Source organism: Stenotrophomonas sp. AGC87, from assembly GCF_057333975.1.
The window spans coordinates 92,466-148,999 of sequence record NZ_JBHFHW010000004.1; the positions used below are offsets into that span (position 1 = coordinate 92,466).

Consider the following 56,534-nt stretch of genomic DNA (forward strand, 5'->3'; position numbering starts at 1 on the left):
CGCGCCCCCCCCCGCGGCGTTTGGGTCACAGGCGTCGAAGCTGCTCAGATCACCATCGCGCCCAATACCGCCAGTGCCAGGATGATCAGCAGCACGCCAGACAGGCGCTCGATCCACGGCAGCGCTGCGTTGAATCGGTCCATCGCTGCTGCACGCCCAACCATACCGGCCACCAACAGGTCCCAGCCGAGCACCACCGCGAACATCCACACCCCGTAGAACCACCGTGTTCCGGCGCTGTTGTCCGGCCCGCTCAACATGGCCGCGAGGCTGGCGTAGAACAGGGCATTCTTGGGGTTGAGCAGGGCGGACATTGCACCCAGCCCGAAGGCACGGGACCACGCAGATCTCGGTGCCGGGCGGGACAGCTCCCCCGGTTGCTCACCCGGCAGACGCAGTGAGGCGGTCCCGGCATGGCGCAGGAACAGCACGCCGATGTAGAGCAGGAAAGCGCAGCCCGCTATCTGGATCACCTGAAAAAGCGCGCTGCCGGATTGCAGCCCCGCTACGCCGGAAAATGCCAGCGCAATATAGGCCCCATTGGCCAGTGCAACCCCGATGCATGCGCCGCTTGCAACATGCCAGCCCTGATGGATTGCGGTGCGGGTGATCAGGAAGAAGTCCGGCCCGGGCGACAGCAACGCCAGAAAGTGCACGGCAGCAACGAGCAGAAACTGTTCCATGGGGGCGGGCAGGCTTCAACGGGGCACCTGACTGTGCCGATGTTGCGTGTTGATGTATTGCACGATATTGCGCAGTACTCAGCGGCGATAACGGCCTGGCGTAACACCGGCGTGAGCTTTGAACAGGCGCTGGAAATGGCTCTGGTCTGCAAAGCCGAGCGCGTGTGCGACCTCGGCCAGCGGTTGCCCTTGACCAAGGCGCTCGCGGGCGAGATTGATCCGCCGATTGAGCTGCCAGGCATGTGGTGTCAGCCCAGTGGCATTGCGAAACGCCCGGATCATCGCGTAGCGGTCCATCCCCGTGCATGTGGCCAGATCGGCCAGCGACACGCTCGACATCGGCGCGGCGTCCAGCAGGGCGAATGCTGGCTGCAGTCGCCGGTGTTGCGCTGCGCTTGCGTGTGGGGCGGGAACCGGCGCCCCGGCAGTGACGTCGAGATCGGCGATGAAAGCGACGACAGCTGCTTCTTTTTCTCCGGGATCGGCGCTGGAAAACAGCAGGGCATTCATGTCGCAGAACGTCCGGTAGCGCGCAAGGCTGTGGTCGATCCGGATCAGCGGCACCGTTGGGCCTTCTTTGTCGATGGAGTGCTTGTCTTCTGTGACTGCCGCCACCCAGGCCGCATCCAGATGCAGCATCTGATAGCTCCACGCGGTGTTGGGCGCTGGATTGCAGGCATGTACACGGTGCGCCGGCACGATGACCAAGGTGCCTGGTTGAAGGCGGTGCTGTCCGCCAGGCGCGCCGCTGAAAATGCTCTCACCCGCGTCCACGGCACCGATCGACCAGGTTGGATGACTGTGCGGGCGGTAACAGGCCCGGCTGTGGCACGCGCGGCGTGACTCAACCCAGGGCAGCTGGGGGTCGCGCCAGAAGTCATTATCCGAGGCAATGCGGCTGGAAGGGTGGCGCTCGCGTATGCTCACCGGCTGAAACTCACTGCAATCCTTGCGCCATGGTAAATCACCTTCACTACCGCCGTGCACTGCCTGACGATGCCGCTGCCTGCATTGATCTGCGCGGACGCACCCGCGAGAACGCCTTCTCCGCCGCACAGCTGGCCGAACTGGGCATCACCGAAGACAGCTGGGCGGCCGGTATCCGTGACGATGCATTGCCGGGGCATAGTAGGATCGGGGTAGGGCGTAGCACTGACTCCGTGTCGGGATCATGCGCGTCGCGCGTCCAGCGTGCGGCAGTTCACGGCCGGGGATGATGGGCCGGGGAGATGCTGCAGCCTCCTGGAGGGAGCTGAGCCATGCCTGTGTGGATGTTGGCCATCATGATGAGCGCTGCAGCGAGCGAGGCTTCTCCGCGGCAGGTGCACACCTGTGTCGTGGAAGGCCGCCGTCAGTACCAGTCCACGCCGTGCACCGGCCAGACCGAGCGCATCCGTGACATGCCGCCGCCTGTGGATACGCGCGCCAATGCGTTGTACATCGAATCGCTTCGCCAGGAGCTCAAGGCCAAACGGCGCGCGGAGACTGCACCGGCGCGCGCGCGCGGGTCGCCGCGCCGCAACGTGCGGCCGGCACCCGCCCTCCGGGGTGCAGTGATCTCCGTGCATGCCGATCCGGTCCGGTGCGATGCCGCGCGACGCCAGCGCGAGACAACCTACACGAAGGCGGGTGACCGGCCGAGCCTGGCGCTGAGCCGGCGGATGGATGACCTCGTGCACGATGCCTGCCGGTGAGGTGCAGGCATCGTGGGCTGTCACTGCGCCGTCAGTGGCGCTCCATCAGATAGCGCGCCACGGCATCGAACGCCGGCAGGGTGGTCGGGTCATTGGCGCTGTTGCCGGCCACCGGGTGCGAGCCGAACCGCGCGATCACGACGCGTGCGGTGGGATCGATGTACAGCGCCTGGCCGTGCACGCCGCGCGCCATGTAGGCGCCATGGTCGTTGTGCGATATCCACCACATGCCGCGGTAGCTCCAGCCCGGCAGCTGTGGATAGCCGGCCTTGGCGAAGGCCTGCTGGTTGCCACCAGCGCGGATCCGGGCGATCGCTGCGGCGGGCAGGATGGACTGGCCGTTGACCTTGCCGTCGTCGAGCAGCAGTTGGCCGACGCGGGCCAGATCACGCAGGCCGGCATTGAAGCCGCCGCCCGCGAACGGTGTGCCGGTGGAATCAACGGTGTAGTACGCGTCCTGCTCGGCGCCAAGGCGTTGCCAGATCCGCGATTGCAGCACCTGTGCAACCGACTGCCCCGTACGCCGGGCGATGATCCAGCCCAGCACGTCGGTGTTGATCGTTTTGTAGCCGAAAGCCTCGCCGTGGCGGCCCTGCTTCTGCACGGTCTGCAGGTAATCGTAGTAACTGCGCGGCCCGGTGTAGCCGGGGGCAGGGGGCAGGGTGCTGCCCGCGGCGGAAAACGCCCATACCTCGGCGTTGGGGTCGGCGTAATCTTCGCTGTAGCGCAGTGCCGTGGTCATCTCCAGCACCTGCTTGACCGTGGCATCGCCGAACGCGCTGTCCTTCAGCTCGGGAACAATCGCGCTGACGCGCTGGGTTTCATCGATCACACCCTCGGCGACCAGCATCTCGCCGAGCAGACCGGTCATCGACTTGCTGACGGACATCGCGCCGTGCTGGCCGTGCTCGTCCAGGCAGCCGCTGTAACGTTCGTAGACCACCACGCCGTCGTGCAGCACCACGATACCGTCGGTGTAGTTGGCCGACAGCGACTGTGCCCAGGTCATCTGACTGTTGGTGCCGGGACATTGGTGCGACGCCGTTGGCCGCGCCGAATGAAATCAGTGACTTGCCCCGCGCTCGTTACCCACCTGCGCAACCCGGCGCGAATGCATGTGTCCGTACCGATTGACGCTCTGCAACAAGTTTGCAACATGTCCGGCAGGGTCACCTGGGGACGTGTCTTGCCTGCTTCGAATCTGCCACGGCGATGTCGCCGCTGACGTACCGCCTGCGCTGTTCCATCGTCTTCTTCGGGCGTGATGCCCGATCTCTTCGGAGTTGTCATGAATCCTCGCGCCACTCTGCTGCGACGTCGCCGTCTGTCCGTCGCCGTGCTTGCCAGTCTGTTCACCGCCGTTCCGGTCCATGCTCAAACCGCGGCCAGTGCGCCGGCGGTCACCCAGCTCGACCAGCTCACCGTCCTCGGCAACCGCAACCAGGCCCGCACCGTGCTCGAATCGCCGGTGCCGATCGATGTGCTGAGCGCGCAGGACCTCCGCAGCAGCGGCTACACCGATATCAGCCAGATCCTGCAGTCGCTGTTGCCCTCGTTCAACTTCCCGCACCCGACCACACCGGACGGCAACACCCACATCCGCTCGGCGACGCTGCGCGGGCTCTCGCCGGATCAGACCCTGGTGCTGGTCAACGGCAAGCGGCGGCATGCCAGTGCGTGGGTCAACACCGGCGGCACGGTGGGCAAAGGCGCGGTCTCCACGGACCTCAATGCGATCCCGGTGAGTGCGATCGAGCGGATTGAAGTACTGCGTGATGGCGCGTCTGCCCAGTACGGTTCCGATGCGATTGCCGGGGTGATCAACATCGTGCTGCGCGAGGATGCCGGCTTCGAAGGGCGGGTCAGCCGCGGCACCACCCGCGATGGCGGTGGTGGCACCACGGCCGTCGCCCTGGACACCGGCGTGGCCTTTGCCGAGGGCGGCGGCCTGCACCTCACCTGGGATTATCGTGACCGCAAGGCAGCCAACCGCGCCTTGCCCGATACCCGTCAGCAGTACTTCGGGATCGGCCGCAACGGTGCGCCGGTGGCGCCGTCGGGCACCTTCGGCTCCGGCACCGGCCTGGCGCCGATCGGGGGCGCGGCGGCGGGTGCAGTGGCCGACCCACGCGAAGCCACCATCGACCGCGATGCCCTGTGGCGCTTCGCCGACTCGGCCGACACCGTGGAAAAGACCGTGTTTGGCAACCTGCGCAAGCCGCTCGCCTGGGCGGAGGGATTGGAGGCGTATGCGTTCGGCGGCTACGGGGTAAGCGAGGGCAGTTCCAACGCCTCCCTGCGCCGCGCCGGCCAGGTCGAGAACGTGCGCGCGATCTACCCGGACGGGTTCCTGCCGTGGGTCGATACCCAGAGCACCAACGCCTCGCTCGGCGCAGGCATCAAAGGTCTGCTCGGCGACTGGCATTGGGACCTGAGCAGCGTCTACGGCCGCAACAAGCTGGTCTACCGTACGCGCAACACGCTCAACGCCACGCTGGGTGCGGCCAGCCCCACCGCGTTCTACAACGGCGCGCTGGAGGCCTCGCAGTGGACCACCAATCTGGATGCGAACAACAGTATCGAGCTGGGTTGGCATGCACCGCTGCGGCTGGCGCTCGGGGCGGAGTTCCGCCGCGATACCTACGGCATTTCACCCGGTGAGCTGAACTCGTACGTCTGGGGGCCAGCGCGGGTGCTTGATGGCCCGTCGGCCGGCGCGGTGCCGACGATCGGCTCGCAGGGCTTCGCGGGCATCCAGCCGGCGGACGCCGGCAACCATCACCGTCACAACGTCTCGGCCTACGCCGAAGCGGAAACCGATGTGACGGATCGCTTCCTGGTCTCGCTGGCCGGGCGCTGGGAGGACTACAGCGATTTCGGCAGCACCACCAACGGCAAGCTGGCCCTGCGCTACCAGCTCGACGGCGGGGTGGCGGTGCGCGCCTCGGTCAGCACCGGCTTCCATGCGCCGGCCTTGGCCCAGCAGTACTTCAGTTCGACCAGCAGCCGCACGCTCAACAACGCGGTGACCGGGGTGCCCGAGTACGTGCTGGTGCGCACCGCACCGGTGGACACGGTGGAAGCGCGTGCCCTCGGGGCGCGCTCGCTGGAGCCGGAGCAGGCGACCAACCTCACCGCGGGCCTCACCTGGGGCATCGGTGGGCTGAGCGCGTCGGTGGATGTGTACCGGATCGACATCGACGACCGGATCTTTCTTTCCAGCAACTTCGTCGATGCAGCCGGGTCCACCGCGATCCGTGACTACCTGGCCGCACTGGGCTCGCCCGGCGTGACCAGCGTGCGCTACTTCAGCAACGCCGCAGATACCCGCACCACCGGCGTGGACGCTTCCGCGCGCTACCGTTGGGAGCTGGCGGACTATGGCCGGCTCACCGCCACCGTGGCCTACAACCGCAACAAGACCGAGTTGACCCATGTCGCCTCGACCCCGGCGCAGCTGACCGCGCTCGGCGTGCGCACGCCGTTGTTCGATGTCACCGAGCGCACCCGCGTGGAGAAAGGCCAGCCGCGCGACAACCTGACGCTCGCGCTGGGGTGGGATGTCGGCCGCTGGGGCATCCACCTGGGCACGCATCGCTATGGCGAGATCGAAGGCGTGGCGGCGACCAACCAGAGCGCGGCCAATGTCGCCGCCTTTGCCCAGGGCTCGACCCGGTTCCGCACGCTGCCGACCGAAGCGGGTAGTGCTGGCAATGTCGACGTGATCCAGACACTGGAGGCGCGCTGGGTCACCGATCTGGACATCGCCTTCCGCGCGACCGAGACGGTCACTCTCGTGCTGGGCGCCAACAATCTGTTCAACACCTATCCCACCCGCAACATCGCCACCACCCCACAGGTCTCCGGCGCCGATACCTTTGGCGTGTTCCCGTACAGCGAGCTGTCGCCGTTCGGTTGGAGTGGCACCTACTACTACGCACGCCTGGAGGCCCGTTTCCAATGACCCGTTCCACGACTGCAGGCCACCTGCCTGCCGACCCGCAGCGCCGCCACTGGCTGCGCGCCGGGCTGACCAGTGCCGCAGCGGTCGCGCTGGCGCCGGCCGCTGGTTCCGCTGCGCCGGCCGCGCCGGCAGCCGTGACGGCCGCCGGAAGCACCACGGACCTGCTGCGACTGGATCTCAATGAAAGCAGCTACGGCCCGTCACCTCGGGTCGGGCCCGCGGTACAGCGCGCGCTGGTGGAGGCGCCGCGGTACGTCAGCGCCGCGCAGCTGCAGGCGTTGCAGAGCCAGATCGGCACGCTGGAAGGGGTCGCGCCCGAACAGGTCATCGTTGGTGAAGTGCTGGAAGCCTTCGGCCAGCATCTTGCGCTGAGCCAGGGCGCGGGCGGGTTCATCTACTCGGTGCCCGGGTATGGCGCCCTGGTGGATGCGGCCAGGCCCTTTGGCGGCCGGGCGGTGGAAGTGCCGTTGAACGCGCGGCTGGAGAATGATCTGCCCGCATTGCTGGCGGCGATCGCGCCGGATACCCGCGCGCTGTTCGTGGTCAATCCGCACAACCCGTCCGGCACGCTGAGCCCCGGGGCCGAGTTCGATCGTTTCGTGAGCGCCGCGCAGGCGCGCACGCTGGTGATCGTCGATGAGGCATACCTCGATTACCGCGAGGATGCCGCCACGTTGAGCGCGGTGCGCCTGCTGCGGCAGGGCAAGAACGTGGTGGTATTCCGCACGCTGGGCAAGATCCATGCCTTGGCCGGGCTGCAGGTCGGGTATGCACTGGTGCCTGCGGCGCTCGCCGAGGCACTGCGCCAGCGCGGCGTCGGCGGCGCGCACGCGCAGAACCAGTTGTCGCTGGCCGCCGCCTCGGCGGCACTCGCCGATCCCGCCCACGTGGCCCAGGTCCGGCGCAGCGTGGCGGCGGAGCGGCAGCACTGGCAGCAGGTCCTGAGCGGGCTGCGCCTGCGCTCGACCGAAGCGGCCGGCAATTTCGTGTTCGTCGATACCGGGCACCCCCATGCAGCCGTCGCCGCCGGGCTGCTGCAACAGGGCGTGCGCATCGCCCGTGTGTTCGCCCCGTATGACACCTGGGTGCGGATCACCGTCGGCACGCCGGCGGAGAACCGGCGTGCGCAGCAGGCGTTGCGCAGCGTGCTCGCCCAGCTGGGCAAGGCGCAGGGTGGGGCGGCGGCGTAGACACTGCCTGACGCGCCGTCAGCCGCCGATGCGCTCGAAGCCGTCCGCGCTCCAGTCCTCACTCCCCACACCGTGATGGATCACGAACAGCCCCTGCGGATCGTAGCGGCGCTTGGCGGCCTGCAGCAATGGGTAGTTCGGCCCCCAGAAGGCCTGCTGCCAGTCCTCCTGGAAGTAATCGCTCTCCGAGACATAGGCCGGGGCCGAGGGCGCCACCACGCTCAGGGCCTGGTAGGCGCGCGCCACGTTCAAGGCGCCCCGGCGTGCGCGGGGCTCGTCCACCGTGCGCCCCAGGCCCGGATACACCGGCCCGCTGGCATTGCCGATGATCGCCAGCGCGAAGGCGTCCAGCACGGCCGGATGGGTGGCCGTGTCGCGGCTGGCGGCCAGCGCCGCCGCCGGTGCACCGAACAGGCCCTTGTTGCAGTGCAGGCCGACATCCATGTGATCGGCGGCGGCACAGATCGCGGCGGCCGCCTGCTCACGCTGGGCATCGTCCAACAATCCCGACGGCAGCCAGGCCGATGCGTAGCCATGCAGGAACCAGCCGACCTGGCCCTGGTCGCCCTTCCACAGCATGTGCCGGGAGGAGGCGCCATCGCGGGTGTCCTCGGCGATGAGGGCAGGGGCGTGCTGGCGGAAGAAGTCCGCGTCCCAGAAGTCTCTGGCCGGCATCGCCAGTGCCTGCAAGGGTTCGGTGATGGTGTAGGCCGGCCGGGCGCGGATCCAGTCCAGGAACGGCGTCCAGGTCGCTTCGGCCGCGTCGCGCGACAGGCCCTGGAACACCATCGAGATCGACAGCCGGCGCGTGTCCTTGAAGGTGAACTGCTCACCCCAATGCGGGTTGCACAGCGTGTCGCGGTAGAAGCGGAGCATCTCCGCCGCCAGTGCCTGCCAGCTGGCGTCGTCGCTGGTCTGGATCTGGCAGGATACGCCGCCGAAGGTATCGGGCAGGTCATGGGTCCGCAGCGTCATCCGGGTGACGATCCCGAAACTCGCCGCGCAGCCGCCCTTCAAGGCCCAGAACAGGTCCGGGTCGTTGTCGGCGTTGACGGTGCGGATCTGCCCGTCGGCGGTGACGATCTCGGCTTCGAGCAGGCTGGCCGCGGCCGTGCCATGCGCTTTGGAGAAACTGCCGAAGCCGCCGCCGGTGACCAGGCCGGTCACGCCCACCGAGGTACAGCCGCCGCCCTGGACATAGCGCCCACCGCGGGTGGTGACCGCATCGTAGGCATCGATCCACATCGCCCCGGCGCCTACGCTGACCGCCGGCTGCGGCGCCGTGCCCGCGTGGGCGTTGTGGGCGACGAAGGCATCGTGCAGCTCGACCTGGTTCATCGCGCGGGTCCAGACCAGCAGCGAATCCGGCGCGCAGGAGGTGCCGTGATAACTGTGCCCGCCGCCTTTGACCACCAGGCGCAGGCGGTGGGTGCGGGCGAAGTTCACCGCCGCGGCCACATCGGCGCTGTTGGTGGCGGCCACCACCTTCGCGCTGGGCACTGACCGCCACGCGCCGAAGTAACCACTGGTCTGGGTGAGCGCGGGCGCATCGCCGAGGAAGAATGGATTCTGCAGCTGCTCCAGCGCGGCGGTGCGGGTGGCGGCGTCAGCGAGGAAGGGGGACTGCGGCACCGACAGCCGACCGCCGACGGCACGCGACAATCGGTCCCACTCGGCGGCAGCGGGCCATCCCGCAGCGCCCGGCCGGACCCTCGCACGCGTCGCTGCGAAGGCAGGGCCGGCCTTGAGCAGCATCGGCAGCAGCGGCAGGGTCAGCCCGGCCTTGAGGCAATCGCGTCGTTTCATGAGGGTGGTTCCTGCGGCAGCAGCGGGGTCGATGCCAGCGAGTGTGTTCCCGCAGAGGCCCGCCGGCCCTGGCCTGGGGCCGGATGTCGGTGATGAAGGGACGAGTGGCGGGGGCTCAGGGGCGGGCGGCGCCAGCCGGAGACACGTCGGTCCCGCGCCGATTGACGGATGTCCGACGCGGCTTACCCTAGTCTGGTTCCATTGCGCTCGCGGCCGTCGCTGGGCGAGCGCCCCACGACATCCGGATCCATGCCCACCTCGAACGACCCCGCCCCCGGCGCACTGGCCACCTTCACCCCGGCCACGCGCGATTGGTTCACGGCAGCCTTCGCTGCGCCCACGGCAGTGCAGGACCATGCCTGGGCGGCGATCAGCGCCGGCCAGCACACCCTGGTCATCGCGCCGACCGGCTCGGGCAAGACCCTTGCCGCGTTCCTGCACGCGATCGACCAGCTGTTCCGCAGCGGTGAGCAGCAGGGCGGTGGGCGGCCCGCGACGGCCACGTCCACCAAGCGCGGCACCCGTGTGCTGTATCTCTCGCCGATCAAGGCGCTCGGCGCCGATGTCGAGCGCAACCTGCAGAGGCCCCTGCAGGGGGTGAGTGCCGAACGCGAGCGACGCGGCGATCCGGCGGTCACCCTGTCCGTCGCGATCCGGACCGGGGACACCACCCCGGCGGAGCGAGCGCGGCTGCTGCGGCGTCCGCCCGACATCCTGATCACCACGCCCGAATCGCTGTTCCTGATGCTCACCTCACAGGCGCGCGAGACATTGCGCGATGTGCATACCGTGATCATCGATGAGATCCACGCGGTGGCCGGCAGCAAGCGCGGCACCCACCTGGCGTTGAGCCTGGAGCGCCTGGATGCCCTGCTGCAGGTGCCCGCGCAGCGCATCGGGCTCTCGGCCACGGTGCGCCCGGTGGAGGAGGTCGCGCGGTTCCTTGGCGGCGACCGTCCGGTCAGCGTGGTCCATCCACCGTCGCAGCGGGCGCTGGAGGTCCGGATCGTGGTGCCGGTCGAGGACATGGCCGACATTCCGCCGCATCCCGCGGCCGCCGATGCACCCGCGTCCGCCGGCCGGGTCGGCTCGATCTGGCCGCATGTGGAGGCCAGCATCCTGGACCAGGTGCTGGCGCGACGTTCGACGATCGTGTTCGCCAACTCACGGGGCGTGGCCGAAAAGCTGACTGCCCGGTTGAATGAACTGCATGCCGACCGTGTCGCCCGTGGCCAGCTCCCGGCGCTTGCCTCGATAGCGGCGGCTGCCCCCGAGCACTACGGGTCGTTCAACGGCGGCACCGCCGGGCGGGCCGCCGGAGCGGACGCGCTGATCGCCCGGTCGCACCATGGTTCGGTCTCCAAGGAACAGCGCCGCGAGATCGAACAGGCGCTCAAGGCCGGCGAGCTGCGCTGTGTCGTGGCCACCTCCAGCCTGGAGCTGGGCATCGACATGGGGCTGGTCGATCTGGTGATCCAGGTCGCCGCGCCGCCTTCGGTCGCCAGCGCGCTGCAGCGGGTGGGGCGGGCCAGCCATCAGGTCGGGGGCATCTCCACCGGCCTGGTCTACCCACGCACACGGCGCGACCTGATCGATGCGTCCGTGGCGGTGGAGCGCATGCTGGCCGGTCAGATCGAAGCGATCGATCCGCCGCGCAACCCGCTGGACGTACTGGCCCAGCAGACAGTGGCCGCCGCGGCGATGGAGACACTGGACGTGGACGCCTGGTATGCGCGCGTACGGCGTGCCGCGCCGTACCGTTCGCTGCCGCGCAGCGCGTTCGATGCCACCCTGGACATGCTGGCCGGGCGTTATCCCTCCGATGATTTCGCCGGCTTCCGCCCGCGGCTGGTCTGGAACCGCGACACCGGTTCGCTGAGCGCGCGGCCGGGCGCGAAACAGCTGGCGGTCACCAGCGGGGGCACCATCCCGGACCGCGGCATGTTCGGTGTGGTGCTTCCGGAAGGCGAGGAGCGTGCCGGGTCGCGCCGGGTCGGTGAACTGGATGAGGAGATGGTCCACGAATCACGGGTCAACGATGTGATCACCTTGGGCGCCACCTCGTGGCGGATCGAGCAGATCACCCATGACCAGGTCGTGGTGACTCCCGCGCCGGGGCGCTCGGCGCGCTTGCCGTTCTGGCGCGGTGAGGGCGTGGGGCGCCCGGCCGAACTGGGCGAGGCGGTGGGTGCCTTCATCGGTGCGCTGGATGCCGGTGTCGCCGAAGCGGGCATGCCGGCCGGGCTGCGGGAGCGGCTGCAGGCCTGCGGATTGGCGGACAACGCGATCACCAACATCGCCGGCCTGCTGGCCGAACAGCGTGAGGCCACCGGCGTGCTGCCCACCGATCGCACGCTGGTGCTGGAGCGCTGCCGCGATGAGGCCGGTGACTGGCGGCTGATGTTGCATTCGCCGTATGGGCGGCGCGTACACGATCCGTGGGCACTGGCGGTGGCCGCACGCATCCGCGAACGCTGGGGCGTGGATCCGGCGGTGGTCGCCAGCGACGACGGCATCATCGCGCGGCTGCCCGACGCGGAGGGGCGCCTGCCGGGCGCGGAGCTGTTCCTGTTTGAGCCCGAGCGGCTGCGCAGCGACGTCACGCGCGCCGTGGGCGGCTCGGCCCTGTTCGCCGCGCGCTTCCGCGAATGTGCCGCACGCGCGCTGTTGCTGCCGCGGCGCACGCCGGGTCGCCGCTCGCCGCTGTGGCAGCAGCGCCTGCGCGCCGGTGAACTGCTGGCCATCGCGCAGGGCTATCCCGAGTTCCCGATCCTGATCGAGACCGCACGTGAGTGCCTGCAGGACGTCTACGATCTCGATGCGCTGGGCGTGCTGATGCAGCGGCTCACCGACGGCCGCGTGGCGATCGCCGATGTCACCACCGAGGTGCCGTCGCCGTTCGCGGCGAACCTGCTGTTCGGCTACGTCGCCGAGTTCATGTACGGCACCGATGTGCCGCTGGCCGAGCGACGCGCGTCGGTGCTGTCACTGGACAGCGGCCTGCTGGGGGATCTGCTCGGCCAGGTCGATCTGGGCGAACTGCTGGATGCGGCCGTGGTGGAGCAGGTGGGCAGCGAGCTGCAGCGCCTGGCGCCCGACCGCCAAGCGCGCGGCACGGAAGGGGCGGCCGATCTGCTGCGCGAACTGGGCCCGCTCACCGATGAAGCGATGGCGCTGCGGCGGGTCGATGAGGATTCTGCTGGGCATCTGCACGATCTCGCCGCTGAGCGGCGTGCGATCCAGGTCCAGATCGCCGGCCGCATGCACTGGGCGGCCATCGAAGATGCCGCGCGCCTGCGCGATGCGCTGGGGGTCACCCTCCCGCGCGGCATCCCCGAGGCCTTCCTGCAGGCTTCATCGGACCCGCTGGGCGAGCTGCTGGGCCGGTATGCGCGCACCCATGCGCCCTTCACCACGGCCGAGGTGGCGGCCGCGTTCGGAGTGGGCGTGGCCGTGGCCGATGCGGCACTCACGCAGCTGGAAACGCAGGGCAAGCTGCTCAAGGGTCGTTTCGGTGTGGCGCGTCGCGACGCCGAGGCCGTCTTTGCAGCCGCCGAGCCGGCGCCGCTGGCCCGTCACGAATGGGTGGGCGAGGCGGTGTTCCGTCGGTTGCGGGTGCGCTCGCTGCAGGCGGCACGCGAGGCGACCCGGCCGGTCACGCGCGACGCCTATGCCCTGTTGTTGCTGGAGCGGCATGGGCTGCTGGCCGATGCCGAACAGGCTGCACGTGGCATCACTCACCGCGGGCCGGGTGCGCTGGAGGGCATCGACGGCGTGCTGCGCGTGGTGGACCTGCTGGCGGGTGTGGCGCTGCCGGCGTCGGTGTGGGAACAGCAGATCCTGCCTGCGCGCGTGGTCGATTACGCGCCGGCGATGCTCGATGAGCTGCTCGCTACGGGCACCGTGGTGTGGGCCGGGCACGGGCGGCTTGGCGAGGAGGATGGCCTGGTCTCGCTGCACCTGCAGGAATTCGCGGCAGAAACGCTGCCCGCGCTTGCGGTGGCAACCGCGCTGTCGCCGCTGCAGGACGCGCTGCTGCAGGTGCTGGCCGACGGGGGGGCGTACTTCGCGCGCCAGCTGGCCACCGCGGTGGGCACGCACGCGGCGCGGGCCGGCAACCCGCCCATGGAGATCACCGCCGCGCAGCTGCACGACGCCTTGTGGGGCCTGGCCTGGTCGGGGCACCTGACCACGGATCTGTGGGCGCCGCTGCGCGGCATGGCCGGGGCCCGCACGCCACGGCCGCGGGTCGCGCGCGCCTCGCGGCGCGGTCGACGCGTCCGTGGCATCCCGATGCACGACACGCCCTTGGCCGACGGCGCGCCGGCCGTGATCGCCAGCTTTGCGGCACCCGCGCTGGCCGGGCGCTGGTCGCTGTTGCAGCGTGAGGCGATCAGTGACACGGCGCGCGCGGTGGCGCTGGCCGAGGGGCTGCTGGACCGGTACGGCATCGTGACCCGCGGGGCCGCGATGGCCGAAGGGATCGCCGGCGGCTTCCCGGCGCTGCAGCAGGTGTATCGCGGCATGGAGGATGCGGGCCGGGTGCTGCGCGGGCGCTTCGTGGACGGGCTGGGCGGGGCCCAGTTTGCCGATCGCCTGATCGTGGATCGGCTGCGCGGCGTCGCCGAGGCCCTGCGGCCCGGTGCTGGCGAGGTGGCGATCGGGCTGTCCGCAGTGGACCCAGCCAACCCGTTCGGTACCGTGGTGCCCTGGCCGGTGCACGGCTCGGCGGTCCGGCCGGTGCGACGTGCCGGCGCCGTGGTGGTGATCGGTGGTGGGCGTCTGTTGATGTACCTGGCCCAGGGGGGGCGCCAGCTGCTGACGTTCTTCGATGCGGACGATGTGTCCCTGGCCGGCACGACGGCTGTCGCGGCGCAGGCGCTGGTCGGTGCACTGCGGCGGGGGCGGCGGATCTCGTTCACGGTGGAGCTGATCAACGATGCGCCGGCGCGGCGCGATGGAACGATGGACGCACTGCGGGCCGCCGGGTTCTCCAGTGCGCCCAAAGGCATCAGCTGGGAAGGATGAGCAGGGAGAGGCGAAGACTTACTGATGCGATCTAAGTAGAAACACGCTGGCCGCCATCGCGACCCACACCGACTATTGAGCACCACCGTCGTCGGAGAAGTGCATGGCCAGCTCATCCGCAAAGAAGAAGCCCAGTTCATCCGCAAAGAAGCCCAACATCCTCGTCATCTGGGGAGACGACATCGGCATCTCCAACCTGAGCTGCTACTCGCGCGGGTTGATGGGCTACCAGACCCCGAACATCGACCGGCTGGCCAATGAGGGCATGATGTTCACCGACTCGTACGGTGAGCAGTCCTGTACCGCCGGCCGGTCCTCCTTCATCACCGGGCAGAGCGTGCTGCGGACCGGTCTGTCGAAGGTGGGCATTCCGGGCGCGCCGGTCGGCATGAGCGAGAAGATCGTCGCCATCGCCGCGCTGCTGAAGAACGAGGGCTATACCACCGGGCAGTTCGGCAAGAACCACCTTGGCGATCTGAACCACATGCTGCCCACCAACCATGGGTTCGATGAGTTCTACGGCAATCTCTACCACCTCAATGCCGAAGAAGAGCCGGAGATGTACGACTACTTCCCCAAGGACGAGTTCGGCGATTTCATCGAGACGATCAAGCCGCGGGGTGTGATCCACAGTTTCGCCACCGACAAAGATGACAGCACTGACCAGAAGCGCTGGGGCAAGGTGGGCAAGCAGAAAATCGAAGATACCGGCCCGCTGGACCGCAAGCGCATGCTGACCTGCGATGACGACTTCGCCGACCGCGCCAAGGGCTTCATCAAAAAGGCGAACGACGACGACACGCCGTTCTTCGTCTGGGTCAACTTCACCCATATGCACCTGTATACGCATACCAAGGAAGAGAGCAAGGGCCAGGCCGGTCGTTGGCAGTCGCCGTATCACGATACGATGATCGACCACGACAAGAACGTCGGCTCGCTGCTCGATTATCTTGATGAGCTGGGCATCGCCGAAGACACCCTGGTGGTGTACTCCACCGACAACGGGCCGCACCGCAATTCCTGGCCGGATGGCGGCATGACGCCGTTCCGCAGTGAGAAGGACACCAACTGGGAAGGCGCGTTCCGGATTCCGCTGGTGGTGCGTTACCCGGGCAAGATCAAGCCGGGCTCGGTATCCAACGAGATCGTCCAGCACCATGACTGGCTGCCGACCTTCCTGGAACTGGCGGGCAACAAGGGCGTGGTCAACGACCTCAAGAAAGGGGTCAAGGCGATCGGGCGTACCTACAAGAACCACATCGACGGCGTCAGCCTGCTGCCGTATCTCACCGGCAAGGAGGAAAAGTCGCCGCGCAAGCTGTTCGTCTACATCTCCGATGATGGCGACATGCTCGGCATCCGCTACGACAACTGGAAGGTGACGTTCATCGAGCAGCGCTGCAAAGGCACCATGCAGCTGTGGCGCGAACCGTTCACGGTCATGCGCATTCCCAAGATCTACAACCTGCGTACCGATCCGTACGAGTTCGCGGATGTGACCTCCAATACCTATTGGGACTGGTACATCAACCACGTCTATATCGTGTATGGCGCGATCGCGCTGCTCACGAAATTCAACGAGACGTTCGTGGACTTCCCCAAGATCCAGAAGCCGAACACGTTCACGGCCGACCAGGCGGTGGAAAAGCTGCAGGAAGCGGTGACGGGCAAGTAGCGGCCGCCGCCATCGCACACAAGGATTCACAAACGGGGGGACGGATGTCCCCCCGTTCGCGTACCCGTTTGCTCAGGCGGCCTCGGAGGCTGCCTGTTCGTGGCGCGGGGCGTACGCCGGGTAATCGACGTAGCCGGCCGCGCCGCCGCCATAGAACGTGTCCCGATCGGCGGGCGCCAGCGGCCAGCCGTTCTGCAGGCGCGCCACCAGGTCCGGGTTGCTGATGAAGGCGGCGCCGAAGGCCGCCAGGTCGATCAGGCCCGCATCGATCAGCTGCTCGGCGCGCTCGCGGGTCATGCCACCGGCGAGGATGAGCGCGGTGCCGGGCAGTTGCGGCTTCAGCGTGCGCAACAGGCCGCTGAAGCCCGAATCGCCAGCGCCATCGACCGACTTCTGGCCGACCTTGAAGCCGGACTGGTCCATCAGGTGCACATACGCCAGGCCGCGCTGCCCGATGGCCTGGATCAGTGCCGTATAGGTTGCGTCGATTTCCGGGTAGTGCGGCATGTCGAACAACTGGCCGTAGGGCGAGAGCCGGATGGCCGTACGCGATGCGCCGATCCGCGCGACCACGGCATCGATCACCTCCAGCGTGAAGCGCAGGCGGTTGTCCAGCGACTGCGGGCCGTACTGGTCGGTGCGGTCATTCACCTGTGGATTGATGAACTGCTCATGCAGGTAGCCGTTGGCCCCGTGGATTTCCACGCCGTCGAAGCCGGCTTCGATGGCATTGGCAGCCGCCTGCGCGAAGTCGGCCACGATGCGGGGGATCTCATCGGTCTCCAGCTGGCGCGGCGCAGGGGAGGCGACCAGCGCAGGTTGGCCCTGCTCGTTGTAGCCGAATGCCTGCGCGCCGACCGGCAGCTTCGAACTGGCGCTGACCGGGCGCGCATCGTTGGCCTGGATGGTGGGGTGCGAGACGCGCCCGACATGCCAGATCTGCGCGAACATCCGGGCGCCCAGCGCATGGACCGAATCGGTGGTCAGGCGCCAGCCGGCGATCTGCTCGGCCGTGAAGATGCCGGGATTGAACAGGTAGCCCTGGCCCTCGCGGGAAATGGGCGTGCCCTCGCTGACGATCAGGCCGGCGGTGGCACGCTGGGCGTAGTAGAGGGCGGTTCGCTCATCGGCGGCATCCTGCGGGGCGCGTGCACGGGTCAGCGGGGCCATGACCACGCGGTTGCGCAGCGGGATGCCCGCGAGGTCGAACGTATTGAAAAGGGAGCTCATGGGGGTTCCTGAGGGGGCGAGGGGGGAGGGCGTGGCGGGTCCGCCATGCGCTTCACTTCATCGTATGGGCGTGCGATATCGGCCACAATGCGGCGATTCGGCAAATGACTATTGCTGAAACAGCAATCAGGTCCCACGGTGCCCACCATGCAGCTCAAAGCCCTCCGCTATTTCCTCAGCGTCGCCGCCACCGGCAGCTTCCTGGCCACGGCGCGGCAACACCGGGTGCCAGCCTCATCGGTGTCGCGCTTCATCGCGGCGCTTGAACAGGACGTGGGGCACCAGTTGTTCTACCGAAGCACCCGGGCGGTCCGGTTGACTGAAGCGGGTGAGCAGTTCCACCAGCAGGTGCGCGACGCCGTGGACCTGCTCGATGACGCGGTCGGGCAGCTGGAAGGCCGCGACGCCGCGCTGCGCGGCCTGATCCGCATCAATGCCCCCGAGTCGCTGGGGCGGCTGCACATCGCGCACATCGTCAACACGTTGCAGGCACAGTATCCCGAGCTGATCGTCGAGCTGACCCTGACCGACACGCTGATCGATCCTGTCCAGGAAGGCGTGGATATCATCATCCGTGTCGGGCTGCTGATGGATTCGGGCCTGATCGGCAAGGTCATCGCGCCCCACCGCAACATCCTCGCCGCCAGCCCGGCCTATCTTGCCGCGCATGGCACGCCGTCGTGCCCCGAGGATCTGCTGCAGCATCACTGCCTGGTCTACAAGGGCCAGCTGGGCATCCAGAAGTGGTATTTCCGGTCCACCCCCGATGCGGCGTTCAAGGCGTTGAACGTGACCGGCCCCCTGCGCAGCAACAATGCCGAAGCGCTGCTGGCGGCGGCCATTGCAGGGCGCGGCGTGGTGCTGTTCCCCACCTGGCTGTTCAATGCGGAAACGCTGCAGGGTGGCAGCATGGTCACGCTGCTCGGCGACTGGGAGTTCTCCCCGCAATCCGAACGGGTGTATCTGCAGCTGCTCTCGCCGGAAAACAGACTGCGCTCACGCAAGGTCCGCGAGGTGTCGGCCTTCCTGACCGAGGCGATCGGATCGCCGCCGTACTGGGATCGTGCTGATCGGTGAGTCATGGGCACCCCCATCACACCGGGGATGGCAGGATCGGGAGAGATTCGCCCCCTCACCAGGAGACCACCATGGCTTCGACCGTTGTCCTGACCCGATCATGGGTCATCCATCCCTTCCACGCCGCTGTATTGGGCGGGGTGCTGCCGTTGTTCCTGGCGGCGCTGCTGGCGGACTACGCATACTGGAGTTCGTACGAGATCCAGTGGGCGAACTTTGCCTCTTGGCTGCTGATCGGCGCGATGGTGATGACAACGCTCGCCCTGCTGTGCGGGATCGTCGGCCTGGTCCGTCGCAGCCGCAACCTGGCCTACGTCGTGATTCTGGCGGTGACCTGGGGCGTGGGTTTCATCAACTGTCTCCACCATGCGCGTGATGCGTGGGCGGTGATGCCGGCAGGCCTGGTGCTCTCGGTGATCCTGACGGTGTTGGCGCTGCTCGCGACCTGGGTGGGCCTGTCCAGCCTGCGCGTGGGAGGTGTGCGATGAGCCGCCAGATGACGATCCGGATGCTCTCGGTTTCCGCGCTTGCGGTCGCGCTGGCGGCTTGCAGCGGCAAGGCCCCCGAGCTGGAACAGTACGGCGGCAACCCGGAGATGCCCAAGCCGCATCGCGGGCTGATGCCGGACATGACCATCGCCAAGCCGGCGCAGTGGGGCGACACCCTGCCGACGGTGCCCAAGGGCTACCGCATCTCGGCGATTGCCACGGAGCTGAGCATTCCGCGGCAGACTCTGGTCCTGCCCAACGGCGACATCCTGGTGGCGGAAGGCCGTGGCGGCAGCGCGCCGAATCTGAAACCGAAGGATGTCATCGCCGGCAAGATCAAGGCAAAGGGCAACACTGCGGTCAAGAGCGGCAACCGCCTGACCCTGCTGCGCGACGCCGATGGTGACGGCACCTACGAACTGAAGACGGTGTTTGCCGACAAGCTCAACGCGCCCTATGGTCTGGCGTTGATCGGCAATGCGATCTACGTGGCCAACCAGGACGCAGTGGTGCGCTTCGATTATCAGGAAGGCCAGACCAAGGCGAGCGGCGCACCGGTGAAACTGACCGATCTGCCCGCGGCGATCAACCATCACTGGACCAAGGCGATGACCGCCAGCGCCGATGGCCGCTATCTCTATGTGGGTATCGGCTCCAACAGCAACATCACCGAGCGCGGCATGGCGGTGGAGATCGATCGCGCGCGGATCTGGCAGATCGATGTGGCCACCGGCGCGCACAAGGATTACGCCACCGGTATCCGCAATCCCACCGCGCTGGCGATCCAGCCGGGCACCGGCACGCTGTGGGCCGTGGTCAATGAACGCGATGAGATCGGCCCCAACCTCGTGCCCGATTACCTCACCTCGGTGAAGGAGGGCGGCTTCTATGGCTGGCCTTACAGCTACTGGGGCAAGAATGTGGATCGCCGGGTGATGCCGCAGAATCCGGAGAAGGTCGCCTCGGCCATCGCACCGGATTACGCGCTGGGCTCGCATGTGGCCGCACTGGGCGTGGCGTTCTCGTCCGAGGTGATGGGTACGCAGTTTGCCGATGGCGTGTTTGTGGGCGAGCACGGCAGCTGGAACCGCAATCCCCCGGTCGGCTACAAAGTCGTGTTCGTGCCCTTCAGCAATGGCCGTCCGGCCGGCGAGCCGATCGATTTCGTGAGTGGCTTCTTCGGCGAAGACGGCAAGACCCGCGGCCGCCCGGTAGGCGTCACGGTCGACCCGCGCGGTGCACTGATCGTTGCCGATGACCTCTCCAACACGATCTGGCGGGTCACCCGCGACGGCGCTCAGTAGCTACTTAACGGGGACGGAGGGGATTAATAATTACCTCCGTCCCCGTTAAGAGGGGGCTTGACCTTCCCATGATGGGAATCTTTAGGGTGGCAGGTAACCTCACCCAAGGACTGCCCCATGTCTTCTGTTGCTTCCCGGTCCGGCGCGCCGCTCAGCCGCCTGAGCCTGCCCATCGAGGGCATGACCTGCGCTTCCTGTGTGGGCCGGGTGGAGCGCGCGCTGACCGCCGTCCCCGGCGTGCAGACGGCGTCGGTCAACCTGGCCACCGAGCGGGCCGATCTCAGCTTCATCGGGGCGGCCGATCCTCAGGCGGTGGTCCGTGCCATCGAACGCGCGGGCTACACCGTGCGCGAAGCCACCACCGAACTGAGCATCGACGGGATGACCTGTGCGTCCTGCGTTGGTCGCGTGGAGCGCGGCCTTGCGCAGCTGCCGGGCGTGATCGCGGCCAGCGTCAACCTGGCGACCGAACGGGCGCAGGTGCGCCATCTGGCCGGTACGGTCTCCGCCGCTGATCTGGTGGCTGCGGTGGAAAACGCCGGCTACACCGCGCGCGTTGCAGGCGTGAGCACGGCTGCGGCCGGTGACCAGGAGGAGGAACGCCGCGAAGGTGAAGCCCGCGCGCTGCGCCGCTCCCTGTTGCTGGCGGCGGTACTGACCCTGCCGGTGTTCATTCTGGAAATGGGCTCGCACCTTGTCCCGGCCATGCACCACTGGGTAATGCATACCATTGGGCTGCAGACCAGCTGGTACCTGCAGTTCGCGCTGGCCACGCTGGTGCTGTTCGGGCCGGGCCTGCGCTTCTTCCGCAAAGGCGTGCCGGCTCTGCTGCGCGGCGCCCCGGACATGAACTCGCTGGTTTCGCTCGGCACTGCGGCGGCCTATGGCTACTCGGTGGTCGCCACCTTCGCCCCGGGCGTGCTGCCGCCGGGCACCGCCAACGTCTACTTTGAAGCGGCCGTTGTGATCGTCACCCTGATCCTGCTGGGGCGCACGCTGGAGGCGCGGGCCAAGGGCCGCACGTCGCAGGCGATCAAGCGCCTGGTCGGGCTGCAGGCGCGGACTGCACGCGTGCAGCGTGGCGGTGAGACGGTCGAGGTGCCACTGGACGAGGTCACGCTCGGCGATGTCGTACTGGTCCGCCCGGGCGAGAAAGTGCCGGTGGACGGCGCGGTGGTGGAGGGGGCGTCCTATGTGGATGAGAGCATGATCACCGGCGAGCCGGTACCGGTGGCCAAAGCCGTGGGCGCCGAGGTGGTCGGCGGCACCCTCAACACCACCGGTGCCTTCAGTTTCCGTGTCACCCAGGTGGGCGGGGATACCGTGCTGGCCCAGATCATCCGCCTTGTCGAGCAGGCACAGGGCTCCAAGCTGCCGATCCAGGCGCTGGTCGACAGGGTCACCATGTGGTTCGTGCCGGCGGTGATGGCTGCTGCCGCGCTGACCTTCCTGGCGTGGCTGGTGTTCGGTCCGGCACCGGCGCTGACCTTTGCGCTGGTCAATGCAGTGGCGGTGCTGATCATTGCCTGCCCCTGCGCGATGGGCCTGGCCACGCCGACCTCGATCATGGTCGGGACCGGCCGCGCGGCGGAGCTGGGCGTGCTGTTCCGCAAGGGCGAGGCGCTGCAGGCACTGCGCGATGTGAGTGTGATCGCGCTGGACAAGACCGGTACGCTGACCAAGGGCCGTCCCGAGCTGACCGACCTGGAGCCGGCCGACGGTTTCCAGGCCGATGAGGTGCTGGCGCTGGTTGCTGCGGTGGAAACCCGCTCGGAGCATCCCATCGCCGAGGCCATCGTGGCTGCCGCCAAAACGCGTGGGCTTGCACTGGCGCCGCTCGAGCGCTTCGAGGCGGTGCCCGGCTTCGGTGTGTCCGCGCATGTCGGTGGCCGCACCGTGGCCGTGGGCGCGGATCGCTACATGACCCGGCTCGGCCTGGAGGTGGCGGCGTTCCGGCCCACCGCGCAGCGGCTGGGCGAGCAGGGCAGGAGCCCGCTGTATGCCGCCATCGATGGACGTCTGGCGGCGGTGATCGCCGTGGCCGACCCGATCAAGGAAAGCACCCCGGCGGCGATCCAGGCCCTGCACGCGCTGGGCTTGAAGGTGGCGATGATCACCGGTGACAACGCGGCCACGGCGGCAGCCATCGCGCGCCAGCTGGGCATCGATGAAGTGGCCGCCGAGGTGCTGCCCGATGGCAAGGTCGCCGCGCTCAAGCGTTTCCGTGCTGGTGGCGCCAAGGTGGCCTTCGTCGGTGACGGGATCAATGACGCACCGGCGCTGGCCGAGGCCGATGTCGGCCTGGCGATCGGTACCGGCACCGATGTGGCGATCGAGGCGGCCGACGTCGTGCTGATGTCCGGCGACCTGCGCGGCGTGCCCAACGCGATCGCCCTGAGCCAGGCAACGATCCGCAACATCAAGCAGAACCTGTTCTGGGCTTTCGCCTACAACGCGGTGCTGATCCCGGTGGCCGCTGGCCTGCTGTACCCGTTCAACGGCACGCTGCTCTCGCCGATCTTCGCCGCGGCGGCGATGGCATTGTCCAGTGTGTTCGTGCTCGGCAATGCGCTGCGGCTCAAGCGCTTCCATGCACCGATGCAGGCCGATACGCTGGGCACCGGCAGGGTGGAAGGTGAGATGAGGACCGGACGATGAATATCGGGGAAGCCGCGACGTTTTCGGGCGTGTCGGCAAAGATGATCCGCTATTACGAGCAGATCGGCTTGATCCCGCCGGCGGCGCGCTCGGAGGCGGGCTACCGGCATTACAGCCCGCAGGACGCGCACAGCCTGCGCTTCATCCGCCGTGCGCGTGACCTGGGCTTTTCGGTCGAGCAGATCGGCGAGCTGCTGGTGCTGTGGCGTGATCGCGAACGCGCCAGCGCCGACGTCAAGGCGGTGGCGCTGTCCCATGTGGCGGGGTTGAAGGCGAAGATCGCCGAGCTGCAGGCGATGGTGCAGACATTGGAGCATCTGGCCGAGCACTGCCACGGCAATGACCGCCCGGATTGCCCGATCATCGCCGACCTGGCCCAGCCCGTTTCCGCGCCGGCGGAGACTGCATCAGCCGGGAAGCCTCGCAAAACGCCGTTGTTCGGTGCGGATACGCCGGTGTCCTCGCGCGGGCGCGCGGCCGGCAAGCCACGTTCCTGATCGACCCGGCCGCGTCCATGCCCTGCACAAAGGGCGCGGACGCGTTAAGGCCTTGACCTTGCCACGTTGTCATCCCCGACAGTGGGCTGACACCCACCACGGCGAGGTCGCCCGATGCATCGTTTCACCCTTCCCACCATGACCTGCGGCGGCTGCGCCCGCTCCGTCACCAAGGCCCTGCAGGGCGTCGATCCGGACGCACGCATCGAGACCGATCCGCCCGCGCGCGAAGTACGTGTGGAGAGCGACCGCGAGCGCGCCGCCTTGCTGGCCGCGCTGGCCGAGGCTGGATTCCCTGCCACGCCATGAGCGGGCGGTCCCACGCCATCCCGGAGGACAACGCATGTGCATGAAACATCTTCTGCCGCTGCTGCCGTCCCTGGCGGCGTGGGGCACCGCGAAATTCGATGCCGTCGCGGCGGCTCAGGCCTTGGTGACAGACGCGAGTCGCTCCACCAGCACCTCAGCCGCTTCGGCCGACGAGGCCGGGTTCTGGCCGGTGATCAGCAAGCCATCGCTGACCACATACGAGCCCCAGTCCGGCCCCTTGGAGTAGGAACCGCCTGCGGCCTTGAGCATGTCCTCGACCAGGAACGGCACCACCTCGGTCAGGCCGACGGCGTCTTCTTCGGTGTTGGTGAAGCCCGTGACCTTCTTGCCCTGCACCAGCGGGGCACCCTCGGCAGTCTTGACGTGACGCAGCACGCCCGGCGCATGGCAGACCAGCGCGACCGGCTTGCCGGCGGCGATGAAGGCTTCGATCAGCGCGATGGAGTGGGTGTCTTCGGCAAGGTCCCACAGCGGGCCGTGGCCGCCGGGATAGAACGCGGTGTCGAAGTCGGCTTGTGAGACGCTGTCCAGGCGGACGGTGTTGGCCAGCTGTGCGTTGGCGTCGGCGTCGGCTTCAAAACGACGGGTCGCGTCGGTCTTGAAGTCCGGCTCGTTGCTCTTGGGATCCAGCGGCGGCTGCCCACCCTTGGGTGAGGCCAGCACGATCTCCGCGCCGGCATCCTTGAAGGTGTAGTAGGGCGCGGCCAGCTCTTCCAGCCAGAAACCGGTCTTCTTGCCGGTGGTGCCGAGTTCGTCGTGCGAGGTCAGAACGATGAGGACTTTCATGGGTGATGCTCCTGTGGGTGTTTGATTAGACTGGTCGTCTAGTGATGGGGCCGAGAAAAACACGCCGATGCGGGCGTGCCTGAGACATCCCTTTGTCAGGGGGCGGTATGCAGAAGGCGGGAGGTCAACGCGACGGCGTCGTCGAACGGGCGGGTGCTGCGGGCGATCTTGACCATGATGCTGGTCCCGAGCCACAGCTGGTACAGGCTGCGCGCGACAGCGTCGGGCGGGTCCTGGATCGTCACTGAGCCGTCGGCGACGCCCGCTGCCACGGCACGCGCCAGACGATCAGTGATTCCCGTGGTGCCACGTTGAAGGGCGGCGCGCATGGACTCGGACAGGTCGGCGACTTCCGCACCGAGCTTCACGGCCAGGCACTTGCCCTGGCAATCCTCGAAGGACTGGCTGTCCTGCCAGGCGCGGAAGTACGCCTCCAGCTGCGCGGCCTTGGTCTGCCCAGGCTGGCGGAAGATACGGTCCATATCAGCGAGATAGGCGGTGAAGTAGTCCTCCAGCATCGCCTCGCCGAAGGCTTCCTTCGAGGCGAAGTAATGGTAGAACGAACCCTTGGGCACGCCGGCGGCGGCGAGGACCTCGTTGAGGCCGACCGCAGAAAAACCTTTGGCGCCCATGATCCGCTGGCCGGTGGTCAGGATGGTGTCGCGAACAGGGGAGCTGGCGGTGGGGGAGTTCATGGACGCCACTGTACGTCTGATTAGACCGGTCGTCTAGTGCCTGTTTGAATGGTCTACGGGAAGCCGGCCAGCGGCCGGCACTACCCCCGTCCCCGGGCGGCGATTGCCGACGGGGAGGGGGCGGATCAGGGTATATTCCCCGGCCCCATTTTCATTGCCAGATAGCGCCCCGCCATGAGCACGCCCCGCAAGCACTACAAACACCCCGCAGAATCCGAGATCGGCAACGGCACGATCTACCTCGAGGCGCAGGGCGATGTGATCGTGCGGCAGGTGGAGAGCTACCGCAGCGTGCTGGTCTGGGCCGACAAATCCGGGCAGGCCGATGAGCGCTTCCCGCTGTCCGATCAGCCGCTGTCCTGGCTGGATCTGGATTCGGATGACGCCATCACCGCCAGCCAGTTTGAAGCCGTCTGGAAGCAGGCCAAAGCCGTTTCCGGCTGAGCGTGCCGAAAGGCTGCCGTCACACCGTCCAGCCGGGGCTTTCCGCCGCCGCCACATGCATCAGCTGATCCAGCTGGCGCAGCGCCCGGTGCAGCTCCTGCCGGTTGGCGGCGGCACCCAATGAGATCCGCACCGCATCGTTGATCGCCACGCCTTGAGGCGTGAACGCCGATGACGGTGCGATGCCCAGCCCCTGCAGGCGCGCGGCGTGGGTGAGGCTGGCATCGGTCCAGTGCGCGGGAAGGCGGCACCAGGCGTGCACGCCCGCGCAATGCTGCAGGAACCGCGGCGACAACGCCGACCGCGCCAGATAGCGTCGTTCGGCCGCTTCGTCCTGCACCAGTTTCAGCATGGCCTGCGCGGAGCCGTCCAGGATCAGCTGCGTCACCAGGGCGTTCATCAGCGGCGGCGCCATCAGGTTGACCGCGCGCAGCGCATCCAGCATCGGCTGCCGGTCCATGCCTTCGGGAAGGCGCACGAAGCCGGTGTGCAGGCCCGGACTGAGGCACTTGGAGAGCGTGGAGATGTAGCAGGCGTGCCGCGGTGCCAGCAGCGCGAGCGGGGCAGGGGCGTCCTCCAGCAGCAGCCAGTAAGGATCGTCTTCGATCAACTGCAGGTCCTGCGCGCGGATCACCTCGGCCAATGCCTCGCGGCGTGCCTGCGGCATCGTGTGGGCGGTCGGGTTCTGCGCGGTCGGGTTGAGATAGACCACGCGCGCGCCCCGTTCTTTCGCGGTACGGGCCAGCGCATCCGGGCGCATCCCGTGCTCATCGCACTCGACCACCTGGAGGCGCCGCTGCAGCACCCGCGCGGCATGCAGCAGCCCGGGATAGACCAGCGGCTCGCACAGAATCGTGTCACCGGCGTCGGTCAGCGCCAGCAACAGGGCGGACAGCGCAGCCTGCGCGCCTTCCGTGACGATCAAGGTGTCGGCATCCACCTTGCCGAGGATCGGCTTGAGCCACTGTTGTGCAGCCCGATGATCTGCCCGGCTTCCGCCGCCCACGTGATAGGTCATCAGGTTGCCGACGTCGCTGCGGGTCAGCACCGATGACAGGCCACGCTGCAGCATGTCCGCCACCTGACCGCCGCCGGGGCTGGGCGGCAGGTTCATGCTCAGGTCCACCAGTTGGGTAAGTTCCACCTGCGGCGGCGCGACGAATGACCCCAACGGGCCACGGGCATCGATCAGCCCGCGCTTGCGTGCCTCGGTGAAGGCACGGGTGATGGTGGTGAGGTCCACCTTCAGCTCGGTGGCCAGCGCACGCTGTGCGGGCAGCCGTTGGCCGGGACGCAGCGCACCGGACCAGACCGCACGTTCCAGCGCCTGCACGATGCGCAGGTACACCGGCCCGTGGCCATCGGCGATGAGGGGGCTCCATTCCATGCGCGCATGGTACGCGCGCCGGGCAGAGCGGCTGCGACAGTGTGTCGCATCATGTATGGATCATGTCGTTGCCTAACGTACGCGGCTGCGGCGGGCACCCCCCATGCATATCGGTCATGCAGGGGGGTGTTCGCCACTTTTCATGATCCGGGCCGCCCGGCCCGGCACTGCGTTGGAAGGGCCGTCACGCATGAACCCCGCTACACACTCCGCTCGCCGCGCCACGCTGGCCGGTCGAGCCCGCGCCGGACGCTGGTTCGGCCTGGCAGCGCTGCTGCCACTGCTCACCGGGTGCAAGAACCTGGAGCTGTTCAACCCCATGGGCAGCATCGCCGAGCAGGAAATGCAGCTGATCCTGGTCTGCACCGGCCTGATGCTGCTGGTGGTCATCCCGGTGATCATCCTCACGCTGTACTTCGCCTGGCACTACCGCGAGTCCAACAAGAAGGCCACCTACGCACCCAACTGGTCGCACTCCACCGCGATCGAAGTGGTGGTGTGGACGATTCCGTGCCTGATCGTGGTCGTGCTCGGTGTGCTGATCTGGAAGAGCACCCACGCGCTGGATCCCTACCGCCCGATCGAATCGGACACGCCCGCGCTGCGCGTGGAAGTGGTCTCGCTCAACTGGAAGTGGCTGTTCATCTACCCGGACCACAACGTGGCCACGGTCAATGAGCTGGTGATGCCGGTCGATACGCCGGTTGCGTTCAAGCTGACCTCCGAGTCGATGATGAATGCTTTCTTCGTGCCGCAGCTGGGCAGCATGGTCTACACCATGCCGGCGATGCAGACCCGCCTGCACCTGATCGGGCATACGCCGGGCACCTACGCCGGCATGTCTTCGGCCTACAGCGGCTCGGGCTTCTCGGACATGAAGTTCGATGCGCGGGTGGTGACGGCGGCGGACTTCGACCAGTGGCTGGCGCAGTCGCGCGGCACCGCCGTCCATCTGGACCAGGCCCGCCTGGCCGAGCTGGAGAAGCCGACCCACGGCGCGCCGATGCAGCGCTTCGCCAGCGTGGATACCGGTCTGTTCGACAGCATCCTGCGCCGCTACGGCGGCATGCCCGACGACGAAATCTGCCTGCCCGGCGAAGAACCCGGCGCGACATCCCAACTCGTAAGCCTGGCCGCGTCTGCCAGCCGTACCGCGGAGAACTGATTGTGCTTGGAAAGTTGAACCTCGAAGCGATTCCCTACCACGACCCGATCATCATGTCGGCGCTGGTGGGCTCGCTGCTGCTGGGCGTGGCGATCGTCGCGGCCATCACGTATTACAAGAAGTGGGGCTACATCTGGACCGAGTGGATCACCTCGGTGGACCACAAGAAGATCGGCGTGATGTACATCATCCTGGCCCTGGTCATGCTGGTGCGTGGCTTCGCCGATGCGCTGATGATGCGCGCCCAGCAGGCCATCGCCGCCAATGACAGTGCCGGCTACCTGCCGCCGGAACACTACGACCAGATCTTCACCGCGCATGGCGTGATCATGATCTTCTTCGTGGCCACCCCGCTCATCGTGGGCCTGATGAACATCGTGGTGCCGCTGCAGATCGGCGCGCGCGACGTCGCCTTCCCGTTCGTCAACTCGCTCAGCTTCTGGCTGTCGGCGGTGGGCGCGGTGCTGGTGATGCTGTCGATGTTCGTCGGCGATTTCGCCGCGACCGGCTGGGTGGCGTATCCGCCGCTGTCCGGCATCGAGTACAGCCCCACGGTGGGCGTGGACTACTACATCTGGTCATTGCAGGTCTCCGGCATCGGCACCACGCTGACCGGCCTGAACTTCATCGTCACCATCCTCAAGATGCGTGCGCCGGGCATGGACCTGATGAAGATGCCGGTGTTCACCTGGACCGCATTGATCACCAACATCCTGATCGTGGCGATCTTCCCGGTGCTGACCGCGACCCTGGCGTTGCTGACCATGGATCGCTATTTCGGGATGCATTTCTTCACCAATGACGCCGGCGGCAACGCCATGATGTACGTCAACCTGATCTGGATCTGGGGCCACCCGGAAGTCTACGTGCTGATCCTGCCGTGCTTCGGCGCGTTCTCGGAGATCATCGCTACCTTCTCAGGCAAGCCTCTGTTCGGCTACCGCTCGATGGTCTATGCGACCTCCTCGATCGGCATCCTGTCGTTCTTCGTGTGGCTGCACCACTTCTTCACCATGGGTTCGGGTGCGAACGTCAATGCCTTCTTCGGCATCATGACCTCCATCATCTCGATCCCCACCGGGGTGAAGCTGTTCAACTGGCTGTTCACCATGTACCGCGGCCGGATCCGCTACCACTCCTCGACGATGTGGACCATCGGCTTCATGGTCACCTTCGCGCTGGGCGGCATGACCGGCGTGATGCTGGCGATCCCGGGTGCGGATTTCGTGCTGCACAACAGCCTGTTCCTGATCGCGCACTTCCATAACGTGATCATCGGCGGCGTGGTGTTCGGCTGCCTGGCCGGCATCAGCTTCTGGTTCCCGAAGGCCTTTGGCTTCACCCTCAACGAGCGCTGGGGCAAGATTTCGTTCTGGTGCTGGCTGGTCGGCTTCTATCTGGCCTTCATGCCGCTGTACGTGCTGGGCTTCAAGGGCATGACCCGCCGCATGAACCACTACGGGGTGGAGGGCTACCAGCCGTGGCTGATCGTGGCCGCCATCGGTGCGCTGGTGATCGCCGCCGGTATCGCCGCGATGTTCATCCAGTTCTATGTCAGCGTGCGTGACCGCAAGGCCAACATGGACCTCACCGGCGACCCGTGGAATGCGCGCAGCCTGGAGTGGGCCACGTCCTCGCCGCCGCCGTTCTACAACTTCGCCAAGCTGCCGGCGATCACCTCGCTGGAGCAGCATTGGGACGACAAGCAGCACGGCCGTGCCTGGCAGCGCCAGGACACCTACGAAGACATCCACATGCCGCGCAATACCGCGTCGGGTGTGGTGATCTCGGTGTTCAGCCTGGTGCTGTGCTTCGCCTTGGTCTGGCATATGTGGGTGCTGGCCGGCATTGGCCTGATCGGTGTGATCGCGACCTTCGTGTTGCGCTCGTATGACCGTGATGTGGACTACTACGTGCCCGCCGCCGAGGTGAAGCGCATCGAAGACGCGCACTTCGCGCAGATGGAAGGAGCCAAGGCATGAGCGGCGATACCCTGAACGCTGCCACGCAGCACGGGCAGCTCGCGGCCGGTCATCACGACCACGCCCATGAGCACCATGACGACGGCAACAAGACCGTCGTCGGGTTCTGGATGTACCTGATGGGCGACTGCCTGATCTTCGCGGTGCTGTTCGCCACCTTTGGCGTGCTGCTCAACGGGACGGCCGATGGCCCCAGCGGCAAGGACCTGTTCAAGCTTGGCTTCGTGCTCTCCGAAACGGTGGTGCTGCTGCTCAGCAGCTTCACCTTCGGCCTGGCGATGCTCGGCATGCAGGCCGGCAAACGCAACCAGGTGGTGGGCTGGCTGGCCGTGACCGGCGTGCTCGGTGCGGTCTTCATCGGCATGGAGCTGTATGAGTTCGCCGAGCTGATCCATGAAGGCGCCACCCCGGATGTGAGTGCCTACCTCTCGGCGTACTTCACGCTGGTGGCCACCCACGGCCTGCACGTCACCTTCGGCCTGCTGTGGCTGGCGATCATGATCCACCAGGTGCTGAAGTTCGGCCTGGACGGCATCGTGCGGCGCCGCCTGGCCTGCCTGAGCCTGTTCTGGCACTTCCTGGATCTGATCTGGATCTGTGTGTTCACCTTCGTCTACCTGAGGGAGTTTGTATGAGCGGCCACGCCACCCTGAAGGGCTACATCCTCGGCCTGCTGCTGTGCCTGGTGCTCACCGGTGCCTCGTTCGGCGTGGTCATGACCGATCTGGTCCCGCAGCCGCTGCGGCTGACCGCCATCGTGGTGCTGTGCGTGGTGCAGCTGGTTGCCCAGCTGGTGCTGTTCCTGCACATCGGGGCAGGGCGCAGCCAGCGCGAGAACACCGGCATCTTCCTGTGCACCGCGTTCCTGATCGCCATCGTGGTGGCCGGCTCGCTGTGGGTGATGCACAACGCCAACCTCAACATGATGCCGATGCAGATGTCGGGCACGCCATGAGCGGGTCACGCTCGGGTGTCCTGGTTGCCGGGCTGCTGTTGATGTGTTCGGTGATGCCGGTGGTGGCTGCGGCCGCGCAGGCCCACACCGCGGCAACGGTGTCGGTCAGCGATCCGTGGGTGCGCCTGCCACCGCCGGCGGCGAACGTGGCCGCCGGGTATGTGCAGCTGCATAACGGCGGCGGCGAGGACCGGCTGCTGTCGGCCGCGTCCTCTGCGTTTGCCGAGGTGCAGATCCATGCCATGCGCATGGACGGAGAAGTGATGCGCATGCAGGCGCTGCCCGATGGCCTGGCGTTGCCTGGCGGCCAGACGTTGGCGCTGCAGCCCGGGGGATACCACCTGATGCTGCTGAAGCCGAAGCGGCCGTTGTCGGCCGGCCAGACGGTGCGGGTGACGCTGCAGTTTGCCCGCAGCGCAGCGCAGGTGGTGGAGTTCAGTGTGCGCGATGGCCTGGTGTCGCACGGGGCGGTGAAGTGACGCGCTGGGCAGCCGCGGGCCTGCTCACGCTGGCACTGCTGGCCGGCTGCGCCGACGGCCAGGCGCCGGTGATGGGCCAGGCGGCACTGGGGGCGGTCAAGCTTGAGAGCAGCGACGGGCGCACGCTCGCCATCCGCGATCTGCAGGGCAAGCCGACCCTGCTGTTCTTCGGCTTCACCCATTGCCCCGAAGTGTGCCCGCTGAGCCTGGTCAAGGCGGTTCAGATCAAGCAGCTGCTGGGCCCGGCGGCAGAGCAGCTGCAGGTGGCCTTCGTCACCGTCGACCCGCAGCGCGATACGCCGGAGCACCTGCGCGAGTATCTGGCGGCCTTCGATACCACGTTCCTGGGCCTGGCCGGTGACGAGGCCGGTACCCGCGCCATCGCCGAAAGCCTGGGCGTAAGCTATCGGCGCGTGGGTGAGGGTGACATGGCCACCTTCGAGCACACCGCCTCGTGGTTCCTGCTCGGCGCTGACGGGCAGCTGCAGGATGTCTACGGCTATGCAATGAGCGAACAGGACATCGTCGAGAAGCTGCGCGTGCGGCTGGCGGTGGCGGAAGGGTGAGCCGGCTGACCGCCACAGCCCGGTGGGTCGCGCGGCCATGAGCCGTGCCGGTGCGCACCGCGCGGACGCCGTCCTGCTGCTCGGCTCGGCTGGCTGCGCGCTCACCGTGCTCGATACCAACGTGGTCGGCGTGGTCCTGCCGACCATCGCCCGCGATCTGTCGGCCTCGTTCGCAGATATCGAATGGGTGGTCAGTGCCTATGTGCTGTGCTTCGCCTCGCTGCTGCTGCCCGCCGGCACCCTGGCCGACCGGATCGGGCGTCGCCGCCTGTTCCTGATCGGCTTGAGCCTGTTCGCGCTGACCTCGGTCGCGTGCGGTATCGCCGGCACCGCCATGGCCTTGTACCTGGCACGGGCCGGGCAGGGCGCGGCAGCAGCGTTCATGCTGGCGCCAGCGCTGTCGCTGATCGGTCATGCGCACCAGACCCCGACATCACGCGCGCGCGCGTGGGCGATCTGGGGGGCGATCATGGGCCTGACCATGGTGCTCGCGCCACTGATCGGCGGCGCTATCGCCACCTGGTTTGGCTGGCGCTGGGCCTTCCATATCAATCTTCCGCTGTGCCTGCTGCTGGCGGGTCTGAGCTGGGCCTTCGTGCCCGAGTCGCGCGATCCGGTCAGCCGCCGCATCGATGTGCCGGGCGTGCTGCTGTTCGCCGGCAGCATGCTGTCCTGGACCTGGGCGCTGATCCGTGGCCCGGTGGAGGGCTGGGGCAGTGCCGCGGTGTTGACGTGGCTGCTGGCCGGCACCGCGTTGGGCGCGGGTTTCATCGTGGTCGAGCAGCGACGTGCCCAGCCCATGCTGGAGCTGCGCCTGTTCCGCGCGCCCGCACTGGTGGGCGCGGTGCTGGCGATGTTCGCCTACGCCGCCTGCGTGCAGGTGATGGCCTCGTTGCTGCCGTTGTTGCTGCAGAACGCCCGCGGTGACAGCGTGCTGCAGGCCGGCATGCACATGCTGCCGTTCGCGCTGGCGATGCTGCTGCTCCCGTTCGCGGGGCGCCGGCTGGGGACGCGGTGGGCTTCCGGTCGGATCCTGGCGCTGGGCCTGGGCGTTGCCGTGATCGGCAACCTGGGTATCGCGGTGGCGCTGTGGCAACACAGCGATGTCGGCCTGCTGCTGGCGATGGCCGTGCTCGGCAGTGGCGGTGGCCTGCTCAACGGCGAAACACAGAAGGCCATCATGAGCGTGATCCCGCCGGATCGCGCCGGCATGGCCTCCGGCATCAGCACCACCGCGCGCTTCTCGGGCATCCTGATCGGGTTCGCCACGCTGGGCGCGGTGCTGTCCAGCCACGTACGCGATGCCGCCCGCGGGGCGTTGACCGAGGCGGGGCAGGCATGGTCGCCGGCCTTGATCGAGCGCGTGGTGGTCGGCGAACTGTCCGTGTCCGGGGCTGCACACGACACCCTGACACAGCTGGCGCGCCATGCCTATGGCGACGGCGCGGCGTACGCATTCGTGACCGCGGCGGCCATGGCATTGGTGGCGATGCTGCTGACCAGCACGCTGATGGCCAAGCGCTAGACAGTCCGAAGATGGCGTCCGCGCATGGCGTGGATCCGGCCGGCGTTCACCACGCGCGGGCCCGCACGTCCCAGCAGGCGGCGGTGAATGTCACCGAATCGCCGTCGACGAACGGCTCGAAGGCATGCAGCACCGCGTCGAGCACCTGCGTTCGGACGTCCGCAGCAAGGTCGTCATTGCGCAGCGCGCTCCCGACCGGTCCGAGCAGCGAGACGTAGGTCGCCAGATCCGCACGGTCGATGCGGCACACGACATCCAGCGGCAGCAGCTCGATATCCTCCCAGCCGCCGTCGCTCAGGATCTGCTCGACCCGGGCCTGATCGGCAAACGCGAACTGACCCGGTGCCCCGGGTGAGCGAGGTGGCATCTGCAGCCAGGGTGCCGCGGCGCGCTCGGCGGTGGTCATGAATGCGTTCTCGTCCGGCCTGCGCCAGGCCAGCGCCTGCAGCACGCCGCCGCGTTTGGCGGCGCGCTGCAACTGAGCGAAGGCCTGCACCGGGTCATCGAAGAACATCACGCCGAAGCGCGACACGATGCGGTCCAGACTCCCGGGTGCGAACGCATGCTGCTGCGCGTCGGCGACGATGAAGTCCACTGCCAGCCCGGCCCGCTGCGCGCGCTCACGCGCCAAGGCGATCATCGGGGCGGAGATGTCGACCCCGGTGACGTGTGCCTCCGGACCCAGCCGTCCGGCAATGGCCAGCGCCACCGCGCCGGTCCCGCAGCCCACATCCAGCACCTGCGCATCGGTGCCCGGCGCGATGGCATCGAGCAGGTGAGTGGCCAGCGGCGCGAACATCTGGTCGAGAAGGCGCTGCGCTTCCACCCAGGCCTCACCGGCCGGGCCATTCCATAACGCATGCTGCGAGGTGTCGGTCATTGCAGGGCTCGATCTGGCATTGCCAGTGGGATGAGGAGGCTGCACTGTGCCACCTCAACCAACGTTGAGGTCAAGTGGCCAGGCCTCAGCCCCGCCACACATCCACGAGAAGTTTCACGTTCAAGACGATGATCAGGCCGCCGATCAGCCACGACAGCACGATCAGCCAGCGTGGCGCCACCAGCATCCCAATCTTGGCCTTGTCCGAGAGGAACCGCACCAGCGGCACCACCGCGAACGGCAACTGCATGGAGAGCAGTACCTGGCTCAGCACCAGCAACCGCGCGGTGCCTTGCTCCCCATAGATCGCGGTCACCACCACCACCGGCACGATCGCGATGCCGCGGGTGATCAAGCGCCGTGCCCACGGGGCGATCCGCAGGCGCAGGAAACCCTCCATCACGATCTGGCCGGCCAGCGTCGCCGTCACGGTGGAGTTGATGCCCGAGGCGAGCAGGGCGACCGCGAACAGGGTCGAGGCCAGCCCCACACCGAGCATCGGCGCCAGCAGCTCATACGCCTGCTCGATTTCCTGCACATCGGTACGGCCCTGCGCATGGAACACGGCGGCGGCCAGGATCAGGATCGAGGCGTTGATGAACAGCGCCAGCATCAAGGCGATGGTGCTGTCCGTCACTGCCCAGCGCAGTGCACTGCGGCGCCCGGCATCGGTGCGCGGGTAAGCGCGCGTCTGCACGATGGAAGAGTGCAGATACAGATTGTGCGGCATCACGGTGGCACCGATGATGCCGATCGCCAGGTACAGCGCCTTGGGATCGGTCACCACCTGCGCATGCGGAATGAACCCGGCCAGCACTGCCTGCAGCGGCGGCGCCGCGATGACCATCTGGATCGCAAAGCAACCGAAGATCACCAGCAGCAGCGCGATCACGAAGGCTTCCAGCGCACGGAAGCCGCGGTTCATGAGCAGCAGCACCAGCACCACGTCCACCGCGGTGATGATCGCGCCGGCCAGCAGCGGGATGCCGAACAGCAGCTTCAAGGCGATCGCGGTGCCGATCACCTCGGCCAGATCGCAGGCAATGATCGCGATCTCACACAGCAGCCACAGGCCGAGGTTCACCGGGCGTGAGTAATGGTCGCGGCAGGCCTGCGCCAGATCCCGCCCGGTCGCGATGCCCAGGCGTGCCGACAGCCCCTGCAGCACGATCGCCATCAGGTTGGAGAGCAGGATCACCGAGAGCAGCAGATAGCCGAACTGCGCACCGCCCGCGATGTCGGTGGCCCAGTTGCCCGGGTCCATGTAGCCGACCGAGATCATGTAGCCCGGGCCGAGGAAGGCCAGCAGGCGGAACCACCAGTGGCCGCCCGTAGGCACCGCGACGCTGGCGTTCATTTCGCCCAGGCTGGGGGTGTGCCCGGTCGATGAGGGCCAGGCGGGGGGATGCTCGGGGCGGCGCGGGATGTCCACGGCCGCAATATAGCAGAGGCTAAGTTACTAAGGCTTTGCAATCTGAGGCATCCCAACGCCTTAACCCTGAACCGCGTATCGTCACCGCTCTTTTCAGCTGGAGTGGGTGCATGCGTTGGATCGTGTTGTTGGCCGCCTTGGCCATGCCCGTGGTGGCGTGGTTCTCACAGACCGGCATGTTCGGCCCGACCAACGGTGCAGTCTCCGACCAGTACCCGACGCTGCTGGTCGCGGCCGGGTACGCCTTCGCGATCTGGGGCGTGATCTTCCTGTGGGATGTGTTGTTCGGGTTCTGGCAGCTGCGCCTGCGCAAACCGGACATCACTGGCGTGCGCCCGTGGGCCGCGGCCGGCTTCGCGCTGACCGCCGCGTGGATGCCTGTCTTTTCCAACCAGTGGTTCCTGCCGGCGCTGGCCATCATCTGGGCCGCGTTGATCTGCCTGATCGTGGCTGCGTATCGCGCTTCGCCAATCACCGCTCCCGGCGGTCAGCGCGCCTGGGCCGCGTACCCGCTCGGGCTGCACGCCGGCTGGCTGTCGTTGGCGGCCTACCTCAATACCGCCCAGGTAATCGTCGCCTACGGCTGGCTGCCGACGGACAACATGCTGGGCTGGAGCCTGGTGCTGCTGGTCCTGGCCACGCTGCTGGTGCTGGTGGTCAACCAGCTGCTGCGCGGGCACTTCGCCTATCCGGCGGCCGTGATCTGGGCGCTGGCCGGCATGTACGTCAAACAGTCCGGCTGGGACCTGCCGGGCGCGGCCAACATCGCCACCCTGGCGCTGGTGCTGATCATCATCGTGGTGATCCAGACGGTGTGGCTGCGCGTACGCGCTTACCGCCAGCCGCGCGCCATCGTCGCCGCGCACCGTCATCGCCGTTGATTCTTTCTGCAGGAGACCCCCCATGAACATGTTGATGAAGGAGCGCGGCTGATGCGCGCTGCCCTCCATACCGCCTTTGGCGATCCGACCCAGGTCCTGCATGGTGGCGATGTGCCGCAGCCGACCCCCGCGGCCGGTGAGGTGCGGATCCGCACCGTGCTGGCACCGATCCACAACCACGACCTGTGGACCGTGCGTGGCCAGTACGGCTACAAGCCCGAGCTGCCCGCGGTCGGCGGCAGCGAAGGCACCGGCGTGGTCGAGGCGCTGGGCGAAGGCGTCGAAGGCCTCACGATCGGCCAGCGGGTCAGCGCCGCCTCGGTGCATGGCACCTGGGCCGAGTACTTCATCGCGCCGGCGCGCATGGTCATCCCCATGCCGGACAGCATCGATGACAACACGGCCGCGCAGCTCATTGCCATGCCGCTCAGTGCGCTGATGCTGCTGGAATTCCTGCAGGCGAAGGAAGGCCAGTGGATCCTCCAGAACGCGGCCAATGGCGCGGTCGGCAAGGCCTTGGCGATGCTGGCCAAGGCGCGTGGGGTGCACTGCATCAACCTGGTGCGGCGCGATGCCGGCGTGGCCGAGATGGCCGAGCTCGGCATCGACCACACCATCTCCACCGCGCAGTCGGACTGGATGGCGCAGGTGCAGGCCAAGGTCGGCAAGGCCTCGATCGCCGCCGCCGTGGATTCGGTTGGCGGACGCGCCAGCAGCGAGCTGATGACGCTGCTCGGCGATGGCGGCACGCTGGTCTCGTTCGGCTCCATGACCGGCGAGCCGATGCAGCTCAGTTCGGGCGATGTGATCTTCAAGCAGGCCACGGTGAAGGGCTTCTGGGGCAGCAAGGTCAGCCAGGCGATGGCGCCGGAGGACAAGCGTCGCCTCGTTGGCGAACTGCTGCAGCTGGCCGCACGTGGTGGATTGAGCCTGCCGGTGGACGGCGTGTTCGGGCTGGATGAGGTCGGTGATGCCGCCAAGGCCAGCCTGGAGCCGGGCCGCAACGGCAAGGTGCTGCTGCGTCCCTAAGCAGCGGCGCGATCTCTATGCCGGTTACACATTGAAGGCGGACCGAGAGGTTCGCCTTCAATGTTTCTGTGTCGGGCGCTGGTGGATAGAGCGTGTTCCAGAGCCTCGTAAGCAAGGGCCTGAGCTCAGTCTTGCGCCTGAGAAACTGTCTCCGCCGAGTTGTTAGGTTGCCGCGCCCGAGGCTATAGAAGATGATGCTGTTGGAGCTACTGCTACGTACGGTGTGAACTGCCTTCGATGCAGTTGGAAGACATGGTCCAGTCGCATTGAATATTGGATTTTTTGAATCTTAGGGAAGAAGATCGTGTCTTTGAACGATGTCGGTACTATTTTTGTGTCTATTCCTTGGGACTACTCCAAGGAGCGAGTGCGGTTGGATCTGACTTCCTTGAGTAGTGGAAGGGTCAAGAGCATTGCCACTTGGGAGGTTTGGAAGGAGGACGGACGTACAGTCCATCTCAGTGCACGCGTAAAGTACCAAGTGCTGAACGACGGGAACCACGAGATTCAACTCGAATACCGCCCATCCGATCATCCGAAGCTCAGGGGTTTCGACTGTACTTGGGGGCGGTCCACCATTGTGGTGGACAAATCTCTTCGAACCGCTAACGCCACGTGGACGACAGTCCCTGAATCGCCTGAGCTAGACGGCGCAGTGGTTTGCAAGGTCCATTTGGAGCAACAGGCTTCAATCAAGGTCCAGAGGGCCAAGGTTCGTACTAACCAGTCTCGCTTCAAGAAGAGCCTAGAAAGATGGGGCAGCTGCTGTGTGATTACCGGAGAAACGCTAACCGCACTCCTTGATGCTGCTCATATTCACGATGTAGAAGATGGCGGATCAGATGAGCCCGAGAATGGGGTTCTCATGCGTGCTGACGTCCATCGATTGTTCGATGGCGGATACTTCGCGATAGGAAAGAACGGGAGGCTGGCTCTCTTGAAGCATATGCCTAGCGAGTATGCAGATCAGCTGAAGGGTAGAGTCATCGATCCTGAAACGATCGCACGAATAAGGCCGTATCTAGATCTTCGGCGCAAGCGCTGAGCGCGTGATCAGAGAGATTGAGTGACGGCGGGTGTCAATTTGACTGTTACGTCCTGCGCAACGCCTCGATCACGACCTTCATCGCGCTCGAGGACTGCCGGCGGCTGGGGTAGTAGGCGTAGTACCCATCGAAGGGATCGCACCAGTCCTCCATGACACGCCGCAACGTACCGGCGGCGATGTCATCAAGCACCATGTCCTCGGGCAGATAGGCCAGGCCCGCACCCACCAGTGCGGCACGATGGATCGCGCTGCTGCCGTTGAAGGTCCACTGACCGTCCACGCGCACGTTCACTTCCTCGCCGTCCTTCTCCAGATCCCACACCATCAGCCCGCCGTGGGTGGGCAGGCGCAGCCCGATGCAGTTGTGCGCGGCCAGGTCGGCCGGTGCCTGCGGCGCGGCATGCGTGGCGAAGTAGGCCGGGCTGGCCACGATCGCCATGCGCAGCGGCGGGCTGATCGGCACGGCAATCATGTCCTTGGCCACGCGGCCGCCCAGCCGGATGCCGATGTCGTAGCGCTGGGCGACGATGTCGGCCAGGCCATAGTCGATGGTCAGTTCCACATGCAGATCGGGATAGGCGGGCAGCACGGCGGACAGCCGGGGCCACACGAGCGTGTCGGCGGCATGCTCGGCCGTGGTGATGCGGATCGTGCCAGCGGGCCGGTCACGGTACTCGCTGATCGCGGCGACCTCGGCCTCGATCTCCTGCATGCGCGGTGCGACGGTGTCGTACAGCCGCTCGCCGGCCTCGGTCATCGAGACACTGCGTGTGGTGCGGGTCAGCAGGCGCACCCCGAGGCGCTCTTCGAGCCCGCGCACGGTGTGGCTGAGTGCGGATTGCGAGACACCCAACTGCGCCGCCGCACGGGTGAAGCTGCGCTCGCGCGCGACGGTGACGAACACCTGCAGATCGTTGAAATTCTCGCGGGCCATGGGGCGGGGCCAAGAGCGCATGGCAGTCATGCGCGCCCATGATGAGCGCGGCCGACTGATGAACTCAAGCGGCTTTGTTTCGTGATTGATGAGCTGCAGTTATGGCTGCATGCCGATTGGGGCGGGTAGTGCCCGCGCGGGGGCAGGCCTACAGTGGGTGTCCCCGGCGGGCGCCGCCGTTCCTTCAGGAGAGGCCTCCATGGACCTGTTCACTGCCGCACTGTCGCTTTCGATGGCCGCCGTCGTGCCCGCCGAAACGGCACCGATCCGCATCACCAGCGCGGGCACCGCCGCGTCCACCGCCGGCCCGGCGGACTACTTCACCGGTCGTGTGCGTATCGATGCACCGTTCCAGACCGATGCGCCGACGCGCGTCAGCGGGGCCACGGTTACCTTCGAGCCCGGCGCACGCACCGCCTGGCACACCCATCCGCTGGGCCAGACGCTGATCGTCACCGCAGGAATCGGCAGCGTGCAGGAATGGGGCAAACCCGCGCGTGAGATTCGGCCGGGCGACATCGTCTGGATTCCGCCGGGCGTCAAGCATTGGCATGGTGCGAAAGCTGCCACCGCAATGACCCATATCGCAATCGCCGAAGCGGTCGATGGATCACCGGTAACGTGGATGGAGCAGGTCAGCGACGCGCAGTACAGCGGCAACTGAACCACGCCCGGCGATGGGGACGGCCGTGTCACATCCACCTGCGTACCCTCACAGGCCGAATGAAACAGGAGAACCGTCTTGAGTACCGTTTTCATCGTCGGCGCGGCCGGCAAGGTCGGCCGTCACCTGGTCAAGCAGTTGGCCGACAAGCAGCATCGAGTGCTCGCGCTGCATCGCCGCGCGGAGCAGGCCGCTGAACTGGACGCACTCGGCGCTACGCCGGTCACCGGTGATCTCACCGCCACCGACGTGGGCACGCTGGCCGGCCAGATGCGCGGCAGTGACGTGGTTGTTTTCACCGCCGGTGCCGGTGGCGCAGGGGTGGAAGTGACCAACGCCATCGACGGCCGCGGCTTGGAGCTCGCGGTGGATGCCGCCCGGCAGGCGGGCGTGCGCCGCTTCCTGCTGGTCTCGGCATTCCCGGAAGCGGGCCGCAACAAGGGGATGGGCGAGGGTTTCGAGAATTACATGACGGTCAAGAAGCGCGCCGATGTGTATCTGGCCGCGACCGATCTGGACTGGGTGATCCTGCGCCCGGGCACCTTGAGCGATGCCCCGGGCACCGGCCGCGTCACGGCGGGCCCGGCGATTGCCTACGGTGATATCCCGCGCGCCGATGTGGCCGCCACGCTGGTCGCGCTGGTGGAGCATCCGCAGGTGCGGCGCACGATCATCGAGTTGACCGAAGGCGACCGGCTTGCCGATGAGGCGATCGCGCAGCTTGGCCGGGCGTAACTCGGGCCGCCGTGTGCGGCAATGGTAAAATCACGTTTCCACCCGCAACACAGACGAGCACGCCATGACCAACGCCCCCTTCTATCCCATCGGCACCCCCGGCCAGCCCTGGGGCGCAGCGGAGAAGGCGCAGTGGCGCGCTCGCCAGGTGCCGCAGCGCCGCTATGCCGACGATGTGCTGCCGGCGGTGGACGCGCTGCGGGATGCGTTCGAGGTGACCCAGTACGGCACGCTCGAGTACGCGCCGGACCAGTACCCGCTGTTCGCCGTACGCAGCCGCGACTGGAACGCCGCACTGCCGACGGTGCTGGTCACCGGTGGCATCCACGGCTACGAAACCAGTGGCGTGCAGGGCGCCTTGCAGTTCCTGCAGACCCGCGCGGCTGACTATGCCGGCCGTGCGAATCTGCTGGTCGTGCCCTGCGTCAGCCCGTGGGGCTACGAGCGCATCCAGCGCTGGAACGCCGAGGCGATCGATCCGAACCGCTCGTTCATCGCCAACAGCCCGGCGGCTGAATCGGCCGCGCTGATCGCGCTGGTCGCGCCCCTGCGCGGCAGCATCGTGATGCATATCGACCTGCACGAAACCACCGATACCGATGAAACCGAGTTCCGCCCGGCGCTGGCCGCGCGCGACGGCAAGCCGTTCGAGCCGGGGTTGATCCCGGATGGTTTCTATCTGGTCGATGACACTGAAAATCCGCAACCGGCCTTCCAGACCGCCGTCAATGCGGCCGTCGAGCGGGTGACCCATATCGCCCCGGCCGACGACAAGGGCGAGATCATCGGTTCCCCGGTGGTCGCCCCGGGGGTGATCGAGTACCCGCTCGAAAAGCTGGGCCTGTGCGCCAGCGTCAGCGGCGCCAGATACACGACCACCACCGAGGTGTATCCGGACAGCCCGCGTGCCACCCCCCAGCAGTGCAACGACGCCCAGGTGGCGGCGATCTGCGCGGCGGTCGACTACGCGCTGGCACATCCAGTTTCGTAATTGTTGTATGGATGGAGACATCCAGATTTGGAAAATGGTGATTCGCATTGCATAGGCCGCTCGGGTCCTCTGCCGCCGTTTTTCGAAGGATTCAGATGTACCCCGCGCCCCCTGTTTCCACGTTCGGCCTCTTGAAAGGTGTGCTGGTCGTGGGCTTTTTACTGCCCTTGACCGGCTGCATGAAAAGCCCAGCCGAAGCGGCCTGCAGCGATGCACTCAGAGAATTGGCCCACAGACGCTTCTCCGGCAATCCTTTATGGGTATCGGTGCCCTCGCCAGACAGTGTTGTCGAGAACGGCAACATCACCCAGCTTGAATGGAGCCGCGCAAGCCGTATCCGACTGAGGAGCGAGAGAGGGCAGCTGGTGTCCGCTTCCTGCACCTACACGGGCAGGCAGCTGATCGAGGGAGTGGGTTGGCATTCCGGTACCCAGCTGTCCGTCGAGTTCGCCAGATAGGGGGTGGCATGTTCAGGATCAGTGCGTGACATCTGTCGTTAGCAGAAACTGATCCAGCAACCACAGCGCCGCTGGCCCCAGCGGCGCGCCTTTGCGCCATACCGCATCGGTGGAGACCAGCCGCGGCCAGCCGGGCAGGGGCAGCTCCAGCAGCATGCCCCGGCCATAGCGCGCCACCAGTGCGCGCGGTAGTTCGGCCCAGCCGAAGCCGTCTTCGGCCATCTCCAGCACCATCAGATAATCCGAGGCCGACCAGGTGCGGCCGCGTGCATGGCCCTCGCGCGCCGCGTCGCCGCTCAGGCAGATCTGGCGATGGCTGGCCAGGTGGGATTCGTCCGGCGCGTGCAGCGTGGCAAGCGGGTGACCGGTCGCAACGAACACCGCCATCTCCGCGCGCAGGGGCAGGGCGCGCACCGCCAGTTCGGACGGGTAGGCCGGCTGATGCGGCATCAGCCCGAGATGGGCACGGCCGCGCTGCACGACATCGAGCACGTCACTGCCTTCGGCATCCAGCCACTCCAGTTCGATATCCGGAAACCGCTGCTCGAACCGGCGCAGCAGGTGCTGGTCCGGGTTGAGCTGATAGATGTCCGAGAACACCAGGGTCAGGCGCGGCTCGACCTCGTCGGCAAGGCGGATGCTCAGCTGTTCGAGGCGGTCGGCGGCAGCGAGGATTTCCTGCGCATGGCCGAGCACCTTGCGGCCGTCGTCGGTCAGGACGGGATAGCGGCCGCTGCGGTCGAAGAGGGTCAGGCCCAGGGCGGCCTCGAGCGTGGCGATCGCGGTGCTGATGGTCGACTGGGTCTTTTTCAGGCGCCGCGCGGCGGCGGAGAACGAGCCGAGGGCGGCCGCTTCCACGAAGGCGTGCAGGGATTCGGGGCCGTAGCGCATGGATGTATCGCCTTTATCGATGGATTCCATTTTTGGCCTGATGGAAACGACGATGATAATGGGCGCGTCGCTCCGGTGTCATCACACAGCAGATCACCCGGCAAACAGCGACGTAGGTGCATCCAAGGAGCTTTCATGCACGCACAGGTGCATCCGCAACCCCGTGCCCGTGGCGGTCTGATCGCCTGGGCCTGCCTGACCGTGGCGATTGTCGCCGAAGTGGTCGGCACCTCATTCATGGCCGATGCCGCCCGTCATGGGGGCTATCTGGGCTATGCCGTGATGGCCGTCGCCCTGGCCGTTTCGTATTACTTCCTCGCGCTGTCCGTGCGCGGCATCGCGGTGGGCGTGGCCTACGCCGTGTGGGAAGGCCTGGGCCTGACCCTGCTGACGCTGGTCGGCATGCTCGTGTTCAAGGACAGCCTGTCCGTGCAGCAGATGATCGGGCTGGTGATGGCGGTGGTCGGCATCGTCTGCGTCACCCTTGGCGAGGCGCACACGCCATGAACCTTACAGCCTTCCTGTTCGTGCTGTGTTCGGCACTGATCGATATCGCGGCCAACATGATGGTGGCCAAATCCGATGGCTTCCGTAAGCCGGCGTGGGGTTTGGCCGCGATCGTGCTGGTCTGGATCGCCTTTGCGCTGCTTGGCCAGGCGGTCAAAACCATGGATCTGGCCACCGCCTATGCGATGTGGGGCGCCATCGGGGTGATCGGCACCGCCGTCTGCGGGCGCGTGCTGTTCGGCAACCGCCTGCGCCCGATCGGCTGGGTGGGGATCGCGCTGGTCACCGCGGCGGTGGTGGTGCTGTCCAGCCATTGATGAACGTCGGTTGCCTTTGGTCGCTTCATGAGTGGCGTTGCGTCGCGGAGCTCAGGGGGGTGAAACGATGATGGGCGTGAGATCTGTCAGCGGCAGGCGGCAATCGGACGTGACGTGGATTCGGACACGGCGTCCAATGGCATAGCAGTCGCCCATCTCCTGAATCTCTGCAATGGAGGCGGGTGCTTTGCAATAGTCGAAGACGTCGTCAATGTCCAGGCACCACAGGCCCTCCAGCATCATCAGGTGGACGCCCGAGCAGATCGAGTTGAACTGGTTGCCTTTCCAACGGACATGGAGATCGACCACATCTTCGATGACTATCCTGACCGTGTCCCACTGGCCGCCCGGCACGGCGTTGTTTCTTGCATAGAGAATCGCCTGCGCGCATAGCGCACCCTTCTGTGGATAAAAGAAGCCGAAAGAAAGTATCAGCCCATCATTGAAGTGGTCGTAGTCGGCCAGTAGTGCGTTGGCAGTGGCGATCACACGGGTTCCCTCGTCATCCGACTGAAGTAAATCGCTGCCGCAGGACTCGGCAGCAAGGAGCGGGAACATACATCGTTGGCATGGGATCGCGCCGCCGAGGAGCGGGATTTGGCCCGCTGCACCCCGTATCCGGTCATTGCGGGCCTAGGGGGAATAATCAGGTATGTCGCTTTTGAGCAAGATGGCGCCTCATTCCCAAATGAAACACTCGATCAGCGGAACAACTGATTCAGCACCGCCCCGGAGGCCGCATCGGCGAACCCGTCGAAGCGGCCTTCGTCCATCAGCAGCTGCGAAGCCCGCATCATCCCGCCCCAGGCGGTGCGCGCCATCGCACCTCCGACACTGACCCGGCGCACGCCCATGCCGGCGATGTCCTGCAGAGTGAACGGCGATGCGCTGCCGACCAGCAGGTTGACCGGGCGCGGTGCCACTGCGGCCACCACCGCTTCGATCTGCTCGCGGGTGGTGATGCCCGGCGCAGACAGACAATCCGCACCGGCCTCGGCATAGGCACGCAGGCGGGTGATCGCATCGGCCAGGGCGGGGCGGCCGACGAAGAAATTCTCGGCGCGGCCGATCAGCAGCACGTCCTCGCCGGACGCGTCGATCGCGCGGCGGGCGGCACGTACCCGGGCCACCGCGTCGTCCAGCGTGCGCAACGGATGCGCGGGATCCGGGCTGGCATCCTCGATGGAGATGCCGGCCACGCCGGTGGCGATGGCAAGGGTGACGTTGCTGCCGACCGCTTCCAGCGTGCCGAAGCCATCGCCGAAATCGGCGTTCAACGGCAGCGGGGTCGCAGCGGCCAGGCTGCGCAGGTGTGCGAGGGTCTCCTCCAGCGTCAGCGTGCCGTCGGCCTGGGCCTGGCTCCACGCACAACCAGAACTGGTGGAGGCAAGTGCCTGGAAACCCACGCTGTGCAGGTAGCGTGCGCTGCCTGCATCCCACGGGTTGGGCAGCACGAAGCAGCCCTCCTCGTGCAGCGCACGGAAGGCCGCGCGGCGCGGGCGGGGATCGAAGGACAGGTCCGTCATGGTGCGCATCCGGTGAGCAGTCACCCGATGGTAACGCCAGTGGCCGCCACGCCCTTGTTGCGCTGCGCGGCCACGTGGGCCGCGCAGTGTGCAGGCACCTCAGAACGCGATCGTGCCCTGCAGGTACAGCGTGCGCGGCTGGCCGACGAACTTGCCGCCGTTGTTGTCGGTGGAGCGCGTGTAGTAGCGGCGGTCGAACAGGTTCTTGACCCCGATCGCCAGCTTCAGATCGTGCAGCTCCGCCCCGAAGTCGTAGCCGGCCCGCACCGCCACGGTGGTGTAGCCGGGGATGTCGCCGAGGCGGCCGGTCGGGTCTTCCTCGGTCACATAGGTCGCGCCGGGGTTCGGGGTGCCCGGCGAGCGCTGGCCGGACTGGGCGAACACATCGGCGTTGAAGGTCCAGCGGTCGATCGCATAGCGCGCGCCGAACGAGCCCACATTGCGCGAGTACAGCGGCAGGTCCTTGCCGGCAAACGCACCGGCGCGGGCGGTGGCCTCGGTCCAGGTGTAGGTCATCGACAGCTGCAGGCCGGCCAGTGCGTCGCTGAGCTGGCCCATCTCGTAGCGCAGCGCCGATTCCGCGCCGCGGTGACGGGTGGCGCCCAGGTCGGTCCACATGCCTTCGCCGACGATCGAGCGGGCCAGCTGCAGTTCCTTGTCGAAGTCGACGTTGAACAGGGTGAACTCGCCGCTCAGGCCGTTGCCGTTGTAGTGCGTGCCCAGCTCATAGGTGGTCGCCGATTCCGGGTGCAGGCCTTCGGTGGTCGAGGCCAGCTGGCTGTACTGCTGCGGGCCGAAGGACTTGCCGCCATTGGCGAAGAGCGACCAGTGATCGTTCAGGCGGTACAGCACCGACAGCGTCGGCAGGGTCTCGCGCGAGTCGATGCTCGGGGTCAGCACGCTGGTGACCGCGCCACTGGTGGCCAGGTTGGTCACGGTGTTGAAGGTGCGGATGTCTTCCACGCGCACGCCCGGGGTAATGGTCCAGTTGCCGATGTCGATACGGTCATCGATGTAGAACGCATTGGCCGTCGTGCCACCGCGGCTGGTCTGGTACGGCACCAGGGGCAGGTCGAAGCCGGCCACCGCAGCGTTCGGGCGGTAGTAGCTGGTGCGCGAGGCCACCTCGCTGCTGGCTTCCTTCAGGTAGCGGTAGCCCACGCTCACTTCCTGCACCACGGTGCCGGTGGTGAACAGGCGCGAATAGCGCGGCTCCACGCCCAGGTAGTGGTAGCTGCGCGGCGCGGCGGTGAGCCGGCGCTGGCCGTTGCTGGCACCGGTGCCGTCCTGCTCGATATAGCTGCCGCGGAAGGAATCCACGTAGTAGCCCAGCACCTCGACGTTGTTGGTGCCATCGCTGTAGCTGTACTTCAGGGAGCCATCGCTGCGGCGCCCGTTGAACACGTCATAGGGCCGGGTGGACTGGAACGGATCGGCCGCGTACTCGGCGGTGGTCAGGCCTCCGGGCATGCGCCCGCTACCTTCGAAGTGATGCAGCGACATCGCCAGGTCGCCTGCATTGCCCAGCGCATAGGACGCCTTGAGCAGGACATCGTCGATATCGGTCTTGTCGTTGCTGCTGCGCCAGCCGTCGCCATGGGTGCCGGAGTACAGCAGCGCCGCGCCGAGGCCGCCGTCGGTGGTGCCGCCCAGGAACAGGCTGGGCACGGTCTTGAGGTTGTCGCCCTGGCCGTACCTCTCGGAGGTGAAGCCCAGCGAGCCGGCGAAGTCCTTCGGAATCGCGCGCGTCACGAAGTTGATGATGCCGCCCACGTTCTGCGGCCCGTAGCGGACCGAGCCGGCACCGCGCACCACATCCACCGATTCCAGATTGCCCAGCGCGACCGGGGCCAGCGACAGCTGCGGCTGGCCATACGGCGCGTACGACATCGGCACGCCGTCCATCAGCACATAGGAGCGCGGCGACAGGCGCGAGGTCAGGCCACGCACGCCCACATTGAGCGACACATCGCTGCCGCCGGTGCCGTTGCTCTCCTGCACCTGCACGCCCGGGATCTGGCGCAGCACGTCGCGCACGCTGGTCGAGCCACTCTCGGCGATGCGCTGCGCTTCCACGATGCTGCGCGCACCCGGATGGTCGAGCAGCTTGGCTTCGGTGGGGTTGTCCAGCCAGTTGCCGGTGACCTTGACCGTGTCCAGGTCCGTGGCGCTGGGGGTCGTGGCCTGGGCGGCTGCCGAGTGCGGAGCGCTGGCCAGCGCCAAACCGATGGCGGCCGCGATCGCGGCGAGAGAGGGACGTGCGGGAAGGGTGTGCATGCGTACGGCGGTCCGGAACGGGCAGGGCAGGTCGCGCGTGCGCGCCTGGGGAAAAGCCGGCGGATCGTACAGCAAATGGGAATCATGTGCGTTATCGCGGCCGGGCGGGTTGCCCGGGCCCGCGCCGCATGCAACGCTGGCGCAGCGCCGGTGGCCCGGGCGCCCAGGGAGGCAGGCATGCTCGAGGTGATCGATCTGCTGTTGGCGCCGCTGTTCCGGATCAGCCCGATCCGTTATCTGCGCGACCCCGCCTACCGCCAGCGCGTGCGCCGCGAGCAGGGCAAAGCCGGGCGCTATCGCATGGTCTTCCTGATGCTGCTGGTACTGGCGGCCATCGTGCTGCTGGCGCTGGTGATCCTCGCGCGCTACGGGCGCTAGCGCTGGGCGCCGTGGGCAGCCTCAGGCGCGCACCCACCGCGCGCACAGTCCGACCAGTACCAGCGTCACCGCCACCGCGCTGAACGCGAACACCAGACTGCTGGCCTGCGCGACGAAGCCGATCAGGGCCGGGCCGGCCAGCACACCGGCATAGCCGAGCGTGGTGATCGCCGGGATGGCCAGGCTCTCCGGCATGACTTTCTGGTTGCCCGCCATCGAGAACAACGCCGGGACGATGTTCGCGCAGCCCAGGCCGACCAGCGCATAGCCGCACAGTGCCAGTGGCATCCAGGTGGCGAAGGTCGCCAGCGCGAAACCGCCGGCCGCCACCAGGCTGCCGATCAGGATCGAACGATGGCGGCCGAGCCTGGCCACCACGCCATCACCGACCAGCCGGGTGATGGTCATCGCGATGGCAAAGGCCAGATAGCCGAGGCCGGCGCGGGAGGGATCGACGTGCTGCACTTCATGCAGGAACACCGCGCTCCAGTCCAGCACCGAGCCTTCGGCCAGGAACGCCACGAAACACAGCACGCCGATCGCCAGCACCACCCCATGCGGCACTGCGAACATCGGCGCATCGCTGGGTGCCTTGTCGGTCCGCCAGAACGGCAGCGAGATCGCCAGCAGGGCCGCCATCACCGCCGAGGCCAGCAGGCACACCAGCCACGGCGGCAGGTGGAACGCCAGCAGAGCGGTCATCGCACCGGCACCGACCGCGCCGCCAATGCTGTAGAAGGCATGGAAGCCGGACATCATCGGCCGGCCGCTGTCGCGCTCGACCATGATCGCCTGCATGTTCATCACGCAGTCGCAGGCACCCACGCCGGCGCCGAACACGAACAGCACCAGGCCCAGGGTCAGCGGCGAGGGGGCGACGGCGAGCAGGGGCAGAGTGGCGATCACCATCACCAGCGTGGCGATCATCACGGCGCGGCAGCCGTGGCGCGCAGCGAGCATGCCTGCGATCGGCATCGCCAGCAGCGAACCGGCACCCAGGCACAGCAGCACCAGGCCGAGCGAGCCTTCATCCAGGCCGGTGCGGTTCTTGGCGAACGGGACCAGGGGGGCCCAGGCTGCGGTGGCGAAGCCGGGCAGGAAGAAGGCGGCGCGGGTGGCGTGCTGCTGGCTGCGGGCAAGCAGGGAGGAAGGAGCAGAAAGTGTCGACATGGAATTCGGGGCCTCAGTGCTGCGCAGCGCGCTGGAGGGCGACACCGCGACGCTCGAACGCTGCCACCTGGGCGGGCGGGGCATCCGCCTCCACGATCAGCAGATCGATCTGGTCGACATCACCGATCCGGTGCGAGGCCTGCGCGCCCAGCTTGTCGTTTGTGGCGACCACCACGCAGCGGCTGCTGGCGGCAAGCAGGGCGCGCTTGAGCGTTGCTTCCTCGCCATCCACCGCCCAGATGCCCGCCTCGGCATCCACCGCGCAGGTGCCGACGAAGCACACGTCCACGCGCAGCGCACGGATCGCTTCCAGTGCCTGGGCGCCCACCGTCGCGCCGATGCGCGGGTCCATGCGGCCGCCCACCAGGCTGACCTCGATGCCCGGACGCGCCATCAAGGCCAACGCGATATCCGGTGCGTTGGTGACCACCCGCAGGCCCTGATGCTCGGGCAGGCAGCTGGCGATCACTGTATTGGTCGAGCCGGCGTCCAGGAAGACCAGCTCCCCGGGCAGCACCTGGGCCGCTGCGCTCCGCGCCAACGCGCGCTTGCGGTCATGGTCCTTTTCGTGGCGCTCGGCCAACGCCGGGAACGCCGGGGCCGCCGGTAGTGCGCCGCCATGCACCTTGCGGCACAGACCCTGCGCAGCCAGCTCGCGCAGGTCGCGGCGGATCGAATCTTCCGAGACCTGCAGCTCGATGGCCAGCTGCGCGGACATGACGCGGCCGTGGTCGCGCAGCAGGCGCAGGATGGTCTGTTGGCGTTCGCCCGGCAGGGCGTCCTGGATGGTCATGGGTCAACCTCGGTCAGGGCGGGAAGCGCCACGCCGACATGCCTGAGCATGCGCATTCGTGCGTGGTGGCGCTTGTATTGGCCGCAGACTCTACCAGAATCGGCAGAGGTGTGTGCGTAAATCTGCACGAGGTCGCGCAAATGTGCGGCTTCGCGCTGCGCCCGCGCTGTTGCCTCACATGGCAGGGAGCAGTTCCGGCCGGATCACCGCTGCCGCCCAGTCCATGAAGGCGGCGACGCGACGCGGCAGGTGGCGGCCTCATGCAGCAGATCGTGCGCGCGGGTCTGGAAAGATTTATGCCGCACGGCAATATCAATACGCTGACCCCACTCCCCAAGCAGGTGCACTGACATGAGCAACGCAACCCGAGTTGTCCTGATCACCGGCGGCAGCCGTGGCCTCGGCCGCAACGCCGCCCTCGCGTTGGCCGCCGATGGCGCCGACATCGTGCTTACCTATCGCAGCCAGGCCGATGCCGCGCAGGACGTGGTGGCCAGGATCGAAGCACTGGGCCGCCGCGCCGCCGCGATTCCGTTGGACATGGCCGACAGCGCCGGCTTCCCCGCATTCGCCAGCCAGGTCCGCCGCGTGTTGGAGGGATGGGGTGAAACCCAGCTGCAGGGCCTGCTCAACAACGCCGGCGAAGGCCTGCACGCGATGATCGCCGATACCACGGCCGAGCAGTTCGACGCGCTGGTCGCCGTGCACCTCAAGGGTCCGTACTTCCTGACCCAGGCGTTGTTGCCGCTGATCGCCGATGGCGGCCGCATTCTCAATGTGTCCAGCGGGCTGGCGCGTTTCTCGCTGCCGGGCAGCTCGGCCTACGCGATGATGAAGGGCGGCATCGAGGTATTCACCCGCTACCTTGCCAAGGAGCTGGGAGCACGTGGCATCAGTGCCAACACACTCGCCCCGGGCGCGATCGAAACCGATTTCGGCGGTGGGCGCGTGCGCGACGATGCGCAGGTCAACGCGATGGTGTCCTCGGTCACTGCGATGGGCCGTCCCGGCAAGCCCGATGACATCGGCCCGGTGGCGGTGGCGCTGCTGTCGCCGCAGACCGCGTGGATCACTGCGCAGCGCGTGGAAGCCTCCGGCGGCATGTTCGTCTGAGGGTGCCGTCACGGCCATGAGCCCCCCATGGCCGGGCTGCAGGTGTTTATGAACGGATTCATTAAAAAAGTGTGACGAATTGCCGGTTGGTTGATGGGAGTGGCCCGTTTTCCACGGTTATTAGGCAAGGGACACTTTTTGATCACTCCAGGGGGAACCACCATGAAGCAGCTGCTCATCTACGAACGTCCGATCCAGCTCAACCGCGTTGCCCATCGCAACCATCGGGTGGTGGCCACTCCGGGCGATTTCGCCTTCGCCGCCGCGCTCAACTCCGTGCCGCTGGCCTGCGTGGAATTCGCGCCGGTCGCCCGCGAATACCCGATCCTGTTCGCCGGCAACAGCGCCGACGCGGTGGTGCCGGCCGCACTGCTGGGCCTGCGCGCCGGCCAGAACCTGATGGTCGATGAGCAGGGCAGCTGGGCCGAAGGGGCCTATGTCCCGGCGTTTCTGCGCCGCTATCCCTTCGTGCTTGCCGAACACGATGAGAAGGGCAGCGACTTCACCGTGTGCCTGGATGAGGCCTATGCGGGTATCCGCGAAGGTGGTGAGGAAGGTGCGCCGCTGTTCGATGACGAGGGCAAGGACAGCCCGCTGCTGAGCAACGCACTGCACTTCCTGCAGGAATACCAGGTGCATCTGGCGCGTACGCGTGCCTTCAGTGCGGCGCTGGCCAGCCATGGGCTGCTGGTGCCGCGGCAGGTGAACGTGCAGACCGCACTGGGCGAGGGCTTCTCGCTGGATGGCTTCTTTGTCGTCGATGAGCAGAAGCTGCGCGAATTGAAGGGCAAGGCGCTCCAGGATCTGGCGCGTTCGGGCGATCTCGGGCTGATCTACGCCCATCTGCTTTCGCTGGGCAATGTCGAGCTGCTCAGCCGCGCGCTGGACAGCCGTCCAGCCGCTGCCGCAACGCACTGATCCCTTTCCAGTAACGCCACCGAGCGGCAAGGCATCTATTGCCTTGCCGCGACCCTTGCTGGCCCGCGGTTGCCCCGCCTGCCACTGCCCGGAGCCTGCCATGAACCATCGCGACCCTTCGTCCTGCCCGTCCTCCGCCGTGCGTAACGCGCAGTTGGGGCCCCATCGCCTGCGTCCTGCGGGCCTGGCCGTGGCCATCGGCTCCGTGCTGGGGCTGGCGTTGCCAGGCAGCGTGATTGCCGGCGATGACGGCAGTGCGATGGTCACCGATGGTCGCACCGACACCCACGTGACGCGGCAGGGCAACGATCCGCGCTGGAGGGTGACCACCGGCACAGTGAAGGGGGCCGCCGGCAACCAGGTCGCGTTCAATTCCTTCCGCGAATTCGGGGTGGGCGTCGGCCAGACCGTTGATCTTGTGCTGCCCACCCAGGGTCAGCAACAAGTGCACAACCTGGTCAACCTGGTCACCGACGCGCGTGCGTACATCAACGGCAACCTCAACAGCGTGCTGGAATCGACCAATGCGGTGGGCGGCAAGGTGTTCTTCGTTGCCCCGGATGGCCTGTTGGTCGGCAACGGTGGCGTACTCAATGTCGGCTCGCTGTCGGTGTCCACGGCCAACCGCGCCACGGCCGAAGACATCCTCAAGGCCGGAGAGAGCCTGGATGCCCTGATGTACGGCACGCTGACGCCGGGTCAGCTCACCGACAAGACGGTGGCGCTGCACGGGACGGTGAACGCACGCAACGGCATCCGCGTACAGGCCAGGGCCATTGATGTCACCGGTACGCTGCTCGTGCCGGCCGGCCCGCGCGATGTCAATGGCGATCTGCAGGGCATCGGGGCGGCCGTCAATACCGGCGCCTCGCAGCCGCTGGTACTGGTCAACGAGGGCGGCCGGATTCAGCTGCGCGCGGCGGCGATCTCCGATACCGGGCTGGGCGTGCGCAGTGCCGATGCATCGGTGACGGTGGGCGGCAACGCACGTCTGGACGCGGACGATATCGAGTTGACCGCGCTTGCGGTGATCGATTCCGGCTACGACAAGGACGGTGCGGTATTCGACGAGCTCAAGGCCGACCTCGTCAACAGCGTCACCGACTCCAGCAACCTCAAGGACCTCGGCGACGCGCTGGTGAACCTGGGCGCGGACAAGCTGCTGGGGGAACAGATCTCGTTCCTGCACGGCGCCACCACGGCACGGGTGGAAGTGAAGGACAGCGCGGCGCTGACCGCGCGCGATGACATCACGCTGCACGCCAGCACCCGGCAGGCCACCGACAACTCGGCGGCCGGCAAGGCGTACGAGAAAGGTGATGTCGTCACCGATGCCAACGGCAACCCCGTGAAGGATGCGAACGGCAACCCCATTCCGAAGAAGCACATGCTCAGCCTGGGTGCGGCGTACGCGCAGATCAACGCCACCACGGAAGCCATCGTGCGTTCGGGCGCAAGCCTTGTGGCTGGCGGCGATGTGGTGGTGAAGGCCGATGCCGATACGACGCTGAAGCTTGCGGCCGAATCGTTCGCGGTGAACAACACGACCGCTGCGTTCACTGCGGCGATCAGCAACGTCAACGTTGACACCCGCGCGGTGATTGAAGCGGGTGGGCCACTGCTGCAGGCCGGCAGTGTCAACGTTTCCGCCGTCAACGCGGTCTCGCTGGACACCTCCGCCACGGCGCGCGCCGACAAGAATGGCGCGGTCGGCCTGGCCGGCGCGATCAGTCTGCAGGATATCGCGGCCGAAGCACGCCTGGACCGTGACACCCGTACCACGGCGGGCGACGTCACCGTGCAGGCAGCCAGCATCACGCGCCTCAACAAGACCAGCACGCTGATCACCGGACCGAAGAGCGAACCGCTGCCCGGCCAGGAGCAGGTGGAAGCGATCAGCAGCGGCAGCGATGGCCTGATGAGCGTGGCGCAGTCGCTGGCCGGCGCCGGCATTGGCGGCGCCATCGCCAAACTGACCGGCAGCCAGGAGGGCGGCAGCACGCCGCCGGCGACGACCCCGACCACGGCGTCGCCCTTCCGTCTCGGCGGGGCGATCAGCGGCGTCGACGGCGACCACACGGCCACCGCCAGCATCGGCGCAAGCACCAAGGTCGACAGCGCCGGCGCGATCGTGGTCGACAGCCAGGTAACCGATGCACAGATCGGCAACCATGCGATGAGCAATGTGCTGGCCAAGGGCAAGAGCGCGGATGGTTCGGCGTTCGCGTTGTCCGGGGCGGTCAACATCGCCAACCTCACCCATGAGGCACGGACCCTGGTGGGCAGTTCGGCCGAGCTCTCGGCGCAACGCATCGGGTTGTCGTCGGATGTGCGCCTGCCGCGGGATTTCAGCGCGCTCACCGGGGCCGTCCCGGATTTCAGCAGCTTCGACGCGTTCAAGACCTCGATCTCCGCCGCCAAGGACCTGATCACCGACCCATCGGAGCTGTTCGCCTCGTACGCCGCGGCGCGGGGCTCGGCAGAGGAAGTGGCGATCGGGGGCGCGGTGAGTTGGTTCAAAGCCACCAACAGCGCGCGTACCGATGTCGCCGCCGGCGCCTCGCTCACCACCCGCGACACCAGCACTGCGGCGTGGAGCGCTGCGCTGGAAGGTGAGGACCATGCCGGCGCTGCGCGCAGCCGGTCGTTTGACGCTACCACCACCGTGCGCGCCAACACCGATGTCACCGGGCTGCACGCCGCGGGTGATCTTGCCCTGAAGAACCTCAAGGACAGCAACGTCGGCAACGGTGGAACTGCCCTGGGCGGCAGTGTTGGCTACGTCGATTATCAGAACACCGCGGCGGCGATCATCCATGATGGCGTCAGCGTCGACGCCGGTACCGGCAGCCTGGCCGTACAGGCCGACAACAAGGAAACCGTGGTGGCGCTGGCGCTGCAGTCCGGCCAGGGCGGCAGCATCGGTGTCAGCGGAACCGCCACCGCGCTGGACCTGGACAGCACCACGCTGGCCGGTATCAGCAACCGTGCCGACATCCGCGCCGCCACGGTTGGCGTGCGTGCCGATGAAGACCTGTTCGTGTGGTCCGTGGCCGGTGCCGTTGCGATGAGCGACAGTGTGTCGGTGGGGGCCAGCGTTGCTTACCAGCAGTTGGATACCGATACCCGCGCCTTCATCGGTGCGGTGCCTGCAGCCTTCGCCACCGGCAACAGCACGGCGCCGGTAGGCGCGATCACCACGGGTGAGCTGGCGGTCAACGCCACCAGCGGCGGGCTGGCCGGTGCAGTGGCCGCAGCCGGCGCAGTCGCCAAGAGTTCGTCCGAGCAGCTGCAGAAGGCGCAGGACGAGCTGGCGGCGAAGCAGAACGCGGAGAATCCCGGCTTCCTGGATTCACTCAAGACCCGTGCGCTCGGCAAGGTGACCGCGCTGGAAGGCATGGCCAACAAGGCAGACAGCAACGGCAGCGGCGGGCTGACCGAGTACTTCGACAAAGCCAAGGGCCTGCTGGGTAGCGGGAATGCAGCACCGGGGCAGGGGCAGGGCGCGCAGACGCCGCAACCCAAGTTCGGCATCGCCCTGTCCGGCAGTGCGACGGTGAATCGTGCCCGGCAGAACACCAAGGCGGACATCAGCTCGGCCGTGATCAAGGACAACAGCGGCAAGGGCCTGAAGCTGGATCTGGCCGCGACCAACCAGACGCTGCTGGTCAGCGTCAGCGGCGCGTTGTCGGTGGCCGCGGCCGGGTCGGACAACACGCAGGGCAGCGCATCGCTGGCCGGTGGCGTGGCCTACGGTGACATCCAGAACACGACCACCGCGCAGTTGCGCGACAGTACCGTGGAGGATGCCGGTACCGTCACGGTGACCGCACGCAACGAAAGCGAACAGGTCAACGTCGGGCTGAGCGTGGGCGTGAATGCCTCCTCCAACCAGAGCTCGGCCGGCGCTGGCGCGATCTCGGCGACCGTGGCGATGTCCCACAACGACACGGCCGCCAGCATCGTCGGGGGCAGCCTCCGCGG

49 protein-coding genes and 1 pseudogene (1 of these 50 only partly in view) are annotated in these 56,534 nt (G+C 67.2%); 33 read left to right on the forward strand and 17 right to left on the reverse strand.

Annotation, left to right across the window (positions count from 1 at the left end; all coding sequences use genetic code 11):
• Positions 1-44 precede the first annotated feature (44 nt).
• Both ACE026_RS01350 and ACE026_RS01355 read right to left on the reverse strand, forming a co-directional pair.
• A complete protein-coding gene (locus tag ACE026_RS01350) occupies positions 45-683 on the reverse strand; it encodes a LysE family translocator (RefSeq protein WP_486037277.1) in 639 nt (212 codons plus the stop codon).
• A gap of 78 nt (positions 684-761) precedes the next feature.
• Positions 762-1,670 carry an AraC family transcriptional regulator gene (locus ACE026_RS01355; RefSeq protein ID WP_486037279.1) on the reverse strand — a complete coding sequence of 303 codons (909 nt, stop codon included), beginning with the start codon at positions 1,668-1,670 and terminating at the stop codon, positions 762-764.
• Here ACE026_RS01355 and ACE026_RS01360 point away from each other — a divergent pair.
• Both ACE026_RS01360 and ACE026_RS01365 read left to right on the forward strand, forming a co-directional pair.
• A pseudogene (locus tag ACE026_RS01360) lies at positions 1,640-1,786 on the forward strand (GNAT family N-acetyltransferase); the annotation flags it as partial. The gene ACE026_RS01355 and the pseudogene ACE026_RS01360 overlap by 31 nt on opposite strands.
• Positions 1,787-1,942: 156 nt before the next feature.
• Positions 1,943-2,377, forward strand: coding sequence for a hypothetical protein (locus tag ACE026_RS01365; RefSeq protein ID WP_486037280.1), 435 nt, complete (start codon positions 1,943-1,945; stop codon positions 2,375-2,377).
• 31 nt (positions 2,378-2,408) lie between these two features.
• On the opposite strand, the gene ACE026_RS01370 is transcribed toward ACE026_RS01365, so the two are convergent.
• Positions 2,409-3,386: a serine hydrolase domain-containing protein gene (locus ACE026_RS01370; RefSeq protein ID WP_486037281.1), complete on the reverse strand. Its 978-nt coding sequence runs from the start codon at positions 3,384-3,386 to the stop codon at positions 2,409-2,411.
• A gap of 279 nt (positions 3,387-3,665) precedes the next feature.
• Between ACE026_RS01370 and ACE026_RS01375 the strand changes: the two genes are divergently transcribed.
• Positions 3,666-6,341: a TonB-dependent receptor plug domain-containing protein gene (locus ACE026_RS01375; protein WP_486037282.1), complete on the forward strand. Its 2,676-nt coding sequence runs from the start codon at positions 3,666-3,668 to the stop codon at positions 6,339-6,341.
• Positions 6,338-7,531 (forward strand): pyridoxal phosphate-dependent aminotransferase, encoded by a 1,194-nt coding sequence (locus ACE026_RS01380; RefSeq protein ID WP_486037284.1) that lies wholly within the window; start codon positions 6,338-6,340, stop codon positions 7,529-7,531. Before ACE026_RS01375 ends, ACE026_RS01380 begins: the two co-directional genes overlap by 4 nt.
• An 18-nt stretch (positions 7,532-7,549) precedes the next feature.
• Here the strand turns inward: ACE026_RS01380 and ACE026_RS01385 are convergent, their stop codons facing one another.
• Entirely contained in the window at positions 7,550-9,337 is a 1,788-nt protein-coding gene (locus tag ACE026_RS01385) for an FAD-binding oxidoreductase (protein ID WP_486037286.1), read from the reverse strand.
• Positions 9,338-9,586: 249 nt separating this feature from the next.
• Here ACE026_RS01385 and ACE026_RS01390 point away from each other — a divergent pair, with 249 nt between their 5' ends.
• Together ACE026_RS01390 and ACE026_RS01395 are read left to right on the forward strand one after the other, a co-directional pair.
• Positions 9,587-14,365 (forward strand): ATP-dependent helicase, encoded by a 4,779-nt coding sequence (locus ACE026_RS01390; protein ID WP_486037288.1) that lies wholly within the window; start codon positions 9,587-9,589, stop codon positions 14,363-14,365.
• Positions 14,366-14,468: 103 nt separating this feature from the next.
• Complete coding sequence (locus ACE026_RS01395) at positions 14,469-16,040, forward strand: arylsulfatase (protein WP_486037289.1); 1,572 nt, start codon at positions 14,469-14,471, stop codon at positions 16,038-16,040.
• A gap of 72 nt (positions 16,041-16,112) precedes the next feature.
• On the opposite strand, the gene ACE026_RS01400 is transcribed toward ACE026_RS01395, so the two are convergent.
• Positions 16,113-17,270, reverse strand: a complete 1,158-nt coding sequence (locus ACE026_RS01400; protein WP_486037291.1) for an alkene reductase — start codon at positions 17,268-17,270, stop codon at positions 16,113-16,115.
• 147 nt (positions 17,271-17,417) lie between these two features.
• Between ACE026_RS01400 and ACE026_RS01405 the strand changes: the two genes are divergently transcribed.
• From ACE026_RS01405 to ACE026_RS01430, 6 genes are all read left to right on the forward strand, one after another.
• Positions 17,418-18,347, forward strand: a complete 930-nt coding sequence (locus ACE026_RS01405; RefSeq protein ID WP_486037293.1) for a LysR family transcriptional regulator — start codon at positions 17,418-17,420, stop codon at positions 18,345-18,347.
• Between the two features lie 71 nt (positions 18,348-18,418).
• Positions 18,419-18,835: a DUF2231 domain-containing protein gene (locus tag ACE026_RS01410; protein ID WP_486037295.1), complete on the forward strand. Its 417-nt coding sequence runs from the start codon at positions 18,419-18,421 to the stop codon at positions 18,833-18,835.
• Positions 18,832-20,139, forward strand: coding sequence for a PQQ-dependent sugar dehydrogenase (locus tag ACE026_RS01415; RefSeq protein ID WP_486037296.1), 1,308 nt, complete (start codon positions 18,832-18,834; stop codon positions 20,137-20,139). The genes ACE026_RS01410 and ACE026_RS01415 overlap by 4 nt, the downstream gene beginning before the upstream one ends.
• A gap of 117 nt (positions 20,140-20,256) precedes the next feature.
• Complete coding sequence (locus tag ACE026_RS01420; protein ID WP_486037298.1) at positions 20,257-22,797, forward strand: heavy metal translocating P-type ATPase; 2,541 nt, start codon at positions 20,257-20,259, stop codon at positions 22,795-22,797.
• Complete coding sequence (gene cueR, locus ACE026_RS01425; RefSeq protein WP_486037300.1) at positions 22,794-23,294, forward strand: Cu(I)-responsive transcriptional regulator; 501 nt, start codon at positions 22,794-22,796, stop codon at positions 23,292-23,294. The genes ACE026_RS01420 and cueR overlap by 4 nt, the downstream gene beginning before the upstream one ends.
• 114 nt (positions 23,295-23,408) lie before the next feature.
• Positions 23,409-23,603 carry a heavy-metal-associated domain-containing protein gene (locus ACE026_RS01430; protein ID WP_486037302.1) on the forward strand — a complete coding sequence of 65 codons (195 nt, stop codon included), beginning with the start codon at positions 23,409-23,411 and terminating at the stop codon, positions 23,601-23,603.
• Positions 23,604-23,717: 114 nt separating this feature from the next.
• On the opposite strand, the gene ACE026_RS01435 is transcribed toward ACE026_RS01430, so the two are convergent.
• Both ACE026_RS01435 and ACE026_RS01440 read right to left on the reverse strand, forming a co-directional pair.
• The gene (locus ACE026_RS01435) at positions 23,718-24,410 is read right to left on the reverse strand and encodes a type 1 glutamine amidotransferase domain-containing protein (RefSeq protein WP_486037304.1); all 693 of its coding nucleotides are present in this window, start codon (positions 24,408-24,410) and stop codon (positions 23,718-23,720) included.
• Between the two features lie 95 nt (positions 24,411-24,505).
• Entirely contained in the window at positions 24,506-25,105 is a 600-nt protein-coding gene (locus ACE026_RS01440) for a TetR/AcrR family transcriptional regulator (RefSeq protein WP_486037306.1), read from the reverse strand.
• A gap of 174 nt (positions 25,106-25,279) precedes the next feature.
• Between ACE026_RS01440 and ACE026_RS01445 the strand changes: the two genes are divergently transcribed.
• A complete protein-coding gene (locus tag ACE026_RS01445) occupies positions 25,280-25,549 on the forward strand; it encodes a hypothetical protein (RefSeq protein ID WP_083298829.1) in 270 nt (89 codons plus the stop codon).
• 19 nt (positions 25,550-25,568) lie between these two features.
• Here ACE026_RS01445 and ACE026_RS01450 read toward each other — a convergent pair whose 3' ends face one another.
• Positions 25,569-26,936, reverse strand: a complete 1,368-nt coding sequence (locus ACE026_RS01450) for an aminotransferase-like domain-containing protein (RefSeq protein WP_486037308.1) — start codon at positions 26,934-26,936, stop codon at positions 25,569-25,571.
• Between the two features lie 190 nt (positions 26,937-27,126).
• On the opposite strand from ACE026_RS01450, the gene cyoA reads away from it, so the two are divergent.
• From cyoA to ACE026_RS01485, 7 genes are read left to right on the forward strand one after another with little or no spacing between them, the layout of a single operon-like run.
• Positions 27,127-28,101, forward strand: a complete 975-nt coding sequence (cyoA, locus tag ACE026_RS01455; protein WP_088434204.1) for a ubiquinol oxidase subunit II — start codon at positions 27,127-27,129, stop codon at positions 28,099-28,101.
• 2 nt (positions 28,102-28,103) lie between these two features.
• Positions 28,104-30,083 (forward strand): cytochrome o ubiquinol oxidase subunit I, encoded by a 1,980-nt coding sequence (gene cyoB / locus ACE026_RS01460; protein ID WP_486037310.1) that lies wholly within the window; start codon positions 28,104-28,106, stop codon positions 30,081-30,083.
• Complete coding sequence (cyoC, locus tag ACE026_RS01465) at positions 30,080-30,718, forward strand: cytochrome o ubiquinol oxidase subunit III (protein WP_486037312.1); 639 nt, start codon at positions 30,080-30,082, stop codon at positions 30,716-30,718. The genes cyoB and cyoC overlap by 4 nt, the downstream gene beginning before the upstream one ends.
• Positions 30,715-31,038: a cytochrome o ubiquinol oxidase subunit IV gene (gene cyoD / locus ACE026_RS01470; protein ID WP_399617738.1), complete on the forward strand. Its 324-nt coding sequence runs from the start codon at positions 30,715-30,717 to the stop codon at positions 31,036-31,038. The genes cyoC and cyoD overlap by 4 nt, the downstream gene beginning before the upstream one ends.
• The gene (locus ACE026_RS01475) at positions 31,035-31,517 is read left to right on the forward strand and encodes a copper chaperone PCu(A)C (protein WP_486037315.1); all 483 of its coding nucleotides are present in this window, start codon (positions 31,035-31,037) and stop codon (positions 31,515-31,517) included. Before cyoD ends, ACE026_RS01475 begins: the two co-directional genes overlap by 4 nt.
• Positions 31,514-32,083, forward strand: coding sequence for an SCO family protein (locus ACE026_RS01480; RefSeq protein WP_486037317.1), 570 nt, complete (start codon positions 31,514-31,516; stop codon positions 32,081-32,083). The genes ACE026_RS01475 and ACE026_RS01480 overlap by 4 nt, the downstream gene beginning before the upstream one ends.
• A gap of 37 nt (positions 32,084-32,120) precedes the next feature.
• The gene (locus ACE026_RS01485; RefSeq protein WP_486037319.1) at positions 32,121-33,608 is read left to right on the forward strand and encodes an MFS transporter; all 1,488 of its coding nucleotides are present in this window, start codon (positions 32,121-32,123) and stop codon (positions 33,606-33,608) included.
• Between the two features lie 46 nt (positions 33,609-33,654).
• Here ACE026_RS01485 and ACE026_RS01490 read toward each other — a convergent pair whose 3' ends face one another.
• Complete coding sequence (locus ACE026_RS01490; RefSeq protein ID WP_486037321.1) at positions 33,655-34,488, reverse strand: class I SAM-dependent methyltransferase; 834 nt, start codon at positions 34,486-34,488, stop codon at positions 33,655-33,657.
• Between the two features lie 85 nt (positions 34,489-34,573).
• Complete coding sequence (locus ACE026_RS01495; protein WP_486037677.1) at positions 34,574-35,914, reverse strand: Nramp family divalent metal transporter; 1,341 nt, start codon at positions 35,912-35,914, stop codon at positions 34,574-34,576.
• Positions 35,915-36,030: 116 nt separating this feature from the next.
• Here ACE026_RS01495 and ACE026_RS01500 point away from each other — a divergent pair, with 116 nt between their 5' ends.
• From ACE026_RS01500 to ACE026_RS01510, 3 genes are all read left to right on the forward strand, one after another.
• On the forward strand, positions 36,031-36,801 hold the full coding sequence (locus ACE026_RS01500; RefSeq protein ID WP_486037323.1) for a hypothetical protein: 771 nt from the start codon (positions 36,031-36,033) through the stop codon (positions 36,799-36,801).
• Positions 36,802-36,852: 51 nt separating this feature from the next.
• Positions 36,853-37,830 (forward strand): zinc-binding dehydrogenase, encoded by a 978-nt coding sequence (locus tag ACE026_RS01505; RefSeq protein WP_486037325.1) that lies wholly within the window; start codon positions 36,853-36,855, stop codon positions 37,828-37,830.
• 373 nt (positions 37,831-38,203) lie between these two features.
• Positions 38,204-38,875 (forward strand): HNH endonuclease, encoded by a 672-nt coding sequence (locus ACE026_RS01510; protein WP_486037327.1) that lies wholly within the window; start codon positions 38,204-38,206, stop codon positions 38,873-38,875.
• Between the two features lie 46 nt (positions 38,876-38,921).
• Here the strand turns inward: ACE026_RS01510 and ACE026_RS01515 are convergent, their stop codons facing one another.
• Positions 38,922-39,812 (reverse strand): LysR family transcriptional regulator, encoded by an 891-nt coding sequence (locus ACE026_RS01515; protein ID WP_486037329.1) that lies wholly within the window; start codon positions 39,810-39,812, stop codon positions 38,922-38,924.
• 199 nt (positions 39,813-40,011) lie between these two features.
• On the opposite strand from ACE026_RS01515, the gene ACE026_RS01520 reads away from it, so the two are divergent.
• The 4 genes from ACE026_RS01520 to ACE026_RS01535 all read left to right on the forward strand — a co-directional run bounded on the left by ACE026_RS01520 (position 40,012) and on the right by ACE026_RS01535 (position 42,660).
• Positions 40,012-40,476, forward strand: coding sequence for a (R)-mandelonitrile lyase (locus tag ACE026_RS01520; protein ID WP_486037331.1), 465 nt, complete (start codon positions 40,012-40,014; stop codon positions 40,474-40,476).
• 78 nt (positions 40,477-40,554) lie between these two features.
• Positions 40,555-41,211, forward strand: coding sequence for an SDR family oxidoreductase (locus ACE026_RS01525; RefSeq protein ID WP_486037333.1), 657 nt, complete (start codon positions 40,555-40,557; stop codon positions 41,209-41,211).
• 64 nt (positions 41,212-41,275) lie between these two features.
• On the forward strand, positions 41,276-42,202 hold the full coding sequence (locus tag ACE026_RS01530) for a M14 family metallopeptidase (protein WP_486037335.1): 927 nt from the start codon (positions 41,276-41,278) through the stop codon (positions 42,200-42,202).
• Between the two features lie 95 nt (positions 42,203-42,297).
• Positions 42,298-42,660: a hypothetical protein gene (locus tag ACE026_RS01535; protein ID WP_486037337.1), complete on the forward strand. Its 363-nt coding sequence runs from the start codon at positions 42,298-42,300 to the stop codon at positions 42,658-42,660.
• 18 nt (positions 42,661-42,678) lie between these two features.
• Here ACE026_RS01535 and ACE026_RS01540 read toward each other — a convergent pair whose 3' ends face one another.
• Complete coding sequence (locus ACE026_RS01540) at positions 42,679-43,551, reverse strand: LysR family transcriptional regulator (protein ID WP_486037338.1); 873 nt, start codon at positions 43,549-43,551, stop codon at positions 42,679-42,681.
• 135 nt (positions 43,552-43,686) lie between these two features.
• On the opposite strand from ACE026_RS01540, the gene ACE026_RS01545 reads away from it, so the two are divergent.
• Positions 43,687-44,058 (forward strand): DMT family transporter, encoded by a 372-nt coding sequence (locus ACE026_RS01545; protein WP_486037340.1) that lies wholly within the window; start codon positions 43,687-43,689, stop codon positions 44,056-44,058.
• Positions 44,055-44,375: a DMT family transporter gene (locus ACE026_RS01550; RefSeq protein WP_486037342.1), complete on the forward strand. Its 321-nt coding sequence runs from the start codon at positions 44,055-44,057 to the stop codon at positions 44,373-44,375. Before ACE026_RS01545 ends, ACE026_RS01550 begins: the two co-directional genes overlap by 4 nt.
• 51 nt (positions 44,376-44,426) lie before the next feature.
• Here the strand turns inward: ACE026_RS01550 and ACE026_RS01555 are convergent, their stop codons facing one another.
• The 3 genes from ACE026_RS01555 to ACE026_RS01565 form a co-directional block, all read right to left on the reverse strand.
• Complete coding sequence (locus tag ACE026_RS01555) at positions 44,427-44,933, reverse strand: hypothetical protein (protein WP_486037344.1); 507 nt, start codon at positions 44,931-44,933, stop codon at positions 44,427-44,429.
• Between the two features lie 143 nt (positions 44,934-45,076).
• Positions 45,077-45,901 carry an isocitrate lyase/PEP mutase family protein gene (locus ACE026_RS01560; protein WP_486037346.1) on the reverse strand — a complete coding sequence of 275 codons (825 nt, stop codon included), beginning with the start codon at positions 45,899-45,901 and terminating at the stop codon, positions 45,077-45,079.
• Between the two features lie 99 nt (positions 45,902-46,000).
• The gene (locus tag ACE026_RS01565; protein ID WP_486037348.1) at positions 46,001-48,178 is read right to left on the reverse strand and encodes a TonB-dependent receptor family protein; all 2,178 of its coding nucleotides are present in this window, start codon (positions 48,176-48,178) and stop codon (positions 46,001-46,003) included.
• Between the two features lie 177 nt (positions 48,179-48,355).
• Between ACE026_RS01565 and ACE026_RS01570 the strand changes: the two genes are divergently transcribed.
• Positions 48,356-48,556, forward strand: coding sequence for a hypothetical protein (locus tag ACE026_RS01570; protein ID WP_486037350.1), 201 nt, complete (start codon positions 48,356-48,358; stop codon positions 48,554-48,556).
• Positions 48,557-48,577: 21 nt separating this feature from the next.
• Here ACE026_RS01570 and ACE026_RS01575 read toward each other — a convergent pair whose 3' ends face one another.
• Both ACE026_RS01575 and ACE026_RS01580 read right to left on the reverse strand, forming a co-directional pair.
• Positions 48,578-49,726 (reverse strand): MFS transporter, encoded by a 1,149-nt coding sequence (locus tag ACE026_RS01575; protein ID WP_486037352.1) that lies wholly within the window; start codon positions 49,724-49,726, stop codon positions 48,578-48,580.
• Positions 49,727-49,739: 13 nt separating this feature from the next.
• The gene (locus ACE026_RS01580) at positions 49,740-50,519 is read right to left on the reverse strand and encodes a DeoR/GlpR family DNA-binding transcription regulator (RefSeq protein ID WP_486037354.1); all 780 of its coding nucleotides are present in this window, start codon (positions 50,517-50,519) and stop codon (positions 49,740-49,742) included.
• Between the two features lie 351 nt (positions 50,520-50,870).
• Here ACE026_RS01580 and ACE026_RS01585 point away from each other — a divergent pair, with 351 nt between their 5' ends.
• From ACE026_RS01585 to ACE026_RS01595, 3 genes are all read left to right on the forward strand, one after another.
• Positions 50,871-51,632 carry an SDR family NAD(P)-dependent oxidoreductase gene (locus tag ACE026_RS01585; RefSeq protein WP_486037356.1) on the forward strand — a complete coding sequence of 254 codons (762 nt, stop codon included), beginning with the start codon at positions 50,871-50,873 and terminating at the stop codon, positions 51,630-51,632.
• 162 nt (positions 51,633-51,794) lie between these two features.
• Positions 51,795-52,550, forward strand: a complete 756-nt coding sequence (locus ACE026_RS01590) for a SapC family protein (RefSeq protein ID WP_486037357.1) — start codon at positions 51,795-51,797, stop codon at positions 52,548-52,550.
• A 100-nt stretch (positions 52,551-52,650) separates the two neighbouring features.
• Positions 52,651-56,534: the 5' portion of a leukotoxin LktA family filamentous adhesin gene (locus ACE026_RS01595; protein ID WP_486037359.1), read on the forward strand. It continues 13,060 nt past the right edge of the window; only the first 3,884 of its 16,944 coding nucleotides appear in the window; the start codon lies at positions 52,651-52,653; its stop codon lies beyond the right edge, outside the window.

What these genes read in the sequence shown, in the direction of transcription:
- ACE026_RS01350 (WP_486037277.1), bottom strand. Translation starts at nt 683, where the DNA reads ATGGAACAGTTTCTGCTCGTTGCTGCCGTGCACTTTCTGGCGTTGCTG.
- ACE026_RS01365 (WP_486037280.1), top strand. Translation starts at nt 1,943, where the DNA reads ATGCCTGTGTGGATGTTGGCCATCATGATGAGCGCTGCAGCGAGCGAG.
- ACE026_RS01370 (WP_486037281.1), bottom strand. Translation starts at nt 3,386, where the DNA reads ATGACCTGGGCACAGTCGCTGTCGGCCAACTACACCGACGGTATCGTG.
- ACE026_RS01375 (WP_486037282.1), top strand. Translation starts at nt 3,666, where the DNA reads ATGAATCCTCGCGCCACTCTGCTGCGACGTCGCCGTCTGTCCGTCGCC.
- ACE026_RS01380 (WP_486037284.1), top strand. Translation starts at nt 6,338, where the DNA reads ATGACCCGTTCCACGACTGCAGGCCACCTGCCTGCCGACCCGCAGCGC.
- ACE026_RS01385 (WP_486037286.1), bottom strand. Translation starts at nt 9,337, where the DNA reads ATGAAACGACGCGATTGCCTCAAGGCCGGGCTGACCCTGCCGCTGCTG.
- ACE026_RS01390 (WP_486037288.1), top strand. Translation starts at nt 9,587, where the DNA reads ATGCCCACCTCGAACGACCCCGCCCCCGGCGCACTGGCCACCTTCACC.
- ACE026_RS01395 (WP_486037289.1), top strand. Translation starts at nt 14,469, where the DNA reads ATGGCCAGCTCATCCGCAAAGAAGAAGCCCAGTTCATCCGCAAAGAAG.
- ACE026_RS01400 (WP_486037291.1), bottom strand. Translation starts at nt 17,270, where the DNA reads ATGAGCTCCCTTTTCAATACGTTCGACCTCGCGGGCATCCCGCTGCGC.
- ACE026_RS01405 (WP_486037293.1), top strand. Translation starts at nt 17,418, where the DNA reads ATGCAGCTCAAAGCCCTCCGCTATTTCCTCAGCGTCGCCGCCACCGGC.
- ACE026_RS01410 (WP_486037295.1), top strand. Translation starts at nt 18,419, where the DNA reads ATGGCTTCGACCGTTGTCCTGACCCGATCATGGGTCATCCATCCCTTC.
- ACE026_RS01415 (WP_486037296.1), top strand. Translation starts at nt 18,832, where the DNA reads ATGAGCCGCCAGATGACGATCCGGATGCTCTCGGTTTCCGCGCTTGCG.
- ACE026_RS01420 (WP_486037298.1), top strand. Translation starts at nt 20,257, where the DNA reads ATGTCTTCTGTTGCTTCCCGGTCCGGCGCGCCGCTCAGCCGCCTGAGC.
- cueR (WP_486037300.1), top strand. Translation starts at nt 22,794, where the DNA reads ATGAATATCGGGGAAGCCGCGACGTTTTCGGGCGTGTCGGCAAAGATG.
- ACE026_RS01430 (WP_486037302.1), top strand. Translation starts at nt 23,409, where the DNA reads ATGCATCGTTTCACCCTTCCCACCATGACCTGCGGCGGCTGCGCCCGC.
- ACE026_RS01435 (WP_486037304.1), bottom strand. Translation starts at nt 24,410, where the DNA reads ATGAAAGTCCTCATCGTTCTGACCTCGCACGACGAACTCGGCACCACC.
- ACE026_RS01440 (WP_486037306.1), bottom strand. Translation starts at nt 25,105, where the DNA reads ATGAACTCCCCCACCGCCAGCTCCCCTGTTCGCGACACCATCCTGACC.
- ACE026_RS01445 (WP_083298829.1), top strand. Translation starts at nt 25,280, where the DNA reads ATGAGCACGCCCCGCAAGCACTACAAACACCCCGCAGAATCCGAGATC.
- ACE026_RS01450 (WP_486037308.1), bottom strand. Translation starts at nt 26,936, where the DNA reads ATGGAATGGAGCCCCCTCATCGCCGATGGCCACGGGCCGGTGTACCTG.
- cyoA (WP_088434204.1), top strand. Translation starts at nt 27,127, where the DNA reads ATGAACCCCGCTACACACTCCGCTCGCCGCGCCACGCTGGCCGGTCGA.
- cyoC (WP_486037312.1), top strand. Translation starts at nt 30,080, where the DNA reads ATGAGCGGCGATACCCTGAACGCTGCCACGCAGCACGGGCAGCTCGCG.
- cyoD (WP_399617738.1), top strand. Translation starts at nt 30,715, where the DNA reads ATGAGCGGCCACGCCACCCTGAAGGGCTACATCCTCGGCCTGCTGCTG.
- ACE026_RS01475 (WP_486037315.1), top strand. Translation starts at nt 31,035, where the DNA reads ATGAGCGGGTCACGCTCGGGTGTCCTGGTTGCCGGGCTGCTGTTGATG.
- ACE026_RS01485 (WP_486037319.1), top strand. Translation starts at nt 32,121, where the DNA reads ATGAGCCGTGCCGGTGCGCACCGCGCGGACGCCGTCCTGCTGCTCGGC.
- ACE026_RS01490 (WP_486037321.1), bottom strand. Translation starts at nt 34,488, where the DNA reads ATGACCGACACCTCGCAGCATGCGTTATGGAATGGCCCGGCCGGTGAG.
- ACE026_RS01500 (WP_486037323.1), top strand. Translation starts at nt 36,031, where the DNA reads ATGCGTTGGATCGTGTTGTTGGCCGCCTTGGCCATGCCCGTGGTGGCG.
- ACE026_RS01505 (WP_486037325.1), top strand. Translation starts at nt 36,853, where the DNA reads ATGCGCGCTGCCCTCCATACCGCCTTTGGCGATCCGACCCAGGTCCTG.
- ACE026_RS01515 (WP_486037329.1), bottom strand. Translation starts at nt 39,812, where the DNA reads ATGGCCCGCGAGAATTTCAACGATCTGCAGGTGTTCGTCACCGTCGCG.
- ACE026_RS01520 (WP_486037331.1), top strand. Translation starts at nt 40,012, where the DNA reads ATGGACCTGTTCACTGCCGCACTGTCGCTTTCGATGGCCGCCGTCGTG.
- ACE026_RS01530 (WP_486037335.1), top strand. Translation starts at nt 41,276, where the DNA reads ATGACCAACGCCCCCTTCTATCCCATCGGCACCCCCGGCCAGCCCTGG.
- ACE026_RS01535 (WP_486037337.1), top strand. Translation starts at nt 42,298, where the DNA reads ATGTACCCCGCGCCCCCTGTTTCCACGTTCGGCCTCTTGAAAGGTGTG.
- ACE026_RS01540 (WP_486037338.1), bottom strand. Translation starts at nt 43,551, where the DNA reads ATGCGCTACGGCCCCGAATCCCTGCACGCCTTCGTGGAAGCGGCCGCC.
- ACE026_RS01545 (WP_486037340.1), top strand. Translation starts at nt 43,687, where the DNA reads ATGCACGCACAGGTGCATCCGCAACCCCGTGCCCGTGGCGGTCTGATC.
- ACE026_RS01550 (WP_486037342.1), top strand. Translation starts at nt 44,055, where the DNA reads ATGAACCTTACAGCCTTCCTGTTCGTGCTGTGTTCGGCACTGATCGAT.
- ACE026_RS01555 (WP_486037344.1), bottom strand. Translation starts at nt 44,933, where the DNA reads ATGTTCCCGCTCCTTGCTGCCGAGTCCTGCGGCAGCGATTTACTTCAG.
- ACE026_RS01560 (WP_486037346.1), bottom strand. Translation starts at nt 45,901, where the DNA reads ATGACGGACCTGTCCTTCGATCCCCGCCCGCGCCGCGCGGCCTTCCGT.
- ACE026_RS01565 (WP_486037348.1), bottom strand. Translation starts at nt 48,178, where the DNA reads ATGCACACCCTTCCCGCACGTCCCTCTCTCGCCGCGATCGCGGCCGCC.
- ACE026_RS01570 (WP_486037350.1), top strand. Translation starts at nt 48,356, where the DNA reads ATGCTCGAGGTGATCGATCTGCTGTTGGCGCCGCTGTTCCGGATCAGC.
- ACE026_RS01575 (WP_486037352.1), bottom strand. Translation starts at nt 49,726, where the DNA reads ATGTCGACACTTTCTGCTCCTTCCTCCCTGCTTGCCCGCAGCCAGCAG.
- ACE026_RS01580 (WP_486037354.1), bottom strand. Translation starts at nt 50,519, where the DNA reads ATGACCATCCAGGACGCCCTGCCGGGCGAACGCCAACAGACCATCCTG.
- ACE026_RS01585 (WP_486037356.1), top strand. Translation starts at nt 50,871, where the DNA reads ATGAGCAACGCAACCCGAGTTGTCCTGATCACCGGCGGCAGCCGTGGC.
- ACE026_RS01590 (WP_486037357.1), top strand. Translation starts at nt 51,795, where the DNA reads ATGAAGCAGCTGCTCATCTACGAACGTCCGATCCAGCTCAACCGCGTT.